Genomic DNA, 57671 nt, shown 5'->3' with positions numbered 1-57671 from the left:
TCCTGCAGGAAGTGGCTGTCCTGGAGGAGCATGCCCTTGGCCGAGGCGTGGACTTCACCGGAGAGCTGGTCGAAAGCGGCCTGCGCGGCAGCGTCGCTTGGCAAGCCAAGCACCGCGCTGACCAAGGCGCTGCTGGCGGCACTGTCCAGCCCCGCGCCGGTGGCGATCTGGTTCGGCGTCAGGCCGGCGGAGCCGAAGCTCTTTGTCTGGGTGACGTCGACATAGGCATGGGTTGCGTCGGATGTGGTGCTCAGACTTACGAAGGCGGAGACCTGTGGATCGCTCACCAGGGTGAACGTTCCGCTGACGCTGGTGGCCTCGAGCACCGTGTAGCGGGTACCCGCGACCAGGCCACTCTGCCCGATATTGGTCACCGTCAAGCCTGCGCCATTGGTAATGGTAGCGGCACCGGATGCGTCGATCAGATCCGAAAGACCAGCCGAATTGAGTTCCACCGCATAGGTCGAGCCGGACTCGAACTTGGCGGTGCCGTTGACGGTCAGCGTACCGATCGCATTGTTGCCGGGCGCGACCGTGCCGGAAGCATCGAATGAGCCAACCGTGCCGCCGCCGGCAAGCGTGGCGCCACTGTCGACCGTAACGGCAGAACTGGCCAGCGAACCTGAGACCAGCAAGGTGCCGGCCTTCACCTTGGTCCCGCCCGACAACGCGTTCGTACCCGACAGCTCGAAGGTTCCCGTCCCGTCCTTGATCAGTCCGTTGGTACCTGTGATGACGCCCGAAAATACCGTCGAGCCATTATTGCCTCCGGTCGTCAGCTTTCCTGTCCCGCTGGTAACCGCTCCCGCGCCGGCAAGCGAGCCGATCGCCTGGTCGAAATTGTTGAGATCAAGCGTTGCGCCGCTTGCCACCGTATAGGCGCTGTTCGCGCTGAAGATGTTGGTCGTGGCCGCCTTCAGCGTGCCTTGGGCGACATCGGTGGCCGTAGCGTAATTGTTGTTGCCGGCGTAACCGTCGACCGTCAGCGTTCCCGCGCCGGTTTTGGTGAATGTCCCGCTCGGCGTATCGTTGTCACCCATGCTGGCGGTCGTGCTGACGTCAAAACCGTTGGTGTCGATGGTGCCGCCCGCAGCGCCAAAAAGGATCGAGACGTTCGGAAGGTTGAGGTTTGCACCCGCCTGCAACGTGCCGCCATCCAGTGTGATCGGACCCGTGCCCAGCGCGTGATCGGCCGTGACCCGGATCGTTCCCTCATCGATGATGGCGCCGGAGCTGAAACTGTTGCCGTTGTTGGTCAAAACAAGCGTGCCGGCGCCGGTCTTGACGATCGCGGTTGGATCGCTGAATTCCGAAATCTGACCGGCATAGGTTCCGGTTGCTCCCGAGCCGACATTCAGATTCATGCCGGCATACATGATCAGGTCATTGTTGATCGTGATGCCGTTCTGGATGTCGATGGTGGTGCCGCCGTTGGCGTAGACAGCCCCCGTCCCAAGCGCCGCATTGTTGCCAAGGCTGAGCGTGCCGCCATAGAGATTGGTGCCGCCCGTGTAGGTGTTTGCGCCATTCAAGGTCAGCAAGCCGTCACCGCTCTTGGTGAGGCTTGCGCCGGAGATCACTCCATCGGCCGTAAAATGAGCACCGGCATCGACCGTGACGACAGTGTCGGAAACGAAATTGAAACTGGCGCCGGCGTCCAGGTCGGAAATGAAATTGTTCGTCTGCACGTTGATCGAGGCCTGCCCAGAGGCCTGGAAATTCAAAACGCCGCTTGAAAACCGGTAACCGCCGGAGGTGCTCGTGGCATTCAAGTTCAGCGTGCCGACCGTATAGGGTCCACCAGTCAGGAGAACGGTATAGCCGAGCCCCTGGTCCGGCGCATCATGGTTGAAGTTCGCGACCGCCTCGACGCCGTCGGGAACCGTTGCGGGAGTCCAGTTCGCAGCCGAACCCCAATCGCCGCTGTTGTGAGCGAAATCCTCGGCCGAGGCGCCACCTGACATGATCGGCGTTACAGCGGCCGCAATCAGCCCGGCCATCAGCAGAGCCGGAAGCGACGTGGACGACCGAAGCGAGCCCGCAAGCCGCGCATTCACCTCGCCATCGCCTTTGGCACGCGCTGCGGAAACAGAATATCTCATCCACAATCCCCCCGACCAACCATCCATTGGCTGAATCGACCCTTTAAGCCCGTGGCGACGCTACGAAACCCGCTGCCGAGAGACAAGCGAATGTAAGCCGTATAGATTACCGGAACCGAGCAACACGGAGCCCAGACAAGAAATCAGAGCAAATCCGTCGCGAATTTGCATCGATCAACAGTTGGCCACACCAGACGCCAGACCGCGAACAAGCACGGTTTTTGCCGACTGACTGGCTCAAGACATAGTCCTCATTTTCAACATCGACCCTGCAAACGGCGCGCGGCCGGCATCATCACTTTCAACAGCGTGCCGGAACTGGCCCCGAAACCAACCTTGACCGGAAGGCCCCCACCCCCGGCTGTCAAGACAAGAAAACCCGAACCAGATAACTTGCCATGCGAAGTGACGCACGCTCAAAAAGCAGGCGTTGCTGACTTTTTCTGGTTACAATTCCCGTGTGCCGGCGGGCAGCGCAGCAAAGCCGCGTTGTGTCGGGGATGAACAACGACAAGCCAGCCCTCGTACTGCGGCTGGACCAGCCCCATCTGGTTGTCAGCCAGGCGGCGCTGTAGCAGTTTTCGCCGGTCGGGAAATCGATTCCGCTTTCCCGACCCATAGGCTACGGTCGCGCGACTACCAAGGAGGCCCACCATGTTCCAGACCTTCGATTCCGCCGGCGACCCGGCAGTCGGAAAGCCGCGCGTGGCGCTGCTGCGCCAATGGTTGGCCGCGAATGGCCTTGATGGTTTTATCGTGCCACGCGCGGACGAGCATCAGGGCGAATATGTCGCCGATCGTTCGGCACGGCTGAAATGGCTGACCGGCTTCAGCGGCTCGGCCGGTGTCGCCATCGTGCTTCGCGACCGCGCCTTCGTCTTCGTCGACGGGCGCTACACGCTGCAGGTGCGCAATGAGGTCGATCTCGACATTTTTTCGATCGAAAGCCTGGTCGACAACCCGCCCGCCGTCTGGCTCAAGGATAATATCGGCAAAGGCGCGCGGCTCGGCTTCGATCCATGGCTGCACACGATCGGCGAGGTCAAGGCGCTGCAGGCCTCGGCCGACAAGACCGGCGCCGTGCTGGTGCCGCTCGACAAAAACCCGATCGACATCATCTGGAAGGATCAGCCCGCCGCACCCGTGACCCCGGTCGAGCTGCACCCGATCGGCTTTGCCGGCGAGCTCGCCAAGGACAAGCTGGCGCGGCTGGCAACGGCGATCGGCAGGGACGGCGCCACCCATGCGGTGCTGACCGACCCCTCTTCCATCGCCTGGGTCTTCAACATCCGCGGCGGCGACGTGCCGCACACGCCGCTGGCGCTCGGCTTCGCCATCCTGGCCGCCGACGGGTCGCACCAGCTGTTCATGGACAAGCGCAAATTCTCGCGCCAGGTCGCGGCCTATCTCACCCAGCTCGCCGATCCGCATGAGCCCGGCGAATTCGAGGCGGCGATCGCAGCGCTTGCCAAGGGCGGCGCCAAGATCGCGCTCGACCCGGTGCTTGCGGCCGACAGGCTGCGCATGCTGGTCGAGGACAATGGCGGTACGGTGATTGCCGCGCCCGACCCGGCCCGCATCCCGCGCGCCACCAAGAACCAGGCCGAGATCGCCGGCTCGCGCGCCGCCCATCGCCGTGACGGCGCGGCGGTGGCAAAGCTTTTGTGCTGGCTGGAGCGGCAGAAGCCCGGCTCGCTCGACGAGATCGCGGTCGTCACCCGGCTGGAAGAGAGCCGCCGGCAGACCGGCGAGGAAACGCAGATGCCGCTGCGCGACGTCTCCTTCGACACCATTTCCGGCGCCGGTCCGAACGGCGCCATCATGCATTATCGCGTGTCGCGCGCCACCAGCCGCAAGCTCCAGGCCGGCGAGCTGTTCCTGCTCGATTCCGGCGCGCAATATCAGGACGGCACCACGGACATCACCCGCACCGTGCCGATTGGTCAGCCGACCGAGGAGATGCGCGAGCGCTTCACGCTGGTGCTGAAAGGCATGATCGGCATTTCCACGTTGCGGTTCCCCGCCGGCACGCGCGGTTCGGAGATCGACGCCGTCGCCCGCATGGCGCTGTGGAAGCATGGCTGCGACTTCGCCCACGGCACCGGCCATGGCGTCGGCTCGTATCTGGCCGTGCATGAAGGACCCCAGCGCATTGCCCGCACCGGCACAGAAAAGCTGCTCGAAGGCATGATGCTGTCCAACGAGCCGGGTTACTACAAGGAAGGCGCCTATGGCATCCGCATCGAGAATCTCATCCTGGTGACGCCGCCTGAACAGATCGAGGGCGGCGACATCGCCATGCACGGCTTCGAGACGCTGACGCTGGCGCCGATCGACATCAGGCTGGTGCGCTCAGACCTGCTGACGCGCGAAGAACTGCATTGGCTCGACGCCTACCATGCCCGTGTGCTGGCCGAGATCGGACCGATGCTCGACGGCGAAACCCTGGCCTGGCTGGAAAAGGCGACAGCACCGCTACCGCATGACGCGAAGATTTGAGGCGGCCTATATTCAGCTTGGAAGGCTGGCGCTGCCAACGGCCCAAACCGATCGCGCCTACGAGATCATCCCACGAACTGCCGCGCGAGGATCAGCACCGCCGCGCCGGCCAGAAACATCGCCATCAGCCCGCCACGCAGTGACACAACAGCCGTGACGACCAATGCCGCCCATTCCGCCGGTCCGGCATTCAACAGTTCAGGCGCCACCAGCGTGGTCAGAACCGCCGCCGGCACCGCATTGAGGCCTGCTTCCACGCGCGGATGAATGTTCTCGAAGCGCGAGATGACCAGATGTCCGCCGACGCGCGTGAGATAAGTGGCGATCGCGCCCGCGATGATGATCCAGAACGTCGTGCTCATGGCCGCTCTCCAACGCCGCTATGGTGCGGCGGCAGGATGACGGCGAGCAGAACGCCGGCAACAGCGCCGATCGAGACATGCCAGGGCGAGCCAACCGTCTTGTAGGCGATGATGGACGCCGCGGCGCTGGCGATGACCACCGGCAGCCACAGCGGCCGTTTGCGAAAGCCCATGACGAGGCCAAGAAAATAGATCGGCAGCAGGAAATCGATACCCAGCGCGTGCGTATCGGGGATCAGCTTTCCGAACACCGCGCCAAGCGCGCTTTCGACGATCCAGAACAGATAGACCGGCAGGCCGAGCCCCAGATACCAGGCAAAGCTGACGGTCTGGCCCGATTGCGCCCGCGCTTCTGTCACGGCGTATTGCGGATCGGTGAGGATGAAGTAGCCGAGAGCTTGGCTGATGACGGGCCAGTGCGCGATGCGCCGGCCGATGCCGGCCGAGTAGAGCACATGGCGGAAGTTGACGGCGAAGATCGACAGCACGATCAGCCACGGCGCGACATGCTGGCCGAACAGCTGGATGCCGACCATCTGGCTGGCGCCGCCGAAGACAAGCGCGCTCATCAGGAAGGCTTCGAAGACAGAGAAACCCTGGTCAACGGCAAGCGCCCCGAACAGCACCGCGAACGGCGCCGACGCCACCACGACAGGCATGGAGAGCCGCACGCCTTGCCAGAAGTCGCTCTTGCCGCCGCTCTGCGAGATCACGTCCGTCGCCATCGACCACTCCTGATGCATCTCGCCCAAAGTGCGTAGCGTTTTGGGAATACGACATGCACAACAACAAGGAGTGGCGGTATGTAGGTGGCACTCCGTGCCTTGTCACACGAATTCGCTTGAGCCAAACGATCAGCGGAAATGATCGTCACCGCGGGATCAGTCTTTCGCCGCGCCACCCTCTATCTCCCTGCCCCAGTCGAGCAGCGGCTTGGAACGCATGACGAAATCGACGAGTTCCTCGACCAGCGCGGACGTATGGATTCCCGCTGGATCGATGACGTGCTGGACCACGAAATGCCGGTTGCGGATGGCCTCGGCCAAATCGGGATCGCTTATATGCTCGAAGCCGCGCGGCGTCCGCTTCATGCGACCCTCCGCCTCCAGCCCAAGCCGGTCCTTCTTCAAGGCGGCCGCCAGGCCGCGAAATGTATCCGGCCGCGTTGCGATCGCCTTGCGCATGGCGAGCAGCAAGGCCGGCTCCGGGTTCCACCAGGCGACGTCGGCAAAACAACGCTCCAGCCCGATATGAACATAAAAGACGCCTTGCGACATCTTGGTGCCGTCCGGTGACAGGATGGCCGAGACATGCCGGTTGTAGGGCCGTTTGTCCTTGGCGAAGCGCACATCGCGATTGATGCGGAACAGCGATTTCTTGCGGTCGCCGCGCAGGCCAAGTCCGGCATCGGCGAAACGCTGCGTCAGCGTGTCGACGAGATCGCCCAGGGGATCGCGCAGTTCCTGTTCGAACAAATCGCGGTTTTCCAGGAACCACTCCCGGCTCTGATGGAAATCCAGTGCCTTCAGGAACGGAATGGCCTTCGGGCCGAACCCTTTGAACGCTCCGTCCATCACGCCTTGCCGACCCGCTGCAGCCAGGTGTCCTCGTCGATCACTTCGACGCCGAGTTCACCGGCAAGCTTGAGCTTGGAGCCGGCACCCGGTCCCGCCACCACCAGATCGGTCTTGGCCGAAACCGAACCGGCGACCTTGGCGCCGAGACGCTCGGCCATCGCCTTGGCTTCGGAACGGGTCATCTTTTCCAGCGAGCCGGTAAAGACGATGGTCTTGCCCGCGACCTCGCTGTCGGCCGAGACGGTGACGATATACGGCTTCGGCTTGACCTGTTCGAGCAGCTTGTCGAGCACGTCGTCATTGCGCTCATTGCCGAAGAAGTCGCGCAGCGCGTCGATCACCGTGTCGCCAATGCCGTTGATCGACGGGAAAACGGCATGCGGATCCTCCGCCGCCGCCGTCTCCTTGCCGACGCGGATCAGTTCCTCGATGGTCGAGAAGGTCTTTGCAAGCACGGCCGCCGTCGTCTCGCCGATATGGCGGATGCCGAGCGCGAAGATGAAGCGGTCGAGCTCCGGTTCGCGGCGCGAATCGATCGCCGCGAACAGCTTGTCGAGGCCCTCATAGTTGCGATCCTCGACGCTGCGCACATTCTTGCGCGTCTTGCCGGACGCCGCCTCGCGCTGCCTGGCCTGCTCCTCTCGCCGCTCGGCAAGCGCCTTGGTGACGGCGGGTCGACGGTCCCGGAGCGTGAAGATATCGGCGGCTGTCTTGATCAGTCCGGCATTGAAGAAGGTGTCGATGTTCTCCGCGCCCAGACCCTCGATATCCAGGGCGCCACGTGACACGAAATGGCGCAATCGCTCCACGGCTTGTGCCGCGCAGATCAGCTCGCCCGTACAGCGCCGCCGGGAATCCTCCTTGCCGGTCTTCTCGTTGATCTCGCGCGTCGCCGGTGATCCGCAAACCGGACAGGTGTGCGGGAACTCGTAAGGCACGGCATTGGCAGGACGCTTGTCGACGACGACGCTGACGATCTGCGGGATGACGTCCCCTGCGCGCTGGATCACCACCGTGTCGCCGATGCGCACATCGATGCCGTCGCGGATCGGCAGGCCGTTGCTGTCGAAACCCTTGATGTAATCCTCATTGTGCAGCGTGACGTTCTCGACCACGACACCGCCGACGGTGACAGGGGCCAGCCGCGCGACCGGCGCCAGCGTGCCGGTGCGGCCGACCTGTATGTCGATCTTCTCGACCGTCGTCATTGCCTGTTCGGCCGGGAATTTATGGGCGACGGCCCAGCGCGGCTCGCCGGTGACGAAACCCCAGCGGCGCTGCAGCTCCAACTGGTCGACCTTGTAGACGACGCCGTCAATGTCATAGCCGAGCGACGAGCGCTGCTCCTCGATCAGATGATAATGCGCCACCAGTTCCTCGACCGACTTCGCCCGCACCATCAAGGGGCTGATCTTGAACCCCCAATCGGCGAATTTTTGCACCGATTCGTACTGGGTCGGCGCCGGATCCGCCGTCGTGAAGCCCCAGGCATAGGCGAAGAACTTGAGGTTGCGGGTGGCGGTGACGGAGGGATCCTTCTGGCGCAGCGAGCCGGCCGCCGTGTTGCGCGGATTGACGTAATCCTGGCCGCCGGCCGCCGCCGAACGCTGCTTCAGCGCCTCGAATTCCGCATAGGTCATGTAGACCTCGCCGCGTATCTCGATGATTTCGGGCCAGCCCGAGCCTTTCAGCCTGGCGGGGATGTCGGCGATGGTCCTGAGATTGGCGGTGATATCCTCGCCCACGGCACCATCGCCGCGCGTCGCGCCTTGCACGAACACGCCCTTTTCGTAGCGCAGCGACGCCGACAGCCCGTCGATCTTCGGCTCGGCGGTGAAAGCGATGTCGAGATCCTTGTCGCGGTCGAAGAAGCGCCGGCCGCGCTCGATGAAATCGGCGACGTCCTCGTCGGTATAGGCCTTGGCGAGGCTGAGCATCGGCACGGCATGGCGCACCTTGGCAAAACCCTCCGCCGGCGGTGCGCCCACCCTGCGCGACGGCGAATCCTCGCGCACCAGCCCCGGAAAGCGCTGTTCGATGGCAAGATTGCGTCGCGTAAGCGCGTCATATTCGGCATCCGTGATGATCGGCGCGTCCTCGGTATGGTAGCGCCGGTCGTGCTCGGCGATCTCCTCCGCAAGGCGCTTCAGCTCTGCTTCAGCCTCGCTTTCGCTGAGCGAATCGACAGGTTTTTCCGACATGCTTTTGTCCCCGAACGGTGGCGCGTCACAATAGATCAGGATTTTGGGAAAATCATTCCCGACCAGCAGCATGGAGCCATATCCTGACTCGATCCGTGACGCCGGATATTGTTACGCCGCGTTTGTGTTTTCGCGCAGCAGCCGCTCGGCGGCCGCGCGTGCCTCGTCGGTGATCGTTGCGCCGGCCAGCATGCGGGCGATCTCTTCCTGCCGTGCCGTCCTGTCCATCTCGGCGATGCCGGTCGCCACACGATCGGCGCCGCCCGATTTGGAGATCAGGAAATGCGTCGCCGCGCGCGCCGCCACCTGCGGCGCGTGGGTCACCGACAGCACCTGCACGCGCTTCGACAGCCGCGCCAGCCTCTGGCCGATGGCGTCTGCCACGGCGCCACCGACGCCGGTGTCGATTTCGTCGAAAACCAGTGTCGGCGCCGAGCCACGGTCGGCCAGCGCCACCTTCAACGCCAGCAGGAAGCGCGACAGCTCGCCGCCGGACGCCACCTTCATCATCGGCCCGGGCCGCGTGCCGGGATTGGTGCGCACCCAGAACTCGATCTGGTCTATGCCCTCTTCCATGCGGGTCTCGGCCTCGCTCTTCATCTCGACGATGAAGGCTGCGCGTTCGAGCTTCAGCGCGGGCAATTCGGCCATCACGGCCTTGGTCAGGCCAACGGCCGCCGCGTGACGAAGCGAGGAAAGCTGCGCGGCGGCGATGTCATAGGCTTCACGCGCCGCGGCGGCCTGCTTTTCCAGCCCATGCAGCCGCTCCTCGCCAGCGTCGAGATCGGCGAGGTCCGCCACCATCGTGTCGCGCAATTGCGCCAGATCGTCGACCGCAACGCTGTGCTTGCGTGAAGCCGCGCGCAGCGAAAACAGCCGTTCCTCCGCCTTCTCCAGTCGCTGCGGGTCATATTCGGTGGCTCGAAGTGCTGCCTCGACGCCAGACTGTGCCGCGTCGAGAGACAACATGGCTTCGTCGAGCGACTTGACCACGTCCTCGAGCAGGCCCGGCGCCTCCGTCGCCTTGCGCTGCAGGCGCCTCAGCAGGCTGGCGAGTTGCGGCAAGGGTGACGACGGACCGGACAGCACATCCTGCGCATCATGGATTTCGGAAGCGATCTTCTCGGCGCGCATCATGTGGGCGCGCAGTTCGGCAAGTTCCGTTTCCTCGCCGGGCTGCGGATCGAGCCTGGTCAGTTCCGCGACCGCGGCGCGCAGATAGTCGGCCTCGCGGGCCGCCGCCGCCACCTTGGCGCGGTGGCGCGTAAGTTCCTGCTCGCAGCCGCGCCAGTGCCGCCAGGCCTCGCCGGTCGACCGAACCGCGCCAAGATGGCCGCCGAAGGCGTCGAGCACATCCCGGTGCGCTCCGGGATCGACCAAGGCGCGCTCATCGTGCTGGCCGTGGATTTCGACCAGCGCGCGGCCGACATCGCGCATCAGGGTCACGCTGGATGGCTGGTCGTTGACGAAGACGCGGGTGCGGCCGTCCGCCGTCTGCACGCGGCGCAGGATGATGTCGCCGTCATCCTCGATGGCGTTTTCGACGAGCAGCGCGCGCACCGGATGGTTTCGCGGCACATCGAACACGGCAATGACCTGGCCTTGTGCCGCGCCATGGCGCACCAGCGAGGCGTCGCCACGCGCGCCAAGCGCCAGCGACAGGGCATCGAGCAGGATGGATTTGCCGGCGCCGGTTTCGCCCGTCAGCACGGAAAGGCCCGGCTGGAAGTCGATATCCAGCTTCTCGATCAGGACGATATCGCGGATCGACAGTCTGGAAAGCATCAGAACCCGGACCTCAAGCAATTCCAGGAAAAGTGCGTAACGGCTTTCCGTCCGGAATCGCGTCAACAAGAGATAGAACGGTTCAGCGGCTCAATCAAACCACAGAACCGCCCGTGGAGCGGCACGCGACCAACCGGAGTCGCAGCGCCGCACTATCTTTTTGTTTCAGCGTCGGATCAATCCGAAAATGCGCTTCGCCGCGACGCGCTCTAGAGCAATTCCAAGAAAAGTGTGAAACGGGGAATTGCGTCAAAAACAAAGAGATAGAGCGGGTCGCCGTCTCCGTTAATCGGCGAACCGCTCCAGTATCAGGCGCCGGTGATCAGCTTTCCGGCCTTGGATATCCACGATCCGGCATTCTCGCGCGGCGCCAGTCCGTTGCTCTGCAGGAGCTTGTAGGAATCCTTGTACCATGGGCTGTCGGGATAGTTGGTGCCGAGCACGGCGGCTGCCGTCTGGGCCTCCGAGGTCAGCCCCATCGCGTAATAGCTTTCGGTCAGGCGGGCGAGTGCTTCCTCGACATGGCGCGTGTTGGAATAGTTCTCCACCACGGTGCGGAAGCGCTTGACGGCGGCGATGTATTCACGGCGCTCCAGATAATAGCGCCCGATCTGCATTTCCTTGCCGGCGAGCTGGTCGTTGGCGAAGCGCATCTTCTCCTTGGCGTCGTCGACATATTCCGAATTCGGCCAGCGCGTCACGAGATCCTGCATCGTCTGCAGGGTCTGGCGTGCTTCCTTTTGATCCTGCGTCACGTCCTTGATCTGGCGATAGTAGCTCAGGCCGATGATGTACTGCGCATAGGGCGCGTCATCGGTGGACGGATAAAGCGCCAGATAGCGCTTGGCCGACGAAATAGCGTCGTCGTAGCTGCCCTTTCGATAGTCGGCGAAAGCGCCCATGACCATCGATTTACGGGCCCATTCCGAATAAGGATGCTGGCGATCGACGGCGTCGAACTTCTTGCTCGCCTCATCCAGGCGCCCCGCGTTCATGTTGGCGAGGCCCTGATTGTAGAGGACGTCGGCCGGCTCGGTCTGGTCGACATAGGTCGACAGGTCGATGTCTTTCTCCGACGACATGCAGGCCGACAGGAAGAGCGATGGAACAACCAGCGAAAGCGCCAGGAGAACAGACCGCTGGGGCGCTTTCGATTGACCGACTCGCTTGAAGAACATGATTGGATTGCGCCCTTTCGGCGTTATTTTAATGCCTCTTGCATGCTGCTGTCCCAAAATTGGTCCCCACTTTTGAGCGACATGCACTAATCGACGGCAGCAGCCATAAACCATAACCGCCTTGCCCGGCAACGCTATGTCTAGCCAATCGCGCATTTTTGTGGCGGCCGGCCTGCGCCGAGACGTCCCTGCAATTTCGCCTGCTGGTGATGCATTCCTGCAACACTCGGCTCCCCCGTCATCGGGGCGAAAACGTCGCGGGACTCAGATCATCCAGGGCGCGTAGAGCGGCGCATTGACGGCGCTCATCTCCGCCGCGCGGCCACGCTCGCGGCGTGTGGTCTCGACGATCTCGAAGGCCGTGCGGTCCGACAGCAGGCGGCGCAGCGCGGCCGCGTTCAGCCTGTGGCCGCCGCGATAGGAGCGGAAACAGCCTATGAAACGGGCTCCGGCCAGCGCCAGGTCGCCCATGGCGTCGAGCGTCTTGTGACGCACGAATTCGTTGGGATAACGCAGGCCGCCCATGTTGATGACCCGGTTGTCGTCGCCGATCACCAGCGAGTTCTCGAGCGACGAGCCAAGCGCATAGCCGGCGGCCCACAGCCGTTCGACATCCTTCATGAAGCCGAAGGTGCGCGCGCGCGCGATATCACGGCGGAAAATGTCCGCATTGATATCCGAGGCGAAGAGCTGGCGGCCGATGGCCGGGCTTTCGAAATCGATCTCGATCTCGAAGCGGGTGCCGTCATAGGGCCTGAACTCGGCCCAGGATGCACCGTTCTCGATGCGGACCGGCTTGACGACCCTGATGTAGCGCCGCTTGACCTGCAACGTCTCGATGCCCGCCTGGTCTATGGCTTCCACGAAGGCGATGGCGCTGCCATCGAGGATCGGAACCTCGTGGCCATCGATTTCGATGAGGACATTGTCGATGCCGAGCCCGAGCAGCGCGGCCATGATGTGCTCGACAGTGGCGATATGCTCGCCCGAGGGATCGCCAAGCATGGTGCAAAGGTCGGTGGCGCCGATCTCGGAAAACAGAGCACGGAACTCGCGGCCCTGCCCTTCTCCACCGATCAGCTGGAACACGATGCCGGTATCGGCATCCGCGGGCAGGAAACTGATGGAAACTTCTTTGCCGCTGTGAACGCCGGTGCCTGTAAGCGACGCGCGCGTCTTCACTGTCGTCTGGTAGTCGTGCAAGACAATCCCCATAAGCCCGAAAATGCCTAGGTCCGCTTCTCCAGCCCGAGGGCGCGGCTCTTGTGAAATCGGCAGGCAGGGCCACTTCCCCGAAATCCCGGCAGACCGACTATGGTAGGCAGCGAAGATAATGTCCCGGTCGGGAGACTCCAAATCACGGTTTCTTACTCTTTGTAACCGCGAACTGGAACATGTACGGAGCCATAACCGATTGATTTTACAGCATTTAAAACGTTAACAGGCAAGCAATTCCTTGCTTGCCTGTTAACGATTGTTACAGTCCGTTAACGGTTCAGTTGGCCTGGCGGCGCAGGAACGCCGGAATCTCCAGCTGATCGTCGTCCTGAGTCGCCCTGGTCTGCGGCGTCAGGCGGCCCTGGTCATCCAGCTGGCCGCGGCGCGGCGCGTAGAGCTGCGCGTCCTGGCTGGCAAGACGGCGCACTTCGGGAGCCGCCTGGCGCAGCTTGGGCTCGCGCGGCTGGGCTGGCTGCAGCCGTGCCGGCTCCTCTTCGCGGCGGGTCAGGCCATTGGTCAGGCGCTTCAACAGACCCATCGGTCCGCTGTTGTTCTCGTGGTCCGCCGGACGGCTCTTGGCGTCCACCTCGGCCTTGACCACCGGCGGGAAGTCCTCGACGCGCGGCATGCGCTGCGGCGCCATCGCCACCGGCTGCGGGACCTCACGCAGTATTTCGCGCGGCTGCGGGGCCGGCTGCATCATCTGCTGGACGACCGGCTGCGGCATGGGCTGCGGCTGTGCCGGGGGCGCCTGGAAGATCTTGCTCTGCGGGCGGAAATCATCCGCATGGGCGACCGGGGCCGGGCGAGCCTGCGCCATGGCCGCGGCGTTCGCCTCGGCCAGCTGGATGGCCTCGGCGACCGGGTCGGCGGCACGCGGCTCATAGACAGGCTGCTGGACCGGTGCCGGGCGGCTTTCCACCGCGGCCACGGCCGGACGGGCGGCCGGCTTCTGCGGCGCCGTACGGATCGAGATCGGCGCGGCTGCAATTTCAGCCGCCGACTTGTCGATGCCGGTGGCGACGACCGAGACTCGGATGACGCCTTCGAGTTCCTCGTCGAAGGTGGCGCCCAGGATGATGTTGGCGTCTTGGTCGACTTCCTCGCGGATGCGGGTCGCCGCTTCGTCGACTTCGAACAGGGTCAGGTCGCGGCCGCCGGTGATCGAGATCAGCAGGCCCTTGGCGCCCTTCATCGAGGTCTCGTCGAGCAGCGGGTTGGCGATCGCGGCTTCGGCGGCGGCCATCGCGCGGCCCTCGCCCGAAGCCTCGCCGGTGCCCATCATCGCCTTGCCCATCTCGCGCATCACCGAGCGCACGTCGGCGAAGTCGAGGTTGATCAGGCCTTCCTTGACCATCAGGTCGGTGATGCAGGCAACACCGGAATAGAGCACCTGGTCGGCCATGGCGAAGGCATCGGCGAAGGTGGTCTTGTCATTGGCCAGCCGGAACAGGTTCTGGTTGGGGATGACGATCAGCGTGTCGACGCATTTCTGCAGTTCCTCGATGCCCATGTCGGCCGTCTTCATGCGGCGCTGGCCCTCGAAGTGGAACGGCTTGGTGACGACGCCGACGGTGAGGATACCCTTCTCGCGCGCGGCGCGGGCAACAACCGGAGCAGCACCGGTGCCGGTGCCGCCGCCCATGCCGGCGGTGACGAAGCACATATGGGTGTTGGACAGGTGATCGATGATCTCGTCGATGCATTCTTCCGCCGCCGCGCGACCGACTTCCGGCTGCGAGCCGGCGCCGAGGCCTTCGGTGACATGCGCGCCAAGCTGGATCAGCCGGTCGGCCTTCGACATGGTCAGCGCCTGCGCGTCGGTGTTGGCCACGACGAACTCGACACCGCGCAAGCCCGCGGTGATCATGTTGTTCACGGCATTGCCGCCGCCGCCGCCCACACCGAACACGGTGATGCGCGGCTTAAGCTCGGTGATGTCCGGCTTCTGCAGATTGATGGTCATTGTCTCCGTCCTTTGCCTTTCACGCCGCTTCGCCGCCGCGGCCGCCTATGGGGCTGTCCCCGTCAATTAGAAACTGTCTCTCAACCACTGACTCATGCGATGCAGTTTTCCACCCGTTCCAGTCATCCTGAGACCGGAAATGCCTTTCGCCGGATGGCTCTCGAAACTCGCCATCTGCGGATAGATCAGAAGCCCGACGGCGGCCGAGAACGCCGGCCCCTTCGCCGCTTCGGGCAGGCCCGCCACGCCGAGCGGACGGCCGATGCGCACATTGCGCCCCAGGATGCGGCGCGCCGCTTCCGGCAGGCCGGCCAGCTGGCTGGCGCCGCCGGTAAGCACGACGCGCTTGCCGACCGCATTGCCGTAGCCGGATTTGTTCAGCCGGTCGCGCAGCAATTCGAGCGTCTCGTCGATGCGGGCGCGCACGATGCGCGTCATCACCGAACGCGGTATCTGCAGCGGCACGTCGCCGTCATCGCCGATCGGCTGGATCGAGACCAGGTCGCGGTCGTCGGCGCTGCCCGGCAACGCCGAACCATGCATCACCTTGAGCCGCTCGGCGGCATCGAGCGAGGTCGAGAGCCCCTTGGCCATGTCGAGCGTGACGTGGTTGCCACCGATCGCGATGGCATCGCCATGGACGAACTTGCCTTCCGAAAACACCGAGATCGTGGTCGTGCCGCCGCCCATGTCGATGCAGGCAGCACCCAGCTCCAGCTCGTCATCGACGAGCGCCGCCAGTCCGCTGGCATAGGGCGTCGCCACCATGCGCTCGACCGACAGATGCGAGCGGTTGATGGAGAGCTCGAGATTGCGCATTGGTGCCGCGTCCCCCGTCAGCACATGCATGTCGACGCCGAGCGCGTCGCCGACCATGCCGCGCGGATCGCGCACCCCGCGTTCGGCATCCAGAGAGAAGCCGACGGGCAACGAATGGATCACCTCGCGCTCGGCCTTGAGCGCCTGCTTGGCGCCGGCGCCGAGCACCCGCTTGATGTCGGCCTCATCCGCCTCATGGCCGCCGAGATTGATGGTCGCGGAGAAAGCTTCGCTCTTCAGCCGGCCGGCGGTCATGTTGACGATGAGCGAATCGACCGTCAGTCCCGCCATGCGCTCGGCGGCATCCACCGACAGCCGGATGGCATGCTCGGCCCGGTCGAGATCGACGACCACGCCTGACTTCACGCCTTGCGACTTCTGGTGGCCGATGCCGATCACCTGGATACGGTGCGAGCGGCCGCGCAAGAGCTTGCCGTCATCGTTCGGCTTGAGCTTGGCCACCATGCAGCAGACCTTGTTCGAGCCGACGTCCAGCACCGTGAGGGTGCCGGACCGGCGCGACGAGGCATCGCCAGAACCGCCAAGCCAGCTCATATCTTCGTCTCCGGCTTGCGCTTGAGGGTTTTCGGCTTCTCGTTGAGGGCGGCCTCGCGCTGAGTCGCCGCCTCGGGCGTCAGCTCGACGACCAGCCGGTCGGTGAGCCGCATGTCGACTGCGGCAATGTCGCGCGACAGCAGCCCCTTGTCATGATCCATCTTGATCAGTTCGGCGAGCGCCTGGTCCTCGTCATTCTCGGGCAGCTTGACCGTGATACCATTGTCCAGCTTCAGGTCCCAGCGCCGGTCGCCGACGCGGATATAGCCTTTCACGCGGCTCGCGAAGTCGGGATATTTCTCGATCTTGGCCAGGAAGTCGGGCGCCTTGGCCGGCGCGCCCTCGCCGATCAGCAGCGGCAGCAGCACCTGCTTGCCGCCGGAGAACGGCGCGATGACGGCACCATCCCTCTCGATGACCGAGAGATCGTTGCCCTGCTGCCAGAGCGCGAAGGCCTCGCGTTCCTCGACGCGCACTTCCAGCGTATGCGGGTAGACCTTGCGCACCGCCGCCATCTCGATCCAGGGCAGGCCGGAAATGCGCTCGCGCGCGGCCTCGGCATCGAAGCCGATCAGCGACGTCCAGCCATCAAGTTCGAGCCTGTCGAGAATGTCGATCTCGGAGGTCTGGCGATTGCCGACCACCTTGACTTGATCGACGGCAAAGCCGGTGCGGGCAGTGATGCTCTGGATGATGCCATCTGCGTGGCCGCCGAGATAGGCGCCATAGGCGCCACTCGAAGCGAGCAGCACCGCCGACATCATCGCCGCGGAGAAACGCGGCGCCTCGAATTCACCGTCACCAAGGCGCGCCAGGATGCGCACCGGGCGGCGAAGCACGCGCGGCAGCACGAAATGGCCCGATGACAGCGACAAGCCGAACAGCGACGGCCCAGCCGCGCCCCTCTCCTTGCCTTGTCCCCATTTCAACGCAGACACGAAGCGTCCTCCACCATCCAACTCAACAATTCACCAAACGAATGCCCGGCATGGGCTGCGATTTCAGGCACCAAAGACGTCGGCGTCATGCCCGGCTGAGTGTTGACCTCGAGCCATACAACCTCGCCATTTTCGGAGTGACGATCGTCATAACGGAAGTCCGACCGGGAAACGCCCCGACAGCCGACAGCTTGGTGAGCCTTGAGCGCCAGTGTCTGTATTTTTTGGTAAATATTCGGTGAAACTTTTGCGGGGCATTCGTGTTTTGATCCGCCCGCGACATATTTTGAATCGTAATCGTAGAAGGAATGCCCCGTCGGAATGATCTCGCAGACACCAAGCGCCACGTCACCCATGACGGCGCAGGTCAGCTCCCGCCCATGGATATAGCGCTCGACCATGACGGTATCGCCATATTTCCACTCGGACGACCCAACGACCTGCGGCGGATGAGACTGCCCCTCGGAGACGATAACGACACCGAAGCTCGACCCCTCGCTGACCGGCTTGATCACATAGGGCGGCTTCATCGGGTGCTTGTTCTGGATGGCAAAGCGATTGGCGACCTTCGATTCGGCAACGGGAACGCCGAGCGACTTGACGACCCTCTTCGCCTGCTCCTTGTTCATGGCGAGCGCCGAGGCGAGCACGCCGGAATGAGTATAGGGAATGCCGAGATATTCGAGGATACCCTGGATGGTACCATCCTCGCCGAAGGGACCATGCAACGCATTGAAGGCGACGTCAGGCTTGAGTTCGGCAAGCACGGAGCCGACATCGCGCCCCACATCGACGCGGGTCACCTGATAGCCTTCCTTCTCCAGAGCATCGGCACAGGCCTTTCCGGAAGACAGGGACACGGGCCGCTCGGACGAAAAACCTCCCAGCAGGACGGCCACATGCTTGCTTTTCATTCCCCGTCATCCCCTCTCACGGCGGACCAAAAACCAAGATTTCCGCAACATTGAGTCCGAGTCTCCCGGCAGGATGCCCCCCAGACGGAAAACGCGGGTAACGCGTCGAACGACTCAAATCAGGAAACGCTTTCGAGCAGAGAATCAGAGAGTTGATTCACTGGCAAGTACTTATGATTCCGAGAGATTCACTTTCTGAGAAAATGGATGCGAAAACCGCGTCACTGAGTCCCCGGAGCAACGGTTTGTGCGTTCTGGGAACGCGTTGAAGTTCATCCATCACATGAACTTCAACCGGCGCTAAAGCAGCTGGCCCAAAAATTCCTGCACTGCATGTCCGGCACGGAAATTGCCGATGCGCTTGATCTCCCACTGCAACCGGATGCCGGAATGTTCGAGCACCCGCGCACGCACCGTCTCGCCAAGATATTCGAGGTCGTAACCGGTCGCCGTGCCGGTGTTGATCATGAAATTGCAGTGCATCGGCGACATCTGCGCGCCACCGATCATCAGGCCGCGGCAGCCCGCCTTGTCGATCTCCTTCCAGGCCGACGTGCCTTCCGGGTTCTTGAAGGTCGAGCCCCCGGTCTTCTCGCGGATCGGCTGCACGGTCTCGCGATGGTTTTGCACCGCATCCATCGCCGCCTTGATCGTGGCCTTGTCCTCGGCGAAGCCCTCGAACACGGCCGATGTGAAGATCAGCCCGGCGGGCGCCGCCGAATGGCGATAGGCATAGCCCATCTCGGCATTGCTCAGCCTCTGGACATTGCCCTTGCGTTCGAGCGCGCGCACCTCGACGACACGCTCGCGCGTCTCGACGCCATTGGCGCCGGCATTCATCCTGAGCGCGCCGCCAACGGCGCCCGGAATGCCGTGATAGAAATGGAAGCCGCCAATGCCCGCTTCCAGCGCCAGGGCGGCCACGCGCTTGTCGGGCGTCGCCGCGCCGGCCTTTATCCTGATCGGTGAAACGACCTCCGCCTCGCCAAAGCCCTTGGCCGAAAGCCTGATGACGAAGCCCGGAATGCCGCCATCCCTGACCAGCAGGTTCGAGCCGATGCCAACGACGGTGAGAGGTATCTCTTCAGGAACCGCGCGCAGGAACGCGGCCAGATCCTCTTCGTCCGCCGGCTGGAACAGCACCTCGGCCAGGCCGCCGGCGCGGAACCAGGTGATCTTGTCCATCTCGGCATTCGGCGTGAGACGGCCGCGCAGGCCGGCAAGCCGGTCGCCGAGTCCGTCGATCAGGGCCTGGCCGTGCATCATGAGGCGGCAAGCTCCTTGGGCAAGGCATAGGCCCATTGGGTGATGTTGCCGGCACCAAGAAAGACAACGAAATCACCAGGCTTGGCCAAATCGCGGATGATTGGCGCGATATCGGTCGGCCCCTCTATGTAGCGCGCGTCGCGGTGACCGCCAGCGCGGATGCGCGACACCAGTTCGTCCGACGTGACACCGTCGATCGGATCTTCGCCGGCAGCGTAGACAGGCGCGACCATCACCGTATCGGCGTCGTTGAAGCAGGCCGAAAACTCGTTGAACAAATCATGCAGCCGGGTGAAACGGTGCGGCTGGGCGATGGCGATGACGCGGCCCTTGGTGGCGCTGCGCGCCGCCTTCAGCACCGCCGAGATCTCGACCGGATGGTGGCCGTAATCGTCGAACACGTCGACGCCGTTCCAGGACCCCGTATGGGTGAAGCGGCGCTTGACACCGGCGAAGGACGACAGGCCCTTCTTGATCGCCTCGGCGGACAGGCCGAGCTCATGCGCGACGGCGATCGCCGCGGTGGCGTTCGAGACATTGTGCCGGCCGGGCATCGGCAGGCGCAGGCCGTCTATCGTCTTCTGGCTGCCGGTCTTGCGGTCGCGGATCACCACGTCGAACTCGGAGGTCGCGCCGGCCATGCGGTGGTTGGTGAAACGCACATCGGCCTGCGCGTTTTCGCCATAGGTGATGACGCGGCGGTCCTCGATGCGGCCGACCAGCGCCTGGACTTCCGGGTGGTCGGTGCACATCACGCCGAAACCGTAGAAAGGTACGTTCTCGACGAACTGGCGGAACGCCTCGCGCACATTGTCGAAACTGCCATAGTGGTCGAGATGCTCGGGATCGATGTTGGTGACCACGGCGATGTCGGCGGGCAATTTGAGGAAGGTGCCGTCGCTCTCGTCGGCTTCGACCACCATCCACTCGCCATCGCCCATGCGGGCATTGGTGCCATAGGCATTGATGATGCCGCCATTGATGACGGTCGGATCGAGCCCGCCGGCTTCGAGCAGGGTCGCGACCATCGAGGTCGTCGTCGTCTTGCCGTGCGTGCCGCCGATCGCCACCGCCTGGCGGAAGCGCATCAGCTCGGCCAGCATCTCGGCGCGGCGCACGATGGGGAGTAATTTTTCCCGCGCGGCCTTCAGCTCCGGATTGGATTTCTTGATCGCCGTCGAAACGACGATGACCTCGGCGTCGCCGAGATTCTCGGCCTTGTGGCCGACGAAGCATTCGATGCCCTTGTCACGCAGCCGCTGCACATTGGCGCTGTCGGCCTGGTCGGACCCTTGCACCTTGTAGCCGAGATTGTGCAGCACCTCGGCAATGCCGCTCATGCCGATGCCGCCAATGCCGATGAAATGCACAAGGCCGATGGTCTGCGGCATCTTCATGCGTGCGTCCCCTTCTTGAAATCCGATACGCTTTTGCGGGACGCAATAGCCTCTGTGAGATCGGCGAGCAACCGTGCCGCGTCGGGCCTGCCGGCCGATTTCGCGCCAGCGGCCATGGCCGCCAGCCGATCGGGATTGTCCATCAGACCGCCAACCAAGGCAGCGATACGCTCGGGCGACAGCGTCGATTGCGGATGCACCTCGCCGCCACCGGCGGCGGCAAGGGCAGCCGCGTTCGCCGCCTGATCGTGGTCGAGCGCATAGGGATAGGGCACCAGCAGCGCCGGCCGGCCGATGACGGCGATTTCCGAGACGGTCGAGGCGCCGGAGCGCGAAATCACCAGATGCGCCGCCGCCAGGCGCGCCGCCATGTCGGTGAAGAAGGGCGAGACCTCGACGGCGACGCCAAGGGCGGCATAGGCCGCCTTGACCCGCGCCACGTCGTCGGCGCGCGCCTGCTGGGTGATCGCAAGCCGCTTGCGCTGCGCATCCGAAAGCAGCGCGATCGCCCCCGGCATGGCATCGGAGAAGAATTGGGCGCCCTGGCTGCCGCCGAACACCAGCAGGCGGAAGGGCTGCTCCCCGGTCGACGCCACATAGGGCGTCTTGGCCGCTTCCAGCACAGCCGGCCTGACGGGATTGCCTGTCGTCACCGTCTTGGCACCAACGGCGCTCGTATCCTGCGGCAGGAAGCCGCCGGCGATGGCATCGACACGGCCGGCCAGCGCCCGGTTGGCGCGCCCCATCACCGCGTTCTGCTCGTGGATCAGCGTCGGCACCTTGCGCCGCGTCGCCGCATAGAGCGGCGGCAGGGTCGGGTAGCCGCCGAAGCCGACCACCGCGTCCGGCTTGATCCTGCCGATAATGGCGGAGGCCTGGCGCACGCCGCGCCAGATTTTCCAGAAGGCACCGAGCACGACGATGGGATTCTTCGAACCCATCGTCGCCGACTGGATCGGATGGATGGCGGTGGCCGGAAAGTGGCCGGCAAACCGCTCGGCGCGTTCGTCGGTCGCCAACTGCACCGTCCAGCCGCGCTCGATCAGCTCATGCGCCAGCGCCTCGGCCGGAAACAGATGTCCGCCGGTTCCGCCCGCCGCGAGAAGGATGACACCCCTCGCCATGTCACTCCGCCGGCAGGGCGCGTTGCGGCAACGTAAAGCCCATCTGCTTGCGTTTTTCCGGCCGCTTGCGCGTCAGCGCCAGCACCATGCCCATCGAGATGGCGATGGCGATCTGTGAGGAGCCGCCATAGGAGATGAAGGGCAGCGTCATGCCCTTGGCCGGAACCAGCTGCAGGTTGACGCACATGTTGATGACGGCCTGCAGGCCGAACACGGTGACGAGGCCGCCGACCGCATAGCGGGTGAAATCGTCATGTTCCTTGAGCGCCGTGTTGAGGCCGCGCAGCACGATGAAGGCAAAGATCGACATGATGAAGAAGCACATGATCAGCCCGAATTCCTCGCCCGCGACTGAGAAGACGAAGTCGGCATGGCTGTCGGGGATGACCCGCTTGACCGTACCCTCGCCCGGCCCGACGCCGAACCAGCCGCCATTGATCAGCGCGTCGCGTCCCATGTCGACCTGGAACGTGTCGCCCTCGCCGGTGAGGAACTTGTCGATGCGCAAGGCAACGTGCGGAAACACCGTGTAGGCGGCGAAGACACCGCCGACGCCGGCGGCACCCAGCACGATGATCCACAGCCAGGGCAGCCCCGCCATGAAGAACATGATGCCCCAGGTGCCGGTCGTCAGCATGGTCTGGCCAAGGTCGGGCTGCGCCACCAACAGCGACACGACCAGCACCAGGAGCAGCATGGCGAACAGATTGCCCGGAATGTCGGGCTGTCGCTTGTGCTCGGCGAAAAGCCAGGCGCACATGATGACGAAGGCCGGCTTCAGGAACTCCGACGGCTGGATCGACAGGCCGGCGAGCGAGACCCAGCGCCGCGCCCCCTTCACCTCGACGCCGACATAGAGCACCGCCACCATCAGCACCAGCATCAGGCACAGCATGATCAGCGACATGCGCCGGATCTCCCTGGAATCGAGGAAGGAGACGGCCAGCATCACGCCGAGCGCCGGCACGGTGAAGATGATCTGCCTGGTGGCGAAGTGGAAACTGTCGAGGCCGATACGTTCGGCCACCGCCGGGCTGGCGGCGAAGGACAAGACGATGCCGAGCCCCATCAGCGACAGGAACGCCGCCAGGAACCAGCGATCGATCGTCCACCACCAGGTCGCGACGGGACTTTTATCGAGACGGCTCTGCATTATCGTGCCCCTCCGATGGGTTTGACGCCATCTATAGCGCTCGCAGCTTGCCTGAAGGCTTCGCCGCGAACTTCGAAATTCTTGAACTGGTCGAAACTCGCGCAGGCCGGGGACAGCAGCACCACCACCTCGCCGCTGTCGTCGCTGGCCGCATCATGCGCGGCATGCGCGACCGCGGCGGCCAGTGTGCCTGAAATCTCGTAGGGCACGGCCTCGCCCAGTGTCGCCGAAAAGGCGGGCGCCGCCTCGCCGATCAGATAGGCCTTGGCGATGCGCGGGAAGAAGCCGCGCAGCGGCTCGATGCCGCCTTCCTTGGGCAGGCCGCCCGCGATCCAGTAGATACGGGGAAAGCTCGACAGGGCGGGTGCCGCCGCATCGGCGTTGGTCGCCTTGGAGTCGTTGACGAACAGCACATGGTCCTTGCGGCCGACCTGCTCCATGCGGTGGGCGAGACCCGGGAAGCTTTCGAGCCCCGACTGGATCTCGCCGAGGTCCAGCCCGACTTTCAGGCAAGCTGCGACGGCAGCCAGCGCGTTCTGCGCATTATGCTGGCCGCGCAGCGAGCCTATGCCTTCGAGGAAGGCGACGCGGCTATAGCGGCCGTGCACGGCTTCCATCAGATTGGTGCCGTCGGCGAAATAGCCGTCGGTCAGCGGCAACCGCTTGGAAATGCGGATGACCTGCCGCCCTGCCCGCTCCAGCCGCTCGGCGATCTGTGCGCACCAGGAATCGTCGATGCCGATGATCGCCGTCTCGCTGCCGGCCACCAGCCGCTCCTTGATCGAGGCGTAGTGCTGCATGGTGCCGTGGCGATCGAGATGGTCCGGCGTCAGGTTGAGCAGGATGCCCGCGGTCGGGTTGATCGAGGGCGCAAGGTCGATCTGGTAGGATGAGCATTCGACGACATAGTGCCGATCGGGCTTCGGCGGATCGAGCGTCATCACCGCGCGGCCGATATTGCCGCCCATCTGGGTATCGCGGCCGGAAGCCGTCAGGATATGCGCTGTCAGCGCGGTGGTGGTCGACTTGCCGTTGGTGCCGGTGATGGCGATGAAGGGCGCCGTTGGCGCGCTGAGCGTCCGCTCCCGGCAGAACAGTTCGATATCACCGATCACCTCGACGCCGGCGCCACGCGCCAATTCCACCGTCCAGTGCGGCTTGGGATGGGTCAGCGGCACGCCCGGCGACAGCACGAAGGCCGAGAATTTCGCCCAGTCGGCGCCGCGCAGGTCGGCTGTGGCGATGCCGGTGGCCGCCGCCTTGGCGACGCTGTCGGGATTATCGTCCCAGGCCAGCACCTGCGCGCCGCCCTCGATCAGCGCGCGCGCCGTCGCGATCCCCGAGCCGCCGAGCCCGAAGAGCGAAACCTGCTTGCCTGCGAAGGATGCGGCGGGGATCAACGGGGGCTCCTATCTGAGCTTCAGGGTCGACAGGCCGACCAGCGCCAGGATCACGGCGATGATCCAGAACCGGATCACCACCTGGCTTTCGGTCCAGCCGAGCTTTTCGAAATGATGGTGGATCGGCGCCATCAGGAACACCCGCTTGCCGGTCATCTTGAAGTAGCCGACCTGGATGATGACCGACAGGATTTCCACGACAAACAATCCGCCGACGATGACCAGCACGATCTCGTGCTTGGTGGCGACCGCCACCGTGCCGATCAGGCCGCCCATGGCCAGCGAACCGGTGTCGCCCATGAAGATCGCCGCCGGCGGCGCGTTGAACCAGAGGAAGCCGAGGCCGGCGCCGATGACAGCGCCCAGCACGACCGCCAGTTCACCGGTGCCGGGAACAAAATGGATCTGCAGATATTCGGCGAACACCGCATTGCCCGAGAGATAGGCGATGACGCCGAAGGAGGCCGCCGCGATCATGATAGGCACGATCGCCAGACCGTCGAGGCCATCGGTCAGGTTCACCGCATTGCCCGCGCCGACGATGACGAAGCAGGAGAACGGAATGAAGAACCAGCCGAGGTTGATGATGAATTCCTTGGCGAAGGGGAATGTCAGCGACGACGAGAACGGCGCCTGGCCGTTATGCATGATTGCCCAGGCGGCGATGCCGGCAATGACGAATTCGAGCGCCAGCCGTGCCTTGCCGGAGAAGCCGAGATGCGACTGCTTCGTCACCTTCAGATAATCGTCATAGAAGCCGATCGAGCCGAAACCCAGCGTCACCAGAAGCACCACCCAGACATAGATGCTCGACAGGTTCGCCCATAAAAGCGATGAGCCGATGATGCCCGACAGGATCATCAGGCCGCCCATGGTCGGCGTGCCGGCTTTCTTGAAATGCGTTTGCGGTCCATCGGCGCGGATCGGCTGGCCCTTGCCCTGGCGCAGCCTCAGCGAATTGATGATGGTCGGCCCAAAGATGAAGACGATCAGCGCCGACGTGATCAGCGCCCCGCCGGTGCGGAAGGTGATGTAGCGGAAGACGTTGAAGACGGAGACCCTGTCCGCGAAATCAACCAGCAGTGTAAACATGCGCTTTCGTCCCCCGACTTGACCTAGGTCAGTTTGCTGGTTGTCGTTTCAGCCGGGAACTTCCCCAGCAGCGCATCGACCAGTTTTGCAAAACCGATGCCCTTCGACGATTTGATCATCACCACGTCGCCCGGCCTCAGTGCGGCAAGCAGCACCGGCTTCAGTTCCTCGACGCCGGCGCGGTATTCTGTCGTGATGTCGCTTGGCAGCGCTTCCGCCAGCGCCCGCATTTCCGGCCCGCCGAGAAAGACGGTCTGGGTGCCGGTGCCGACGATGAGATCGGCCAGTGCGGCATGCAGCTTGGCCGAATGTTCGCCGAGTTCGAGCATGTCGCCGAGCACGGCGATGCGGCGGCCCTCGCCCGTCACCGGCGTTGCGTTGAGCAGTGCCATGGCCGCCGCCATCGAGGCCGGATTGGCGTTATAGCTCTCGTCGATCAGCGTGATCGAGCCACCGGGGTGGCCCGAAGCCGAGCCACCGGGGTGGCGCAGCACATGGCGTTTTCCGCGGCCGCGCTCGGCCGAGAGATCGACAAGGGCCAGTGCTACCTTGTCGAGGTCGGCGCCGACCAGTTGCGCCGCGCCCAGTACCGCCAGCACGTTCTGCACCATGTGCCGGCCGGGTGCACCGATACGGGCGATCATGTCATGGCCATTGATCCTGGCCGCGATGTCGGAATGGTCGGCATGCAACTCGCACTTGGTGAGCTTGAAGGTCGAGCGCGCATTTTCGCCAAAGCCGTAGACATGCTCGACGCCGGCGGCATGCGCCATCTTGTCGAGAAGCTTGAAGCGCGCATCGTCGCGGTTGAGAACCGCGGCACCCTCGGGCTCCAGCCCTTCGAAAATCTCGGCCTTGGCCTTGGCGATCTCGTCCAGATTGCGGAAGAAGCCGAGATGGGCGGCCGCGATCATGGTGACGATGGCGACATGCGGCCGCACCATCTTCACCAGCGGCCGGATCTCGTCAGGGTGGTTCATGCCGATCTCGAACACGGCATAGTTGCAATCGGCGGGCATGCGTGCCAGGGTCAGCGGCACGCCCCAATGGTTGTTGAAGGACTGCGCCGAGGCGTGCACCTTGCCGACCGCCGAAAGCACATGGCGCAGCGCTTCCTTGGTGGTGGTCTTGCCGGCCGAACCGGTGACGGCGATGATCTTGGCTTGCGAGCGGCTCCGCGATGCGACGCCGAGCTTTTCCAGTGCGACCAGCACGTCCTCGACGACGATGATCGGCGCCGTCAGCCGGCCGAGCGACGGCAGCTTGCCTTCCGCCACCACCAGCACGCCGGCGCCTGCCTTGATGGCCGCGGTGGCGAAGTCGTGGCCGTCCATGGCCTCGCCCTTGATAGCGAAGAAGGCGTCACCCGGCTGCAGGCTGCGGCTGTCGATCGAAATGCCCGATATGCCTTCGGGCATGGGCCCAAGAGGCCTCCCGTCCATGGCGGCAACCAGCGCCTCGGAGGTCCACAGCAAACTCATGCGGCACGCTCCCGCAAAGCGGCGCGGACTTCCTCGTGATCTGAAAAATGCAGGGTTTCGGAGCCGATCGTCTGGCCTTCCTCGTGGCCCTTGCCGGCCACGATCAGCGTGTCGCCGGCATGAAGCATGCCCACGGCCTCGTGGATCGCCTTGCGCCGGTCGCCGATTTCGATGGCGCCTGGAGCAGCGGCCATGATGGCGGCGCGGATCGTTTCGGGCACTTCGGAGCGCGGATTGTCGTCGGTGACGATGACGACATCGGCAAGCCGGGTCGCGATCTCGCCCATGATCGGCCTTTTTCCCCGGTCGCGGTCGCCGCCGCAGCCGAACACGACCATGACGCGGCCCGTCGTGAACGGGCGCACCGAAGCCAGCACATTTTCCAGCGCATCGGGCTTGTGGGCATAGTCGACATAGACCGGCGCACCACTGGCGGTGGTCCCGACGAGATCGAGCCGGCCCGGCGCGCCCTTCAGTTTCTCCAGGGACATCAAGGCCTTGGCGACCGGTGTTCCCGTGGAAATGGCAAGCCCCGCCGAAACCAGCGCGTTCGAAATCTGGAAATCGCCGGCCAGCGGCAGATCGATTTCGTAAAGCACGCCCTCGGCCTCCACTTCGGCGCGCTGGCGATGGCGTTCGTGCTCGACCCGCTTCAGCGTGAGGAAATCGCCATGGCGGCCAACCGTCAGCACGTCGAGCCCGGCGGCCCGCGCCGCCTGGATGGTCGGCGCCGACCACGGGTCGTCGGCGAAGATCACCGCCGGCGCACCTTTCGGCAGCAGCGTGTCGAACAGGCGCAGCTTGGCGCGGTGATAGTCCTCGACCGTCGGATGGTAATCCATATGGTCGCGGCCAAGATTGGTGAAGCCGCCAGCCGCCAGCTTCACGCCGTCAAGCCGGCGCTGGTCGAGGCCGTGGCTGGAAGCCTCCATCGAAGCGTGGGTGACGCCGGCATCGGCCAATTCCCTGAGCAACTGGTGCAGGGCGACCGGATCGGGCGTGGTCAGCGAGCCATATTCGTTGCGGCCTGGCGCCACCACGCCGGTGGTGCCGATCGAAGCCGCGGCATAGCCCGCCTGCTCCCAGATCTGCCTGGTGAAGGCGGCGACCGAGGTCTTGCCGCTGGTGCCGGTCACCGCCACCATGGTTTGCGGCTGCCTGCCGAAATAGCGGGAAGCACTCAGCGCCAGCGCCAGGCGCGGATCATCGACCGCCAGCACCGGAACCGGCAGTCCGGCAACGGAACCGCCTTTGCTTGTCACGATCGCAAGCGCGCCACGCCTGGCCGCTTCGGCAGCGTAGGCCGTGCCGTCCGCCTTGGTACCGGCGAGCGCAAAAAAGACGACGCCGGGCTTTACCTGCCGGGAATCGGACGAAATCCCGGTAACCTCCAGATCGGCGGAAGCTGTTCCTTCGACTGGCAGGACACCGGCTAGATCTCTGAGCTTCATCGAGTTCCGTTCACCGCAATAAAATAGCGCGCAGTCGCCGGCGCGCCCTAAGAATCACTCATAGGAAACCAACGTTGCACCATTTTCATGGCTGAAATCTGGTTTCACGCCAAGCATGGCCGCGGAACGCCTGATGATATTGCCGGCCATAACCCCTGCATTCGCGGCCGCGACGTCCGTCATGCCAGGCTTTTCAGGGTGCGGGGCGTCGGCAATCGTGAAGACGAGGTATTGCGGGTCGTCCATCGGGAAGGCGGCGACGAACGTATTGAAATTCAAGTCCTTCGAGTAGCGGCCGTTGATGACCTTCTCGGCCGTTCCGGTCTTGCCGCCAACGCGGTAGCCGGGGACTCTGGCGTTTCTGGCCGAGCCCTTCTCGGCGTTGAGCGAATAGAGGTAGCGCATGCCCTCGACCGTCTTTTCGCTCACGACCTTCTTGGCGGTGGCCATCGCTTCCGCCTGCGTACGCACCAGGAAGGTCGGGTTCATCAGGAAGCCGCCATTCATCAGCGCCGCGCAGCCGACGGCTGCCTGCAGGGGCGTCGTCGATACGCCGTGGCCGAAGGCGATCGTGAACGAATTGACCTGTTTCCAGACCTTCGGTTCAGTCGGGCGGGCGACTTCCGGCAGTTCGGTCTGCATCCTCTCCAGAATGCCAAGGCGATGGAGGAATTCCCGGTGCCCCTCGATGCCGACCAGCTCGGCCTCCCTGGCCGACCCGATGTTGGACGAATAGAGGAACACTTCCGGCAATGACAGCACACGGTTCTTGCCGTGGAAATCGTGAATGGCCTGATGGCCGACCCGGATCGGATGCGAGGCATCGAAACGGCTATTCATCGTCGCCTTGCCGGAATCGAGCGCCATCGCCGAGGTGAAGCTCTTGAAGGTCGAACCCATCTCGTAGAGGCCGGCCGACATCCGGTTCAGCCGGTCCTTCTCCTGTGCATTGTAAGGATTGTTCGGATCAAAATCCGGCACCGAGGCCATGGCCACCACTTCGCCGGTCTTGACGTTGAGCACGACGGCGCCGGCGCCCAGGGCGCGGTAGCGCTCCAGGCCAGCGGCGATCTCGTCGCGCACCACGTGCTGGACGCGCAGATCGATGGAAAGCTTCACCGGCTTGAGATCCTTGGCCACCGCCAGGCCCGACGCCTGCAGGTCGCTCAGCCCCTGCTCGTCGATATATTTCTCCATGCCGGAGATGCCCTGGTTGTCGATGTTGGTCAGGCCGACAATGTAGGACGAGGTCTCGCCGCTCGGATAGAAACGGCGCTTCTCCGTGCGAAAGCCGAAACCGGGAATGCCGAGCTGCATGATATCGGCCTGCTGCTTGGGCGTCAGCTGCCGCTGCAGCCAGACGAATCCGGCGCCGCTCTTGAGCTTGTGGTAGGTCTGCTCGTAATCGATCTCGGGCAGCACGGTCGACAGTTTCTCGATCGCCTCGTCGGCATCGACGATGCGGCGCGGCTCCGCGAACAGCGACGCTGTCTTGATGTCGGTCGCCAGCACTTCGCCGTTGCGATCGACAATGTCGGGCCGCGAGGCGGTGACCCGGCTCTGCGGGCCGCCCGACAGATCTGGCGTCTGGAAGCCGAGATAGACCAGCCGGCCTGAAATGGTCGAGAAGATGCCGAAGAACACCGCCATCGTCATCACGATGCGCGCCTTGCCCTTGCCGCCTGTCGCCTTGCGGGCGCCCTCGACGACGATCGATCCGTCTTCACCCGTCCTGGCGCGACGCCTCAGCAGTTTGCCGATCATTGGGCGATGCCTCCGGTGACGACGGGGTCCTTGTCGCCCGAGGGCGCCTTGTCGGAATTGTCGGCCATGGCGCCTTGACGTCCGTTCAGGATGTCCTGGATATCCAGGGCCTTTGCCGGAAGATCGCCCAGGCCCACGATCTGGCGTGCGCTGACCGGCTCGAGCGCGAGCTGCGACTTGTAGAGTTCGGTCAGCTTCTGCAGCCGCGACGGCTGCGTGAGCAGGCTCCAGTCGGCCTTGAGCAGGTCGATCGTCTCCTCCTCATAGCGGATCTGGGTATGGATTTTCTGCACCGCCGCCAACTGATCCTCGGCCTCGCGCTTGGTCTTGTAGGTCAGGGCCGCCGCCGAAACCATGACGGCGATCAGGACAATGTCGCTGGTACGGAACACGTGCTTACCTCTCCCCCGGCTGGTTGATGCCGGGAAGTTTTGGAAGGCCGAAAATCGAAAAATCGCCGGCACGCGCCGGTGCCTCGGTGCGGATCGCCGCGCGCAACCTGGCCGAACGGGCACGCGGATTGGCCGCTGTCTCGGCATCACCTGGCGTCACGCCGCCGCCGGCCTTGCGGAAGGTCGCGGTGCGCGCCTGCGCCTCGGGCAAATGACGCGAGCCGGTGGCGACGTCGGCCCGGTCGGCGATGAAACGCTTGACGATGCGGTCTTCCAGCGAATGGAACGTCACCACCACCAGGCGCCCGCCCGGCTTCAATGCGCGTTCGGCCGCGAACAGGGCCTTGGCCAATTCGCCAAGTTCGTCATTGACGTAGATGCGCAGCGCCTGGAACACGCGAGTGGCAGGATGGATCTTGTCCTTGGGCGCGCGGCCGATATGCGTCTCGATGGCGTCCGCCAGTTCCAGCGTGCGCTCGAATGGCCGCTTCTCACGGCGCGCCTCGATCATGCGGGCGATGCGGCCGGCGTGACGCTCCTCACCGAGGAAGCCGAAGATGCGGGCAAGGTCGCCCGGCTTGAAGCTGTTGACGACGTCGGCGGCGCTGAGGCCCGCCTGCGCCATGCGCATGTCGAGCGGCCCGTCGGCGCGGAAGGAAAAGCCGCGCCCGGCCTGGTCGAGCTGCATGGACGACACGCCAATGTCGAGCACGATGCCGTCGACACTTTCGACATGTTCGTCCAGCGTCGAGAACGGCGCCTGCACCAGCCGCAGCCTGCCGCCCGATTGCGCCTCGAGATCGCGTCCGGCCGCGATGGCGTCGGGATCGCGGTCGATCGCCACGACGGACGCCCCGGTCGCCAGAATGGCTTTTGTGTAGCCGCCGGCGCCGAACGTGCCGTCGATGATGATGTCGCCCGCCGCCGGCGCCAGTGCCTCGAGCACTTCGCCAAGGAGGACCGGAATGTGGCGGACCGGTCCGCCAACGGCGTGCCCACCTACAGCGTGAGGAAGGTCATCGCCGTGGCCCACCGTCATTCCGGTCGCTCCCCAGGCTTCGTCCCCTGCCGAAGCTGCAAAAGCCGGGCCCGTGCCTGCGCCCCATAGGCAGCAAGCCGCCCCGGCTCCCAGATCTGAAAGAAATTGCCGCGCCCGACAAAGGCCACCTCCGCCGAAATGCCGGTGTGCTCGCGGATGAAATCGGTCATCGTGATGCGGCCGTCCTGATCGAGTTTCAGGAAGGTCCCGTCGCCATGACAGAAGAAGGACATGTCGTCCGCCGTCTGCAGGAACGGATCTTCCTGCGCGATGCGCTGCTCGTAGCGGTCGAGCAGGTCGAGCCCGCCGACATCCATCGCCGGCAGGTCGAGGCAGCGCAGTGCGTAGAGTTCCGAATAGCCGCGTTTCTGCACGACGGCGCGGAAATGCGCCGGAACGGACACCCGTCCCTTCGCATCGATCCTGCTCACCGTGTTCGACAGAAACCGGTCCATTAAACGCTACAGCCGCTTGCGCCGCCGCACCCCTCTTCATTGTCTCGCACGCGCCGCCGCAGCGCGTTTCCTGCCCCGCATCAGCCGCGTCCACACAGGCAAAAATCGGCAAAAGCGCAGCCGCCGCGGCTGCCCGATTGGCGTACGCTTTACACTGACGCGGAACGAAGGCTTTGATGTCTGAATGGGATATCATGGGGTACTATGGGCGTCAACGGGAATAGGCTTCACAAACACGCGCATCGCGACCAATCCGAGCAGCCTTGACGGCACGTCTCGTCTTTATGGTCTATTAAGCCTAACGAAGCGTTTAGAGCCCTCTGGCCCAAAAGACCTGGGCTTGCCGCGGATCACCCGCCCGCATAGCGTCGAGCGACGTCTTCCGCCCAAAACAAGGATCAAGCCATGTCCGAGACGGCAAAGTCACGCGCCGCCGAACTGTCCCATTTGCGCAGCCGCGATTTCGCCGACGGCGACCCGATCCCCTTGCCGCTGACCATGGCTTCGATCTTTCACACGCCGGGCGTCGAGACCGGCATCGATCAATATGGCCGTTACGACAATCCGACCTGGCGTGCCGTGGAACATGTGCTCGGCCATCTGGAAGATGCGCAATGCGTGAGTTTTCCCTCCGGAATGGCGGCAATTTCGTCGGTGTTTTTCGCGCTCCTGAAATCGGGCGATCGCGTGCTCCTGCCGGCGGACGGCTATCACGCCACGCGTGCGATGGCCGAACGCTTCCTGACGCCGCTCGGCATGGTTTGCGACACCAGGCCGACGCCGACCTTCCTTGATGGCGGCTTCGCAGGCTATTCGCTTGTCTTCGTGGAAACCCCGTCCAATCCGCGGCTGGACATTTGCGACATCTCGGCCATCGCCAAGGCTGTCCACGAACAAAACGGGGTTCTTGTCGTCGACAACACGACGATGACGCCGTTCGGCCAGCGCCCGCTCGACTTCGGCGCCGATATCGTCGTCTCCGCCGACACCAAGGCGGTCAACGGGCACTCGGACGTGCTGTTCGGCCACGTCGCCAGCCGGAACGCCGACATCGTCACCAAGGTGACGGACTGGCGCGCAATGGCCGGCGGCATTCCCGGACCGTTCGAAGCGTGGCTGGTGCATCGCGGCCTCGAAACACTCGAGGTGCGCTTCGACCGCATGTGTTCTTCGGCCGAAACGATCGCGCAACGGCTGAAGGAACACCGCGCGGTGCGTGGCCTGCGTTTTCCCGGTTTGAACGGCGACCCCTCGCACAACCTTGCCCGCGCCCAGATGGAGCGCTTCGGCTTCCTCATTTCCTTCGAACTCGCCTCGGAGGAGAAGGCCGAGGATTTCATCAACAATTGCCCGCTGATAGAGGCCGCGACCTCCTTCGGCGGCGTCCACACCTCAGCCGAGCGGCGTTTGAAGCGAGGCGATGCGGTGCCGCCGGGCTTCGTCCGCCTTTCGGTCGGCTGTGAGCCGGTGGAAGAGCTTTGGAAGGCCATCGAGACGTCGCTGGACAGGATCAGCCGCTGACGAACCAGTCACGCACCGAGGTCGTCAGCCTCGATGTTGCGATGGCCGTGCAGCACGCGGACGATTTCGATCGCGTCACCGCGGACCCGATAAAGAATAAGATAGTCACCGAGGACCAGGTGACGGATGCCTGGCGCGATATCCTCACGTGGCGCGCCTGGGAAGGGATAGGTGGCCAGTTGCTGCCACCGTGCCTCGATGCGGTCGAGTTGTCGATCGGCTGCAGTCTCGCTGTCGTCGGCAATATGTTGCCAAATCGCAATCAGATCTTCTTCTGCGCGTGCGCTCCGGACAATGGGCAACAGATTCCTGCTGCGTCGTCAGAACGCAAGCGCCTCCGCGCCTCGGCCTTGATGTCATCCATGGACGCGAATCGACCCGGTCCGCTGTCGATCCCCCCTGCACCAGTTTGCGCAATTCCTCGACCGTGTAGCCGAGCAGGTCGCGACGATCCTTCCATTGCCGCAGCGCGTCGCGGATGACCTCGCTCGCCGAGGCATATTCGCCGGCGGCGACCACATCGTCCACCGCTTGCGCCAGTTCCGGGGAAAGCGTGATGCTGCGCTTGTCGACCTGTCCCATGACGGGGCTCCTGATATCGTTCTCGAACCATGGTACGATTAATCGCACCAGCTTCAAGCGACTGGCTGAGCCGGGCCTATGGACAAACATTTGAAAAGGCTTGAATCGACAGGCGCGCCCGAGGGCGCAACCTGCTGATCTCAAAGGATTCTTTTCGAGGCGAAACTGCCAGCTGGCCTGTAAGCCGGGTTCTGTATGGCCCTCGCCTCTTGCGGGACGAGAACGTGGCGGCCATTCATCTTGGGCGCATGTTGCCATGCGCCTCACGCAACCTACCCGGACGGTGAGCCGGAAACAGCCCTCGAGGGTTTCCCCTCGCACCGCCCCTATTCGGTTTTGCTCCCGGTGGGGTTTACCGTGCCGCTCCTGTTGCCAGTCGCGCGGTGGGCTCTTACCCCACCCTTTCACCCTTACCCCGACAAGTCGTGGCGGTTTGCTTTCTGTGGCACTTTCCCTGGGGTCGCCCCCGCCGGCCATTAACCGGCACCGTGTCTCCATGGAGCCCGGACTTTCCTCACTCGCGGCCTTTCGGCGTTTGCGAGTGCGGCCGCCCAGCCAGCTGGCAAGGCGTATAAAGGGGTTCAGCCGGGAAAACGCAAATGAAAAAGCCGGCTTGTCCGCCGGCTCTCGCAACTTGCGGTCAAAGCGCCGCCATCTGAACCTTGACCTTGCTGCAATAGGCGGCCGAGATGGGGTTCATGCGCGTCGCGGCATGGCCAGCATTGTATTTCAGGATCGTGCCGCAGGTCGTGCCACCGCCAAGATTCTGCGCCAAGGCGAGGTACTTCATGCCGTATTTGATGTTGGTGTCGGGATCGAACAGGCCTTTGGCCGAGCCGTTATAGCCCATCATCCGCGCCGTCGCCGGCTTGATCTGCATCAGGCCGATCTCGCCGGCGCCGCCGACCATGTTCGGCCGGTAGTTGCTCTCGATCTTGATGACGGCGTGCGCCAGCGACACCGGAACGCCGTAGCTTGCCGCATAGCGGGCAACGATCGCTGAATACTGGCCGCCGCTGGCTACCGCCGCCGTCGACGCGGCGACATTCCTGAGGCCGATCGAGGCCGTCGTCGTCATGTCGATGGTCTTGCGGCCACGCTTCGTCTGCCTTTTGGGGGTGGATTTCTGCGCCTTGGCCCAGCTGGCCTTTTCCACCTTGGCGGAAGCCTGCTTCGTCGTTGCCTTCGCACTCTTGCTGCTTTTGGCCGAAATGGCCTTGCCCTTGGCGGTCGCAATGACCACCCCCTGATCGGCCCGTGGGCTCAACGGCGCGGCGTCAGCCGCACTGAAGGCAAAAGTCATTACGCCGGCAGCAAGAGCTGCCGTTACAACGGTCAATTTCTGCATGTGATCCTGTTCTGTCTGGACCGTTCGAAGATCTTCGCACGGCGCGGCTTGATTAGTATCGGAACATCCGGGGGGAAAGACGTCCGACAAACTGTACGAATTGCCCTTTGAAGCCCGATTTGGCGCCAATGAAGGCGAGGCAAGTCACTTTGAGTGACAGTTTGTAACCTGATTCAGGGAGAAGATTACTTGGGCAGCGCCTTGACCCTGGGTCAGCCGCTTATGGAAGCAAGCAATTTTTGCAGCGTGCGCATCGTCGAGCCGTCGGCCAGCCCGTCAACCAGGCGGGGTCGGAAATGCCGTTGGAAGGCCTCGACGACAATCCTTGTCTGGTGGTCGAAAATGCCCGATATCTCAACACCATAGCCATAGAGCGCCAGCATCGACTGCAGTGCCTCGACATCGGCACCGTTTTCGCCGGGCTTCAGCGCGGCTCCGCGCCTGACGGGTGCCGCCGGCACCAGATGGCCGACACCGGCCTCGAACAGAGCAGTCCACGGGAACTTCTCGCCCGGATCGATCTTGCGACCCGGCGCCACATCGGAATGCGCCAGCACGCGCCTGGCGGGGATCGCATGCCGCCCGGCAATCCCCTTGCACAGGCCGATCACCGCATTGATCTGGCGACGGCGGAAGCCGGGATAGCCCAGCGAATGTCCAGGATTGACGATCTCGATGCCGACCGAGCAGGAATTGATGTCGGTGCGCCCGAACCAGGAGCTCTTGCCAGCGTGCCACGCGCGGTCGCTTTCCCTGACCATCTGCACGATGTGGCCGTTCTCATGGACGAGATAATGCGACGAGACTTCGCTCGCCGGATCGCACAGCCATGCCTCCGCCCCGGCCCCTGTCGCCATGCCGGTATAGTGCAGCACGATCATGTCGGGCTTCAGCATATCGCGCCTTGGCCCGAAATTCGGCGACACCCTGACCTCGGCGCTCGGCTCGTCAGGCAGGAAGCCGCTCATACGTGTCGCAGGCCCCGCTCGATCATTTCATAGGCGGCGTTGATCGCCGCGACCCTGGTCGTCGCGATCTTGATGAATTCCTGCGGCAGGCCGCGCGCGATCAGCCGGTCCGGGTGATTGTCGGAAACCAGCTTGCGATACCGCTTCTTGACCTCCTCGAACGGCTTGCCGCGCTCGATGCCGAGCACGACGTAGGGATCGCCGGCGCCAAGATTGACGTGGCGGGCCAGGATCGATTCGTAATGCGCTTCGTCGATCCGGAATATCTCGGCGATACGGTGCAGGAAGATGCCTTCGCGCTCGTGCACCAGCCCATCGGCCTTGGCGATATGGAACAGGCCGTCGAGTATGTCTTCCAGCATGACGCAATTGGAATGACCGGAACCGCACAGCTGTGCCATGCGCTCGGCATAGGTTTCGAACCCGGCCACGTCCTTCTGGGCGAGATCGAACAGCCTTGCGACGTTGCGCGTCTCCTTCGGCGGCACTTCGAATATTTCCTGGAAGGCGCGCACCTCGTCCTGGGTGACGATGCCGTCTGCCTTGGCCATCTTGGCCGATAGCGCGATCATCGCCACCGAGAAGGCGACGCGGCGGCGCAGATCCGCATCTCCGGAGAATACCGTGCGCACGGCCTCGACGACGTCGGCAACGCCCGACGTCGCTGAAGACGATACCCGAGTGATAAATTCGCCGAGGCGATCCCAAATCGACATGGCCCGCTTCATAGAGCCAACCGGTCCCCGCTATCAAGCCAATAACGGCCTGTCCGGGTCCGTGATCGAGAGGCACTTTGTCGGTCTGGCTACCCCTAGCAAGAAAAGGCCGGCGAAACGCCGGCCCTTCCTCCCAAGACACTTTTACTGCTTACAAACTACTGCGCGGGCGCAGGAGCGGGCGTTGCCGGAGCCGGCTCGGCAGGCTTGGTCGAATTGTCAGCCGGTGCCGCGGGCTTCATCGGCTGCTCGGCAGCCGGCGGATTGGTGCTCTGCGTGGTGGTCTTGTCTGTGCCGCTGTCGCTGCAGGCTGCGACGCCCAGCAGGGCAAGGGCGGACACGGAAGCTAGAATGAGCTTTTTCATAATATCTCTCCTTCAATACACGCCCGAATTGCGTGAGCGCTCGGACAGACAATGCACCACGCGGTCATGAGTTTCGTAACGTTGCGTTTCTGCATGTAACATCAACGGGATGCGTTGCTGCCGGCGCGTTGGCGCATTAACAACGAAACCTGAAACGAAATGCCGGAGACGACAGCCATGGCCGCGAAATGGGATTTCTGGATCGATCGCGGCGGCACCTTCACGGATGTCATCGGCCGTGACCCGCAAGGGCGGCTGCACCCGCGCAAACTGCTTTCGGAAAACCCCGAAGCCTATGCCGATGCCGCCATCCAGGGCATCCGCGACCTGCTCGGCGTTGAATCGGGCGCCACGATCCCATCCGGCCTGATCGGCGATATCAAGATGGGCACCACGGTCGCGACCAACGCGCTTCTGGAGCGCAAGGGCGACCGCGTGCTCCTGCTCATCACCAAGGGGTTTCGCGATGCGCTCAGGATCGCCTACCAGGCGCGGCCCGATATCTTCGCCAAGGAAATCATCCTTCCCGAGCAGCTCTATGAGCGCGTCATCGAGATCGACGAACGCGTGCTGGCCGATGGCTGCGTCGAACGGCTGCTCGACATCGCCGCTTGCCGGCCGGCGATCGAGCAGGCGAAGGCCGACGGCATCGATGCCGTCGCAATCGTCTTCATGCACGCCTGGAAATACCCCGACCACGAGAAGGCGGTGGCAAAGGTCTGCCGCAAGCTGGGTTTCAGCCAGGTCTCGGTCAGCCACGAGGTCTCGCCGCTGATCAAGCTGGTCGGCCGCGGCGACACCACCGTGGTCGACGCCTATCTGTCGCCCATCCTGTCGCGGTATGTGCGGAAGGTCGGGCTGGAGCTCGGCGTCCTCTCCCCTCTCGAGTTGGGGCGATCGGCCGAAGGCCGGGAAAAAGCCAACGATTTGGCTTTTTCAGCAACGAACGCCCGGAACCATAGCGAAGGGCAAGCCGCGAAGCAGCCAGAGGGGGTCCTCTCGGGAGGCAGAACGTTGAGCCCGGTTGAACCGACCCCACCCGGCGGCTTTGCCGCGACCCTCCCCTCAAGGGGGAGGGAAAGTCCCCATCTCATGTTCATGATGTCCTCGGGTGGCCTCACCGCCGCCGACATGTTCCAGGGCAAGGACGCGCTGCTGTCGGGTCCGGCTGGCGGCGTTGTCGGCATGGTCGAGACGGCGAAGCTCGCCGGCTTCGACAAGGTCATCGGCTTCGACATGGGCGGTACGTCCACCGACGTCGCCCACTATGATGGCGAGTACGAACGCGCTTTCGACACGGAGGTCGCCGGCGTGCGCGTCCGCGCCCCGATGATGCGCATCCACACCGTCGCCGCCGGCGGTGGTTCGATCCTGCATTACGAGGCCGGCCGTTTTCGCGCCGGACCGGACTCCGCGGGCGCCAATCCCGGCCCCGCCGCCTACCGGCGCGGCGGCCCGCTGGCCGTCACCGACGCCAACGTGATGCTCGGCAAGCTGCAGCCCGATTTCTTCCCGGCGATCTTCGGTCCCGGCCAGGACCAGCCGCTCGACGTCGGAACGGTGCGCGCGAAATTCGCGGCCCTTGCCGCCGAAATCGGCGATGGCCGCTCGCCGGAGGCGGTTGCCGAAGGCTTCGTCACCATCGCCGTCGAGAACATGGCCAACGCCATCAAGAAGATTTCCGTGCAGCGCGGCTACGACGTCACCGAATATCTGCTGAACTGCTTCGGCGGCGCCGGCGGCCAGCACGCATGCCTGGTCGCCGATGCGCTCGGCATGGAGGCGGTGCTGATCCATCCCTTCTCCGGCCTGCTTTCGGCTTACGGGATCGGCCTGGCGTCCGTCTTTGCCTCGCGCCAGCAGGCATTGCTCAAGCCGCTTGCCGAAGAATCCAGAACGGAGATCGGCAGCCTCATCGCCATCCTGAAAAAGGCCGTCATCGCCGAGCTTGCGGCCCAAGGGATCGCCGAGGACAAGGTTGCGACCAGGCCCGTGCTGCACATCCGCTATGACGGCACCGACACGACACTGCCGGTGAATTTCGAAAGCGACTCGATTTTCCAGGCGAAGCGCGATTTCGAAATCGCCCACAAGGCGCAATTCGGCTTCGTCTATGACGACAAGCCGATGATCGTCGAGACGGTCGGCGTCGAGGGCAGCGAAATAGACGAGAGCAGCGCCGAAGCCTATGCGCCCGCCGGACCTGCGAGGATTGAAGCTGGCGCTTCTGGAACGCGGCGCATCTACACCGAAGGCCGGTGGCATGAAGCCGGCATCCATCGTCGCGAAAACCTGCGCCCATCCAATCTGGTCCCGGGCCCCGCTCTCATCATCGAACCGAACCAGACCATCGTTGTCGAACCGGGCTGGCGGGCCGAAATCACCAACCTCAACCACGTCGTGATCCGCCGCACCGAAAGGAAGGCGCGGGCCGCCGCCCTTGGCACATCGGCCGACCCGGTGATGCTCGAAGTCTTCAACAACCTGTTCATGTCGATCGCCGAGCAGATGGGTGTCACCTTGCAGAACACCGCCTACTCCGTCAACATCAAGGAAAGGCTGGATTTTTCCTGCGCCGTCTTCGACCACACCGGGGCGCTGGTCGCCAACGCGCCGCATATGCCGGTGCACCTCGGCTCGATGGACCGTTCGGTCGAAACCATCATCCGGCTGAACTCCGGCGACATCCACCCCGGCGACGTCTTTGCCCTCAACGCGCCTTATAATGGCGGCACGCATCTGCCCGACATCACGGTGGTGACGCCCGTCTTTTCCCTCCCCCTCGAGGGGAGGGTGGCCGCGCAGCGGCCGGGTGGGGTCCTCTCAGAAGGCACCGCAAGAGCGCCGAGCCCGGTCGATCCGCCCCCCTCCGGCGGCTTCGCCGCCACCTCCCCCTCAAGGGGGGAGGAAATTCTCTTCTACGTTGCCTCGCGCGGCCACCACGCCGATATTGGCGGCACCGCGCCCGGCTCGATGACGCCGCTGGCCACCACGGTGGACGAGGAAGGCGTGCTGTTCGACAATTTCCGCATCGTCGACCGCGGCCGCTTCCGCGAGACGGAACTGCAGACGCTGCTGACCGATCACCCCTACCCGGCCCGCAACCCGCATCAGAACATCGCCGACCTCAAGGCGCAGATCGCCGCCAACGAGAAAGGCGTCGCCGAGTTGCGCAAGATGGTCGCGCATTTCGGCCTTGATGTCGTCGAGGCCTATATGGGGCACGTCCAGGACAACGCCGCCGAAAGCGTGCGGCGGGTGATCGAGCGGCTGCCGGACACGTCGGCCTATGAATACTCCACGGATACCGGCCAGGTGATCAAGGTGAAGATATCGGTCGACCGGCAAAAGCGCGAGGCGACAGTCGACTTCACCGGCACGTCACCTGTCATGAAGAACAATTTCAACGCGCCGGAGCCCGTCGCCCGCGCGGCGGTCCTCTACGCCTTCCGCGTCATGGTCGAGGACATGATCCCGATGAATGCCGGGTGCCTGCGGCCAATCAATATCGTCATTCCCGATGGCTGCATGCTGAAGCCCGCCTACCCCGCCGCTGTCGTCGCAGGCAATGTCGAGACCTCGCAGCATGTCACCAATGCGCTGTTCGGCGCCATGGGCGCCATGGCCAATGCGCAGGGAACGATGAACAATTTGACCTTCGGCAACAAGAAGTACCAGTACTACGAGACGATCTGTTCCGGCTCGCCGGCAGGCCAGATGAATTCCGGCCGCGGCTTTGCCGGCACCTCCGGCGTGCATACCCACATGACCAATTCGCGCCTCACCGATCCCGAGGTGCTGGAACTGCGCTTTCCCGTGGTGCTGGAGGATTTCCACATCCGCGAGGGCTCCGGCGGCAAGGGTAAGTGGGATGCCGGCGACGGCACCAAACGCACCATACGCTTCCTCGAGAAGATGGAATGCGCGATCCTGTCCTCGCACCGCAACCGCCCGCCGCGGGGGCTGGACGGTGGCGGGGATGGCGAGGTCGGCTCGACCAAGGTGCGCCGCAAGGACGGGACGGTCGACGTGCTGAAGGCCTGCGACCAGACCATGCTTGATGCCGGTGAGGCAGTTATCCTGACGACGCCGACACCGGGTGGGTTTGGCAAGCTGTAAAGAACACGTCAACAGCCTGTCACCGGCCTGTCATGACCCTGCGCTACCCGCTTGCGCCAAAGCAAATGGGGAATCACTTTGTCATGACGGACGTCTCCTCGGATCTGGTTTTTCGCCGCGGCAAGGAAGTTGGAAAGGCCGTCTACCAGAACCGCGCGCTTTCCAAAGCCGGCATCTCGGAGCGGCTGTTCGCCCTTCTGTTCTCCGGCCTCGTCTATCCGCAGATCTGGGAAGACCCCGATGTCGACATGGAGGCCATGCAGCTTGGCCAGGGTCACCGCATCGTCACGATCGCTTCCGGTGGCTGCAACATCCTGGCCTACCTCACCCGCTCGCCGGCACGGATCGACGCCGTCGACCTCAACGCCGCGCACATCGCGCTGAACCGCATGAAGCTGGAAGCGGTGCGCCGCCTGCCCTCGCAGGGCGACCTGTTCCGCTTCTTCGGCGCCGCCGACACCAGCCACAATTCGCAAGCTTATGACCGTTTCATCGCGCCGCATCTCGACCCGGTGAGCCGCCACTACTGGGAGCGCCGCAACTGGCGCGGCATCAGGCGCATCGGTGTCTTCGACCGCAATTTCTACCAGACCGGCCTGCTTGGCCTGTTCATCGCCATGGGCCACCGCACAGCCAAATTCTTCGGCGTCAACCCGGCCCGCATGATGGAAGCCAGGAACATCGGCGAACAGCGCCGCTTCTTCAACGAGGAGCTGGCGCCGGTCTTCGACAAGAAGCTCCTGAAATGGGCGACGTCGCGCAAGGCTTCTCTGTTCGGCCTCGGCATTCCGCCGGCGCAGTATGATTCCCTGATCACCTCCGGCGACGGCACCATGGCCAGCGTGCTGAAGGCCCGGCTGGAAAAGCTCGCCTGCGACTTTCCCCTGGAGAACAATTACTTCGCCTGGCAGGCCTTTGCCCGCCGCTATCCAAATCCCGGCGAGGCCGCCCTGCCCGCCTATCTGGAAAAGCAGAACTACGACACCATCCGCGGCAATATCGACCGCGTCGCCATCCACCATGCCAATCTGATCGAATTCCTGGCCGGCAAGGATGCCGGCACGGTCGACCGCTTCATCCTGCTCGACGCGCAGGATTGGATGACCGCTGATCAGCTCAATGCGCTGTGGTCGGAAATCAGCCGCACCGCCTCCGCTGGGGCCCGCGTCATCTTCCGCACAGCCGCCGAACCCAGCCTGCTGCCGGGCCGTGTCTCGACCTCTCTGCTCGATCAGTGGGACTATCAGGACGAGGCGTCGCGCGAATTCTCGGCCCGCGATCGCTCGGCCATCTATGGTGGCTTCCACCTCTATGTGAAGCGCCCGGCATGAGCACGACGGAGCTACCGGCCAGCCCCGAATTCAAGGCCAGCCACGCCGAACTGATGGACGGCGTCTATCGCTGGCAACGCCATATCTACGACCTGACCCGCAAATACTACCTGCTCGGCCGCGACCGGCTGATCGATGGACTGGATGTACCGGCGGGCGGCACCGTGCTGGAACTCGGCTGCGGCACCGGCCGCAACATCATCCTCGCCGCCCGTCGCTATCCCGACGCCCGCTTCTTCGGCCTCGATATCTCGGCCGAGATGCTGGAGACCGCCCGCAAGGCGATCGACCGCGAAGGCCTGTCCGGCCGCGTCACGCTGGCACGGGGCGACGCCACCGATTTCGATGCGGGCTCCCTCTACGGCATCGAGCGCTTCGACCGCGTCTTCGTGTCCTATTCGCTGTCGATGATCCCGGGATGGGAAAAGACGGTGTCGGCAGCCCTTGCTGCGCTGGCCCCCAACGGCTCGCTGCATGTCGTCGATTTCGGTCAGCAGGAAGGCCTGCCCAACTGGTTCCAGACTCTGCTGCGCGGCTGGCTGAGGAAATTTCACGTCTCGCCACGTGAATCGCTGCGCGAGGTTCTGGAATCGGAATCTCGGCGAACCGGCGCAACCTTCCGTTTCCGCACGCTTTATCGCGGCTATGCCTGGCTGGCGGTGATCGGGCCGCGCAACCTTGCCTCCCCCCTCGATGGAGGAGGTCGCGCCGAAGGCGCGGGTGGGGATGAAGCGCTAGGCACCCCACCCCGGCGCTGCGCGCCGACCCTCCCCATCAAGGGGAGGGTAAAGAGAGCTAATGCAGCGCCTTCACCAGCGCACCCACCATCGCCTGCGGGCGATAGCCGAGCTTGGCCGGTGTCAGCCCCAGCCGCACGATCACCAATTGCTCCGACGGAATGATGGTGACCGTCTGGCCGTCATGGCCTTCCATCCAGTAGGTATCCTTGGGCAGGCCTGCCGCGACACCGGCGCCGGGATTTTCCTCGTCGCCCGGCGCCTCGATCCACAACTGGCCCTTGCCGTAGACCTTCGAGGCCGGCGCCGGCTCGCGCATCCAGTCGACGAAGCCGGCCGGCAGGATTTGGTTGCCGTTCCAGACCCCGCCTTGCAGCAGGAACTGCCCGAAGCGGGCCCAATCATGCGCCGTGGCGTAGAGATAGGATGAGCCGACGAACGTGCCCTGCTCGTCGGTTTCGAGCACGGCGCTGTGCATGCCGAGCGGCTCGAACAGCGCCGTGCGCGGCCATGTCAGCGCCTTGGCCTTGTCGCCGATCGCATCCTGCCACAGCCGCGACAGCATCACCGCGGTGCCGCTCGAATAGGAGAACACCTTGCCGACCTCGCCCACCAACGGCTTGGATATGGCAAAGCCCGCCATGTCGGGCTCGAGATAGAGCATGCGCGTGACGTCGGCGACGTCGCCATAATCCTCGTTGAACTGCAGCCCGCTCGACATCGCCATCATGTCGGCAAGGCTGATGGCGGCGCGGCCATCCGCCTTCCACGGCGCGAACAGGCCCTTGTTGTCGACGGCCATCTTGCCGTCCTTGACCAGCGTGCCGATGATGGCGGCGTTCACCGTCTTGGTCATCGACCAGCCAAGCAGCGGCGTCTTGGCGGAAAAACCGTTGCCATAGCGTTCGGCGACGACGCGGCCGTTCTTGACCACGACCAGCGCGCGCATGCCGGTACCGGTCAGCGCCGCGTCGTCCAGCAGCTTGCCGATCACCGGATCCTGCGATGCCTCGACCCGCTCGCCCTCGGGCCACAGCGTGTCCTGGCTGGCAGCCGACGTTTCGCCATGGACCGCCGTGCGCCGCGCCTTGCCGACATCGCCGTCGGGTATCGAGGTGCAGCCCAATCCATCGCGGGAAACCGCCTCGCTTTTGCCGAGGAAGCCAAGCAGGCCGGCGGAGACCGTGCCCCGGTTCTTGTCGACCGAGACCCGCATCAGCCGCAGCAGCGGGTGTCCGGGCGCCTGCACGTCGACGGCAAGCACCTCATTGGGATCGCGCCCGGCTATGAAGACGTTGGAGCAGACGATCTTGGCCGAATAGCCGGAGCCGACGCGGATCAGTTCGGGTGGCGCGATGTAAAGCCAGGCAAACAGCGCGACGACCGCCAGCACGATCAGGCCAAGCACCCATCTGACGATCTTGACGACGATCCGCATCCGCATCCTCCCGGGCTTTCGCCCGACCTTATGTCATCGATTTGCCGCCATTGCTTCCGCAAATCGGGATACTTGTCGAGCGCCGTCAACGGATTATCAACCATGATCGGCGATCACGGGGGATGCATGCCGCCCTAGACCGCATAGCGGTTTTGGGACAACGACATGCACAGAAATGGATATGCTGGGCGATGCTGTGGGGCGATCGCCTGGAGGGGGCTCGACCAGTCGTCGGCCATCGGTTCACAGACCCATCAGCGACCGGCTGATTCCGGCTTGGAAGTTGCGATGCGCCGTCTTGCGGCCCTTTTCATGCTGACACTGCTTGGCGCCTGCTCGACGGTGGACGATCTCTCGCCGCTGTCGCCGTCCGCTTCCAGTAGCCCGACGGTGGCCGTGCGCGCGCCGCGCTTCGCCGATTCCAAGCCGCATGAATGGGACAGTGGCGCGCCCTGGAACTATGCCGTCCACGGCACCGACGTGTCGAAATACCAGACCTCGGTCGATTGGCCGACCGCCAAGGCCAGCGGCATTTCCTTCGCCTTCATCAAGGCGACGGAGGGTGGCGACCGCTTCGATGAGTATTTCAACGAGCACTGGTCGCGCACGAAGGCCGCCGGCGTTCCGCGCGCGGCCTATCATTTCTTCTATTTCTGCACTCCGGCCGCCCAGCAGGCACGCTGGTTCATCCAGAATGTTCCCGTCGACCGATCCGCCATGCCGCCGGTGCTCGACATGGAATGGAACCCGAAATCCCCGACCTGCAGGTTACGACCCGACCCGGCCACGGTGCGCGCGGAAATGACCACCTTCCTCGAAATCGTCGAGCGGCACTACGGCAAGAAGCCGATCATCTACACCTCGGTCGATTTCTTCGACGACAACGAGCTCTCGAGCTTCCGCGGTTACCCCTACTGGCTACGCTCCGTCGCCGGCCACCCGCGCGAGAAGTATGGCAGCCATCCCTTCACCTTCTGGCAGTACACCGGCACCGGCATCGTTCCGGGCATGACCGGCAAGTCCGACATCAACGTCTTCAACGGCAGCGAGGCCGCCTGGAACAAATGGCTGCGGCAGAACACCCGCTGAACCAGGTTCAACGGCAGCGAATCCTCGGCCAAAGCACTCCAGCAGGGTTCCCGTTGAACCGGGTTCAACGGCAGCTAGGTCTTTGATCAAATCACTCCAGCAGGGTTCCCGTTGAACCGGGTTCAACGCCAGCCGAGCCGCCTTGAACAAGGAACTGTGGCAGAAGAACCGTTGACACCGGGCCTGCCGCCTGCTTTTCGACACAGCCAGCGGCAAAAAAGTGCAACCGCTGGTAATTCGGGGCGTTGGGCTTCCAGCCAATCACGACAATGCCCTCTTCGTTTCGGAAGGAAGCTGATGCGACTGCGTTCCCAAGCCCTCGCGGCGCTATTCCTGTGCGCCACGGCCCTGCCGGCGATGGCACAGGAATGCGGCGGCGACTTCGAAACCTGGAAACAGGGCGTGGCGGCGGAAGCCAAGGCGGCCGGTGTCGGCGCCATCGGCCTCGACGCGCTTGAAGATGCCACCTTTGACCAGAGGGCGCTGGCGCGCGACCGCGCCCAGGGCGTCTTCACCCAGACCTTCATCGAATTTTCCAACCGCATGATCTCCGCCTACCGCCTGAAGCAAGGTGCGGCGAACATGAAGAAATACGCCGACATCTTCGCCCGTGCCGACCAGCAGTTCGGCGTCCAGGCGCCTGTCATCACCGCCTTCTGGGCGCTCGAAACCGATTTCGGCGCCGTGCAGGGCGATTTCCACACGCTGAGCGCGCTGGTGACGCTTTCGCATGATTGCCGCCGCCCGCAACTTTTCCGCCAACAGTTGGTGCCGCTTCTGGAGTTGATCGACCGTGGCGTGCTGCCGGCCGACGTCAAGGGCGCCTGGGCCGGCGAAATCGGTCAGACGCAGATCCTGCCTTCGGACTATCTGGCGCGTGGCGTCGATGGCGACGGCGACGGCAAGATCGACCTGCGCAACAGCGTGCCCGACGTGATCATGACCACCGCCAACAAAGTGCTGTCGCGCGGCTGGAAGCGTGACGAACCCTGGATCCAGGAAGTGCGGGTGCCCGATGAGATGCCCTGGGACCAGACCGGGCGCACCAACAAATTGCCGCTGACACAGTGGGCGCAGTGGGGCGTCACCAATCCGGACGGCTCGCCGCTCGTCGACAAGGGCCTCAAGGCCGGCCTTGCGCTGCCCATGGGCCGCAAGGGGCCAGCCTTCCTGACCTATGACAATTTCGATGTCTATCTCGAATGGAACCAGTCCTTCACCTACGCGCTGACCGCGGCCAATCTCGCCGCGAGGCTCGCCGGCGCGCCGCCGCTTGATCCGCGCAACCCCGAACAAGGCCTCGACAACGAGCAGATGAAGGCGCTGCAGACCAAACTCGAAGCCCGGGGCTACGACGTCGGCACTGTCGACGGCATTCTGGGCACCAACACGCGCGAAGCCATCCGCAAGGAACAGATGCGGCTCGGCCTGCCGGTGGACGGCTGGCCGACGCCGGACCTGTTGGGGAAGCTGTGAAGGGAGTGAGTAGTGAGTGGTGGAATTTAGAGAATTCCCTACTGACGACTACTGACTACTGACTACTCACTCTCGTTCCTAATCCGCCATCGTCTCCAAACTCGCGAATCCCTGCGGCGCGTCGCCCTCGTCGAACGGCGTCGTCACCTCGACGAAGGTGTCGGGATAAAAGCCGTTGAAGCGGGTCCTGAGCGACAGCGAATAGGCGCCGATATGGCCGATCTCGATCCAGTCGCCGGTGTCGACGGTTTCCGGCAGCCAGAATGGCCTCGACAGGATATCGACGGAATCGCAGGTCGCGCCGCAGACCTTGAACGGCACGATCTTGCTCTCATCGCCATTGCGGGTCCTGATCGCCGGATCGGGAATGAAGCGCGCCGGCAGCGTGATCTTGCCGGTCCAGGAATCCGACAGCGACGCCCAGATGCCGTCATTGATGTAGAGCCGTTTGCCCTTGCGCAGCAGCACCCGCACGATCAGCGACAGGCAGCGCGCCACGATCACCCTGCCCGGCTCGGCCACCAGCGGCATCTGGTCGAACTGGTACTCTTTCAGGTCGCCGGAAAGCCGCGACATGATCTGGCCGAGCGAGGGCATCTCGATCTGCTTGCGGTTGGGATCATGGCCGTATTCGGCGGGAAAGCCGCCGCCGACGTCGAGCCCCGCAATATCGAAGGCCAGCCGGTTGCGCACCCAGTCGGCCGAAGCCAGCGCCCGCTCATAGGTATCTGGATCCTCGATCTGGCTGCCGACGTGGAAACACAGGCCCACCTTGTAGCCCGTACGGTTCAGCCGTTCCGCCAGTTCCACGGCATAGGCCGGACCGGCGCCGAACTTCTTCGACAGCTCGTAGGCGGCATGCCCCTTGGTCTGCACCCGCACGAACACGCTGACCGAGCCCGGGTCGATGTCGAGTGCCCGCACCACCCGGGTCAGCTTGGTGATCTCGTCCTCATGGTCGAGCGAGATGACGCGGATGCCGTATTTCTCCAGCGCCAGCTTGATATCCGACTGCGCCTTGACCGGGTGCATGTAGAGCATCTCGGCATCGGGCGAGACGGCGCGCACGGCCGCGAATTCGCCGGGTGAAGCGACGTCGAAGGCGGTGACGCCGGCCTCGACCAGCGTCTTCAGCACGATCTGCTCGCCATTGGTCTTGACCGCATAGGCGGTCTTGCCGGGAAACATACCCATGAACTGCCTGGCATCGGCCTTCAGCACCCGCGGGCGGAAGCAATAGACGGGATCGTCCGGGCGAAGCGCCAGAGCCGCCTCGCGGGCATTCTCGAATCGCTGCATTGACGAATCCTCGACTTCAGCCTGCGCACAATTAATCCAAGCTAGCGGCTAATGAAAACAATTCTGTGTCTCGTGCCTTTGACGCAGCGGCGCTAATTTTTGGCGGCATCGTTTGCCGCCGATCAGGTTTCGGGTGGCCCTTGTCGCCGGAACGGATATGCCTTGTGTCTGACCGGCTTGCATCCGGGCCGGCATTACGGCCTGTCTTGGGGGAGGACGATAGACATGGCAATAGCCGCGACATCAGCACCGCGCGGACCGATGACGCTTGCCGACTGGGGGCAATTGCTGCTGCTCGGCGCGATCTGGGGTGGCTCGTTCTTCTTCGCTCGCATCGCCGTGGCCGAACTTCATCCGCTGGTGCTGGTGCTGTTTCGCGTCGCCATCGCGGCGATCGCGCTGCAGCTCTATCTCGGCCTGCGCGGCCCCTCGTTCCGCCTTGCGCTTCCGCATGCCGGCCTGTTCTTCCTGCTGGCCTTCACCAACAACGTCGTCCCCTTCTCGCTGATCTTCGCCGGCCAGACCGAGCTTGGCGCCGGCGTCGCCTCGGTGCTCAACGCAACCACGCCGTTCTGGACGCTGATCCTCGCCAACGCGATGACATCGGACGAAAAGCTTTCCTGGAACAAGCTCGCGGGCATCGCGCTCGGCGTTGCCGGCACCGCCGTGATGATCGGTCCTGGCCTGCTCGCCGGGCTTGGCGGCCCGGTCTGGGCGAAATTCGCGCTGATCGGCGCCTCGCTGTCCTATGGCATTGCGCTGATGATCGCCCGCCGGTTCAAGGGCGTGCCCTCGCCGGTCATCGCCACCGGGCAACTGACCGCCTCGACCATCATCATGATCCCCATTGTGCTCTTCACATACGGCCCGGCCGGACTGTTCTCGGCCTCGCCGCCGGTCTGGGCGGCGGTGCTGGCACTGGCTCTCCTGTCCACCGCCTTTGCCTATATCCTCTATTTCAACCTCGTTGCCTCCGCCGGCGCCACCAACGCTTCGCTGGTCACGCTGATCGTTCCGGCCAGCGCCATGCTGCTCGGTTTTCTGTTCCTCGGCGAACGCCTGGAGTTGTTCGAGATCGGCGGCGTGGTGCTGATCGGACTTGGTCTTCTCACAATCGACGGACGCGTGCTTGGAAGGCGGTAGGCTGAACCGCATTGGCGCGAAAATCGAAATCGACTTCGTGACGGTAGCGCTGCCATGACACGCTCGCGACACCATCCCGCCACAATTTATTCACAGGTCTGAAGCGGGTTTTTGCCCAGAAGTTTCAACGGCTAACGGCAAAACCGACGTCGCAAATCTGGCAATTACGTCGCAATGCAGCACATTTTCCGCTTGCCTGTGGCACAAATGAACCTAGACTCCTAGGCATAGCTCTTTAAGAGGAGGCTATGTCATGGGACTTACGAGGCCAATCAACGCATTGATGATTTGTGCTGCGTTTGCTTTCATCGGCGCCCTCATTATGGGCGTCCTTCCCTGAACCCGCCAAAACGGGGAAGACCAGCACCAGATAGTCCAAGCAATTCGAAAGGCCGGGTTTTACCCGGCCTTTTGCTTTTGGCCCTGCCTCACGCGGCAGCCGAACCCGCCACCTCCGCCTCGTGCGAGCGGATGCCGATCATGTGGCAGATGGCAAAGACGAGGTCGGCGCGGTTCATCGTGTAGAAGTGGAAGTCGCCGACGCCGCGCTCGACCAGGTCCAGCACTTGCTCGGCGGCGACCGCCGATGCCACCAGCGCATGGGTCTGCGGGTCGTTCTGCAGGCCGTCGAAGCGCTCCGCCAGCCATGCCGGCACCAGCGCGCCGCAGCGCGCCGAGAAATTGGCGACCTGGGTGAAATTGTGCACCGGCAGGATGCCGGGCACGATCGGGATGTAGATGCCGGCGCGGCGCGCGCGCTCGACATAGCGCTCGTAGAGATCATTGTCGAAGAAGAACTGGGTGATCGCCCGTGTCGCGCCATTGTCGACCTTGCGCTTCAGCATGTCGATATCGGTGGCGAAGTCAGGACTTTCCGGATGCTTCTCCGGATAGGCCGAGACCGAAATGTCGAAATCGCCGGCGTCCTTCAGCGCTCCCACCAGTTCCGCACCGTTGGCATAGCCGTCCGGATGCGGGCGATAGGCGGTGCCCACGCCAGCGGCCGGATCGCCGCGCAAGGCGACGAAGCGCTTCACGCCCATATCGGCGAATTCCTGGATCACGGCGTCCACCTGATGGCGGGCCGCGTCGACGCAGGTCATGTGCGCGGCCGGCGTGAGGTTCGTCTCGTTCAGGATACGGCTGATGGTGCGCGCCGTGCGCTCGCGCGTCGAGCCGCCGGCGCCGTAGGTCACCGAAACGAATTTCGGCTTCAGCGGCTCCAGCCGCGTGACCGTATCCCAGAGGCGCGCCTCCATCTCGTCGTTCTTGGGCGGGAAGAATTCGAAGGAAACCCGGACCTTGTCGCCAATGTCGGGGCGGCGGGAAAAGCGGAACTGGTTCATCAGGCGATTTCCCCTATCGAACTTACTTTGCTCTGCTGGCTGTCATTGGCAGGATCGGCGATCAGCAGGCGCCGGTCGCGGCCAAGCCACAGCTTGACTGTGAGCCTGGCCTCGTTGCCGCCCCGCGGCTCGAACTCCTGGGCATCCTCGAGATCGAGGCCCGCCTCGGCAAACCACTCGCCGATCTGCCGGTCGGAAAAGCCGAGCCTGACATGCGCGTGCTCGTCACGCAGGAATTCCAGCGTGTGCGGCGCGAAGTCGACGATGACCAGCCGGCCCGACGGGCGCAACAGCCGCGCTGCTTCGTGGATGGCGCGGGCGGGATCGTCGAGATAGTGCAGCACCTGGTGGATGGTGACGAGATCGAAGGCGTCACGCTCCACCGGCGGCGAGAAGATATCGCCCTGCCGCACCTGCGCGTTGGAAACGCCGGCCTTGTCGAGATTGGCGCGCGCAACGGTCAGCATTTCGCGCGACATGTCGATGCCGACGCCGCGCCGGTAGAGCGGCGAGAAGATTTCGAGCAGCCGGCCGGTGCCGGTGCCGAGGTCCAGCATCGACTGGAACGGCCGCTTGCCGACCAGCTTCAGCATCGCGGCCTCGACCGCACGATCCGGCACATGCAGCGAGCGGATATGGTCCCAGCTTGCGGCATTCACGGAAAAATACTCCGCCGCCCGGTCCTGCCGCTTGCGCTTGACCGAGGCCAGGCGCTCGAGATCGCGCTCGACCTGCGGATCGGCGCCGCGAATGCTGGAAACCAGCCCCATGACAAAGTCCCGCGCGGAATCGGCATCCGACAGGCGGAAGAAAGCCCACGACCCCTCCTGGTAACGGCCGATCAGCCCGGCCTCCAGCAAGAGCTTCAGGTGCCGCGAGACGCGCGGCTGCGACTGGCCGAGAATTTCGGTAAGATCGGAAACGGTGAGGTCGCCGCGCGACAACAGTGCCAATATGCGCAGGCGGCTGGATTCGGCCGCCGCCTTCAGCGTATCCACCATGGTGTCGAGCGAGACATGCATCCGCGTATTCTCTTTTCTTTCAGCGCATCAGATTTGAAAAAGATATAAACATATGTTTATGTCGATTTTCAAAACCTTGCAAGCGCTATGTCGCTTCCGGACAAGAAAATGCCGCATGCGTGATTTCCCGGTGCATATCGCCCAAAAACGTGTAGCGGTCTTGGGACTGGCACCAACACAGAGATGGCAGAATGACCGCACCGCGTGAGATGTTCGAGGCGCGCGAAGGTGAGCAGAGGCTGGAACAGGACCCGGCTGCAATGCCCGCGGATGGCGGCGTCGTCTTCATTGGCCGCATCGCCTCGCCATGGACCACACGCGAGACCTGCCCGAAAAACATGCGCGCGGCCCGCGAAGCCGGCCGGCCGGCGGTGCTGACCATCGACGCGCCCTATCGCGGCGGCTTGCAGGGCCTTGAGCGCGCCAGCCACGTCGTCATCCTGTCCTGGCTGCATCACGCGCCGCGGAATCTGATTGTTCAGAAACCGCGCCATGCGGCTGAAGCAAAAGGCGTATTCGGCCTGCGCTCCCCTGCCCGGCCGAACCCGATCGGCCTGCATGTGGCAAAACTTGTCGGGCTCGATATCGCCGCCGGGCGTATCGATATCGACGCCATCGATGCGCTCGACGGCACCCCGGTCATCGACATCAAGCCTTACTTCGCCTCGACCGACGCCGTACCGGAGGCGACCATGGAAGGGCGCGAGGAGCGATGACGGCGCCGACCGGCCGCCGCCGCGCCATCGCCAAGGCACTGACGGCGCTCCTGCCGCTGGCGCCTTACGCCGACATGGAAAAGATCCGCGCTGACGCCGGCTCGGTGCATATGAAGACCTTGCCGCCGACGATCGCGGTGTGGCTGGCGACGATCGCCCACATCCGCCACATGCACACCGATTACGAAAAACTGCTGGCCGAGGGCTATGACCGCGACTCCGCACGCTTCTTCGTCATCGAGCAGACCAACATGGTACTCACCCGCTGGCGGGCGACACGCCTGCTCGACGCCGACGACGAGGATGAGTGAGGCGGCAGGGTCTGTTTATTTTCGCTTCAGCACGGCAACCGCATTGTAGGGCTGGCCGTCAGCCTGGCCCACCCAGGTCCAGGACAGGTTCCCCTTGAAAACCCGGACGGTGATGTCGCCGCCATCGATGCATTTGTCCTGGCCGTAAGTGATGCTTTCATGGAACTCAGCGGATGTCTCATCCCGCGACGTCTGCGACAGCGACCCGCCGCAGCCGAGTGACGGATAATCGATCGATGCGCCATCGTCCCTGATCGTCATGGCGATCGACCAGTCGGCGCCGGCATCACCGGCCAGGGCAGAGTTCGTCGCCTTGTTTTACGCATTGCGCACTGGCTTCGCCCGCCACGGCGAAAATCATCATGGTTGCGATGACGGTCCCAAGCCTGACCATATCCCCTCCCATTCCAAGCTGCCGGATCATAGGGCAACTCCAATCCGGTGTATCGGCCAGATCATGGAGGACGAACAGCGCCTGATGGCTGGCTCTATCGCTTCTGTCCGGCGCCGATAGCCTGCAGATCCGCCTTGTGCGAGAGGAGGCCGCGATGACCCGGACGAAGGCAACAGAGGACCCGGCGCGACTGCCGCTGGTTGGCGATCGCCATGTCGACCCGCATTCCTATCCCGATGGCATCGCTTTCCTCGATGGTCAGTACCTGCCGATGTCGCAGGCTAAGGTGTCGGTGCTGGATTGGGGATTTCTGCACTCGGACGCCACCTACGATACGGTGCATGTCTGGGACGGCCGCTTCTTCCGGCTTGACCTGCATCTCGACCGCTTCTTCGGCGGACTCGAAAAGCTGCGCATGACGATCCCCTTCGATCGCGAAGGCGTGGCCGAGATCCTGCACAATTGCGTCGCGTTGTCGGGCCATCGCGCCGCCTATGTCGAGATGCTGTGCACTCGCGGCGCCTCGCCGACCTTCAGCCGCGATCCGCGCCAGGCGATCAACCGCTTCATGGCTTTCGCGGTCCAGTTCGGCTCGGTCGCCAATGCCGAGCAGTTGCGGCGCGGCCTGCACGTCGCCATCAGCGACAAGGTGCGTATCCCGCCGGCTTCGATCGATCCCGCGATCAAGAACTATCACTGGCTCGACCTGGTGCGCGGCCTCTACGATGCCTATGACCGCGACGCCGAGACCGCGCTCATTCTCGACTTCAACGGCAATGTCGCCGAGGGCCCGGGCTTCAACGTCTTCTGCGTCAAGGATGGGAGACTGTCGACGCCGGCCATCGGCGTGCTGCCCGGCATCACCCGCCGCACCGTTTTCGATCTCTGTGGCGAGGAAGGGCTCACCGCCGAGGCTGCCGATATCAGCGTCGCCGCGCTAAAGGCGGCCGACGAGGTCTTCATCACCTCGACCGCCGGCGGCATCATGCCGGTGACGCGGATCGACGGCGCGGCCATCGCCGATGGCAAGGTCGGACCCGTCACCAGCCGGCTGATGGCGCTCTATTGGCGAAAGCACGATCATCCGGCGTGGTCGAGCCCCGTGAAATATCCCTGATACCGGGCCGTCCTGTTCAAAAAGATTTCCCCTCGCCTCTGGAAAATCAGGGGACAGACTGTATATGCGCGAAAGCGGAGAAGCCTCCGCTTTCGCTAAAATCGCGCCCTCAGGGGCAAGGATCCCACATCATGACATCAAAGGTTTGGTTCATCACCGGATCGTCGAAGGGTTTTGGCCGCGTCTGGGCCGAGGCCGCATTGGCGCGTGGCGACCGCGTTGCCGCGACCGCCCGTGACGCCGGCACGCTCGCCGATCTGGTCGAGAAATATGGTGACAACATTGCCGCGATAAAGCTGGACGTCACCGACAAGAAAGCTGTCGACGCCGCCATCGCCGAGGCGCACAAGCGCTTCGGCCGGCTCGACGTGGTCATCAACAATGCCGGCTATGGCCATTTCGGCGCCATCGAGGAAGTCAGCGAACAGGAAGCCCGCGACCAGATCGAAACCAATGTGTTCGGCGCGCTCTGGGTCACGCAGGCAGCCCTGCCGATCATGCGGTCGCAGAGGTCCGGCCACATCATCCAGATCTCGTCGATCGGCGGCGTCAATGCCTTTGCCTCGCTCGGCCTCTACCACGCCTCGAAATGGGCGCTGGAAGCCTTCAGCCAGTCACTCAGCATCGAGGTCGCGGAGTTCGGCATTCATGTCACGCTGGTCGAGCCGGGTGGCTTTTCCACCGACTGGTCCGGCGCCTCCGCCAAGGTCTCCAAGCCCATCGAGGCCTATGCGCCTGCCCGTGCCAAGATGGCCGAGCGCCGCGCCAACTCGGTCGCCGGCGATCCCGAGGCGACCGGCCCGGCGATGCTGGCCATCGTCGACGCCGCCGAGCCGCCGCTGCGCGTGTTCTTCGGCGATGGCGGCCTGCCGATGATCCGCCAGGAATACGCCAACCGCCTCGCCACCTGGGACAGGTGGGACCACGTGTCCGTCATGGCGCAAGGCGCCAACAAGAACCGCAAGGGCTGAGGCCCGGCACTTTTGCTACGCCGCCCAAGGGCGGCGTAGCCCTTGCTCTCAGGCCCGATAGATCCACTGCTCCGGCACCCGCGCGGAAATCTCTTCGCCGGCCTTGATCGTTCCCGGCTTCTCGACCCAGGCGACCACGCCCCGCAGCCGCTTCGCCGCTTTCGGGAACAACAATGCGCCAGCTTCGATGTCGGCCATCCCGGAATTTTGAGCAATTGACCGCCCGGCGATGCGGCATGGTCCGTTCTGGGCGTCGACCTTGAGGGTGACACCATCCTTGAAGAACAGCAGCGTGCCAGCCGGCAGCATCGACAGATGTGGCACGCCTTCGATCACCAGATTGGCGCCGATCCATTCCGGCCTGATCTCGGCCAGCCCCATCCGCTCGGCGACAATGGCCAGTTCATCCCCGGCCACGATCGACACTTGCCGCTCGTTGCGCATTTCGGTGCCGCGCGGATACCAGGGTTCGCGTCCTCCCGAACGCCGCGTCGCGCCGGCATGGAAATCGCCCCATATGCCGTCGAAGCCCAGCCGCAATTCCTTCACCGGGCGTGTCTGGAAATGACCCGGCGGCGCGGCATAAAGCGCGGCCGCGCGGGCGGAAAGCTTCTTTGCCGGGATGATTTCGACCGGCTTTTCGGCCTCGGGGAAGAGATCCAGCATGGCGTTCCGTCCTTGAATCATGCCTCCCGTTTTTGCTCTTCAGCCGGCAGAGCCGCAAGAGCGGTTTGGGCCAAAAGGCGCAACTCTTCGGCCGATGCGCCGTCGCGCGCCTGGATCGACATGCCATTCATGACGCCGGCAATGTATTTGGCGAGACTCTCGACGGAGAGCTCTTGCGGCAGTTCACCCGCTGCCCTGCCCCTGGCCAGCCGCTGCGCGATCGCCGCCTCGCTCGCCTTGCGATAGGCCTTGAGTTCATCCGCGATGCCTTGCGCCTGCGGCGAGGCCGCCAGCGCGCCGCTGACGAACAGGCATCCGCCCGGCTTGCCGGGCCTGGAATAGGCCTCCGCCGCCCCCATGAGCAACCGCCGGATCGCCTCGCGCGTCGGTACCGGCGCACTCAGCGCCTCCAGCGCAAACCCTATCTCGGTCTCGTGGTAGCGTGTCAGCGCCTTGCGGAACAAGGTCTCCTTGTCGGTGAAAGCATTGTAAATCTGCGGCGGCGTCAGCCCCATCGCCTCACGCAGCATGGCAAGCGACGTCGCCTCATAGCCATGCTCCCAGAACAGGTGCATCGCCGCATCCAGTGCCCGGTCGGGGTCGAACGCACGGGGACGACCACCCCTTGCCCTTTCCAATTTATCCATAGCGATCGATACGAAACCCGTTGACTCGCCTGTCTCGCATAACGTAACAATTGATACGAAACATGGCAAGCCGGAAGGCGATCCGTCAAGCAAGGCCGTGCAACCCGAGGACAAGGAGAGCCCAGATGCCAATCACCGTGACCGCGCCGGAAGGTGTACTGACAGAGGCCGGAGAGCGCGAAATCCTGCCGCGCCTCAGCGACGCCCTGATCGATGCCTCC

At 63.9% G+C, this 57671-nt stretch carries 49 protein-coding genes, 1 other RNA gene and 1 pseudogene (2 of these 51 cut by a window edge); 13 read left to right on the top strand and 38 right to left on the bottom strand.

Going from position 1 to position 57671, the window contains the following annotated elements; genetic code table 11:
- A protein-coding gene (locus EB815_RS18535; protein ID WP_162258929.1) for an autotransporter outer membrane beta-barrel domain-containing protein crosses the window boundary here: on the bottom strand, nt 1-2000 show its 5' portion. It extends 928 nt beyond the left edge of the window; the window shows 2000 of its 2928 coding nt (coding positions 1-2000); it begins with the start codon at nt 1998-2000; its stop codon lies beyond the left edge, outside the window.
- Between the two features lie 756 nt (nt 2001-2756).
- On the opposite strand from EB815_RS18535, the gene EB815_RS18530 reads away from it, so the two are divergent.
- A complete protein-coding gene (locus EB815_RS18530; RefSeq protein WP_056573235.1) occupies nt 2757-4601 on the top strand; it encodes an aminopeptidase P family protein in 1845 nt (614 codons plus the stop codon).
- Nucleotides 4602-4666: 65 nt separating this feature from the next.
- Here the strand turns inward: EB815_RS18530 and EB815_RS18525 are convergent, their stop codons facing one another.
- The 23 genes from EB815_RS18525 to mraZ form a co-directional block, all read right to left on the bottom strand.
- Nucleotides 4667-4963: an AzlD family protein gene (locus tag EB815_RS18525; protein WP_056573238.1), complete on the bottom strand. Its 297-nt coding sequence runs from the start codon at nt 4961-4963 to the stop codon at nt 4667-4669.
- Nucleotides 4960-5688 carry an AzlC family ABC transporter permease gene (locus tag EB815_RS18520; RefSeq protein ID WP_056573530.1) on the bottom strand — a complete coding sequence of 243 codons (729 nt, stop codon included), beginning with the start codon at nt 5686-5688 and terminating at the stop codon, nt 4960-4962. Before EB815_RS18520 ends, EB815_RS18525 begins: the two co-directional genes overlap by 4 nt.
- 156 nt (nt 5689-5844) lie before the next feature.
- Nucleotides 5845-6537, bottom strand: a complete 693-nt coding sequence (locus tag EB815_RS18515) for a DUF2461 domain-containing protein (RefSeq protein ID WP_056573241.1) — start codon at nt 6535-6537, stop codon at nt 5845-5847.
- Nucleotides 6537-8741 carry an NAD-dependent DNA ligase LigA gene (ligA, locus tag EB815_RS18510; RefSeq protein WP_056573533.1) on the bottom strand — a complete coding sequence of 735 codons (2205 nt, stop codon included), beginning with the start codon at nt 8739-8741 and terminating at the stop codon, nt 6537-6539. Before ligA ends, EB815_RS18515 begins: the two co-directional genes overlap by 1 nt.
- 111 nt (nt 8742-8852) lie before the next feature.
- Nucleotides 8853-10526, bottom strand: a complete 1674-nt coding sequence (recN, locus tag EB815_RS18505; protein WP_056573244.1) for a DNA repair protein RecN — start codon at nt 10524-10526, stop codon at nt 8853-8855.
- A 308-nt stretch (nt 10527-10834) separates the two neighbouring features.
- Nucleotides 10835-11704: an outer membrane protein assembly factor BamD gene (locus EB815_RS18500; RefSeq protein WP_056573247.1), complete on the bottom strand. Its 870-nt coding sequence runs from the start codon at nt 11702-11704 to the stop codon at nt 10835-10837.
- Between the two features lie 264 nt (nt 11705-11968).
- A complete protein-coding gene (lpxC, locus tag EB815_RS18495; protein WP_056573250.1) occupies nt 11969-12919 on the bottom strand; it encodes a UDP-3-O-acyl-N-acetylglucosamine deacetylase in 951 nt (316 codons plus the stop codon).
- A 280-nt stretch (nt 12920-13199) separates the two neighbouring features.
- On the bottom strand, nt 13200-14888 hold the full coding sequence (ftsZ, locus tag EB815_RS18490) for a cell division protein FtsZ (RefSeq protein WP_056573252.1): 1689 nt from the start codon (nt 14886-14888) through the stop codon (nt 13200-13202).
- 66 nt (nt 14889-14954) lie between these two features.
- Nucleotides 14955-16262 carry a cell division protein FtsA gene (gene ftsA / locus EB815_RS18485; RefSeq protein ID WP_010910249.1) on the bottom strand — a complete coding sequence of 436 codons (1308 nt, stop codon included), beginning with the start codon at nt 16260-16262 and terminating at the stop codon, nt 14955-14957.
- The gene (locus EB815_RS18480) at nt 16259-17200 is read right to left on the bottom strand and encodes a cell division protein FtsQ/DivIB (protein WP_056573255.1); all 942 of its coding nucleotides are present in this window, start codon (nt 17198-17200) and stop codon (nt 16259-16261) included. Before EB815_RS18480 ends, ftsA begins: the two co-directional genes overlap by 4 nt.
- Complete coding sequence (locus EB815_RS18475) at nt 17188-18114, bottom strand: D-alanine--D-alanine ligase (RefSeq protein ID WP_056573258.1); 927 nt, start codon at nt 18112-18114, stop codon at nt 17188-17190. Before EB815_RS18475 ends, EB815_RS18480 begins: the two co-directional genes overlap by 13 nt.
- Nucleotides 18115-18414: 300 nt before the next feature.
- Nucleotides 18415-19380: a UDP-N-acetylmuramate dehydrogenase gene (murB, locus tag EB815_RS18470; RefSeq protein WP_065005566.1), complete on the bottom strand. Its 966-nt coding sequence runs from the start codon at nt 19378-19380 to the stop codon at nt 18415-18417.
- Nucleotides 19377-20777, bottom strand: coding sequence for a UDP-N-acetylmuramate--L-alanine ligase (gene murC / locus EB815_RS18465; protein WP_056573267.1), 1401 nt, complete (start codon nt 20775-20777; stop codon nt 19377-19379). Before murC ends, murB begins: the two co-directional genes overlap by 4 nt.
- A complete protein-coding gene (murG, locus tag EB815_RS18460; protein ID WP_056573270.1) occupies nt 20774-21901 on the bottom strand; it encodes an undecaprenyldiphospho-muramoylpentapeptide beta-N-acetylglucosaminyltransferase in 1128 nt (375 codons plus the stop codon). The genes murC and murG overlap by 4 nt, the downstream gene beginning before the upstream one ends.
- Before the next feature lies 1 nt (nt 21902).
- Nucleotides 21903-23054, bottom strand: coding sequence for a putative lipid II flippase FtsW (gene ftsW, locus EB815_RS18455; RefSeq protein ID WP_056573273.1), 1152 nt, complete (start codon nt 23052-23054; stop codon nt 21903-21905).
- The gene (gene murD / locus EB815_RS18450) at nt 23054-24454 is read right to left on the bottom strand and encodes a UDP-N-acetylmuramoyl-L-alanine--D-glutamate ligase (RefSeq protein ID WP_056573275.1); all 1401 of its coding nucleotides are present in this window, start codon (nt 24452-24454) and stop codon (nt 23054-23056) included. Before murD ends, ftsW begins: the two co-directional genes overlap by 1 nt.
- Nucleotides 24455-24463: 9 nt before the next feature.
- On the bottom strand, nt 24464-25546 hold the full coding sequence (mraY, locus tag EB815_RS18445; protein ID WP_056573280.1) for a phospho-N-acetylmuramoyl-pentapeptide-transferase: 1083 nt from the start codon (nt 25544-25546) through the stop codon (nt 24464-24466).
- A gap of 23 nt (nt 25547-25569) precedes the next feature.
- Nucleotides 25570-27027, bottom strand: coding sequence for a UDP-N-acetylmuramoylalanyl-D-glutamyl-2,6-diaminopimelate--D-alanyl-D-alanine ligase (locus tag EB815_RS18440; protein ID WP_056573283.1), 1458 nt, complete (start codon nt 27025-27027; stop codon nt 25570-25572).
- The gene (locus EB815_RS18435) at nt 27024-28478 is read right to left on the bottom strand and encodes a UDP-N-acetylmuramoyl-L-alanyl-D-glutamate--2,6-diaminopimelate ligase (protein WP_056573287.1); all 1455 of its coding nucleotides are present in this window, start codon (nt 28476-28478) and stop codon (nt 27024-27026) included. Before EB815_RS18435 ends, EB815_RS18440 begins: the two co-directional genes overlap by 4 nt.
- A 54-nt stretch (nt 28479-28532) precedes the next feature.
- Complete coding sequence (locus tag EB815_RS18430; protein ID WP_056573290.1) at nt 28533-30242, bottom strand: peptidoglycan D,D-transpeptidase FtsI family protein; 1710 nt, start codon at nt 30240-30242, stop codon at nt 28533-28535.
- Complete coding sequence (ftsL, locus tag EB815_RS18425) at nt 30239-30634, bottom strand: cell division protein FtsL (protein ID WP_056573294.1); 396 nt, start codon at nt 30632-30634, stop codon at nt 30239-30241. The genes EB815_RS18430 and ftsL overlap by 4 nt, the downstream gene beginning before the upstream one ends.
- 4 nt (nt 30635-30638) lie before the next feature.
- Entirely contained in the window at nt 30639-31673 is a 1035-nt protein-coding gene (gene rsmH, locus EB815_RS18420) for a 16S rRNA (cytosine(1402)-N(4))-methyltransferase RsmH (protein WP_056573296.1), read from the bottom strand.
- Nucleotides 31670-32128, bottom strand: coding sequence for a division/cell wall cluster transcriptional repressor MraZ (gene mraZ / locus EB815_RS18415; RefSeq protein ID WP_056573299.1), 459 nt, complete (start codon nt 32126-32128; stop codon nt 31670-31672). The genes rsmH and mraZ overlap by 4 nt, the downstream gene beginning before the upstream one ends.
- Before the next feature lie 405 nt (nt 32129-32533).
- On the opposite strand from mraZ, the gene EB815_RS18410 reads away from it, so the two are divergent.
- Nucleotides 32534-33649, top strand: coding sequence for a cystathionine gamma-lyase (locus EB815_RS18410; RefSeq protein ID WP_056573302.1), 1116 nt, complete (start codon nt 32534-32536; stop codon nt 33647-33649).
- Nucleotides 33650-33657: 8 nt separating this feature from the next.
- Here EB815_RS18410 and EB815_RS18405 read toward each other — a convergent pair whose 3' ends face one another.
- From EB815_RS18405 to EB815_RS18375, 7 genes are all read right to left on the bottom strand, one after another.
- Complete coding sequence (locus EB815_RS18405) at nt 33658-33894, bottom strand: type II toxin-antitoxin system RelE/ParE family toxin (protein ID WP_348626812.1); 237 nt, start codon at nt 33892-33894, stop codon at nt 33658-33660.
- A complete protein-coding gene (locus EB815_RS18400) occupies nt 33794-34231 on the bottom strand; it encodes a ribbon-helix-helix domain-containing protein (RefSeq protein ID WP_244494104.1) in 438 nt (145 codons plus the stop codon). Before EB815_RS18400 ends, EB815_RS18405 begins: the two co-directional genes overlap by 101 nt.
- Nucleotides 34232-34395: 164 nt before the next feature.
- Nucleotides 34396-34794: RNase P RNA component class A (rnpB, locus tag EB815_RS18395), an RNA gene on the bottom strand.
- A 77-nt stretch (nt 34795-34871) separates the two neighbouring features.
- Entirely contained in the window at nt 34872-35579 is a 708-nt protein-coding gene (locus tag EB815_RS18390) for a lytic transglycosylase domain-containing protein (protein WP_056573308.1), read from the bottom strand.
- 212 nt (nt 35580-35791) lie between these two features.
- Entirely contained in the window at nt 35792-36547 is a 756-nt protein-coding gene (locus EB815_RS18385) for an N-acetylmuramoyl-L-alanine amidase (protein ID WP_056573311.1), read from the bottom strand.
- The gene (locus EB815_RS18380) at nt 36544-37263 is read right to left on the bottom strand and encodes a J domain-containing protein (RefSeq protein WP_056573535.1); all 720 of its coding nucleotides are present in this window, start codon (nt 37261-37263) and stop codon (nt 36544-36546) included. Before EB815_RS18380 ends, EB815_RS18385 begins: the two co-directional genes overlap by 4 nt.
- Nucleotides 37264-37421: 158 nt before the next feature.
- Entirely contained in the window at nt 37422-37628 is a 207-nt protein-coding gene (locus tag EB815_RS18375; RefSeq protein WP_027044745.1) for a hypothetical protein, read from the bottom strand.
- A 177-nt stretch (nt 37629-37805) separates the two neighbouring features.
- Here EB815_RS18375 and EB815_RS18370 point away from each other — a divergent pair, with 177 nt between their 5' ends.
- From EB815_RS18370 to EB815_RS18360, 3 genes and pseudogenes are all read left to right on the top strand, one after another.
- Nucleotides 37806-41747, top strand: a complete 3942-nt coding sequence (locus EB815_RS18370) for a hydantoinase B/oxoprolinase family protein (RefSeq protein WP_065005565.1) — start codon at nt 37806-37808, stop codon at nt 41745-41747.
- Between the two features lie 32 nt (nt 41748-41779).
- Nucleotides 41780-43078: a DUF3419 family protein gene (locus EB815_RS18365; protein WP_056573317.1), complete on the top strand. Its 1299-nt coding sequence runs from the start codon at nt 41780-41782 to the stop codon at nt 43076-43078.
- Nucleotides 43075-43743 (top strand): annotated as a pseudogene (locus EB815_RS18360) (class I SAM-dependent methyltransferase); the annotation flags it as partial. The gene EB815_RS18365 and the pseudogene EB815_RS18360, both read left to right, overlap by 4 nt.
- A 130-nt stretch (nt 43744-43873) precedes the next feature.
- Here the strand turns inward: EB815_RS18360 and EB815_RS18355 are convergent.
- Entirely contained in the window at nt 43874-45253 is a 1380-nt protein-coding gene (locus tag EB815_RS18355; RefSeq protein WP_056573538.1) for a serine hydrolase domain-containing protein, read from the bottom strand.
- Nucleotides 45254-45541: 288 nt separating this feature from the next.
- Here EB815_RS18355 and EB815_RS18350 point away from each other — a divergent pair, with 288 nt between their 5' ends.
- Nucleotides 45542-46342, top strand: coding sequence for a glycoside hydrolase family 25 protein (locus EB815_RS18350; protein ID WP_056573324.1), 801 nt, complete (start codon nt 45542-45544; stop codon nt 46340-46342).
- Between the two features lie 297 nt (nt 46343-46639).
- Nucleotides 46640-47818, top strand: a complete 1179-nt coding sequence (locus EB815_RS18345; protein WP_056573329.1) for a lytic murein transglycosylase — start codon at nt 46640-46642, stop codon at nt 47816-47818.
- A 78-nt stretch (nt 47819-47896) separates the two neighbouring features.
- Here the strand turns inward: EB815_RS18345 and EB815_RS18340 are convergent, their stop codons facing one another.
- Entirely contained in the window at nt 47897-49117 is a 1221-nt protein-coding gene (locus EB815_RS18340; RefSeq protein WP_056573332.1) for an alanine racemase, read from the bottom strand.
- Nucleotides 49118-49342: 225 nt separating this feature from the next.
- On the opposite strand from EB815_RS18340, the gene EB815_RS18335 reads away from it, so the two are divergent.
- Entirely contained in the window at nt 49343-50260 is a 918-nt protein-coding gene (locus EB815_RS18335; RefSeq protein ID WP_056573335.1) for a DMT family transporter, read from the top strand.
- 428 nt (nt 50261-50688) lie between these two features.
- On the opposite strand, the gene metF is transcribed toward EB815_RS18335, so the two are convergent.
- Nucleotides 50689-51606, bottom strand: a complete 918-nt coding sequence (gene metF / locus EB815_RS18330; RefSeq protein ID WP_056573340.1) for a methylenetetrahydrofolate reductase [NAD(P)H] — start codon at nt 51604-51606, stop codon at nt 50689-50691.
- Nucleotides 51606-52628 carry an ArsR/SmtB family transcription factor gene (locus EB815_RS18325; protein WP_056573343.1) on the bottom strand — a complete coding sequence of 341 codons (1023 nt, stop codon included), beginning with the start codon at nt 52626-52628 and terminating at the stop codon, nt 51606-51608. Before EB815_RS18325 ends, metF begins: the two co-directional genes overlap by 1 nt.
- A gap of 191 nt (nt 52629-52819) precedes the next feature.
- Between EB815_RS18325 and tsaA the strand changes: the two genes are divergently transcribed.
- Together tsaA and EB815_RS18315 are read left to right on the top strand one after the other, a co-directional pair.
- Nucleotides 52820-53344 (top strand): tRNA (N6-threonylcarbamoyladenosine(37)-N6)-methyltransferase TrmO, encoded by a 525-nt coding sequence (tsaA, locus tag EB815_RS18320; protein ID WP_081295086.1) that lies wholly within the window; start codon nt 52820-52822, stop codon nt 53342-53344.
- Complete coding sequence (locus EB815_RS18315; RefSeq protein ID WP_056573349.1) at nt 53341-53655, top strand: DUF2293 domain-containing protein; 315 nt, start codon at nt 53341-53343, stop codon at nt 53653-53655. The genes tsaA and EB815_RS18315 overlap by 4 nt, the downstream gene beginning before the upstream one ends.
- 15 nt (nt 53656-53670) lie before the next feature.
- Here the strand turns inward: EB815_RS18315 and EB815_RS33630 are convergent, their stop codons facing one another.
- Entirely contained in the window at nt 53671-53916 is a 246-nt protein-coding gene (locus EB815_RS33630; RefSeq protein ID WP_244494105.1) for a hypothetical protein, read from the bottom strand.
- Between the two features lie 287 nt (nt 53917-54203).
- On the opposite strand from EB815_RS33630, the gene EB815_RS18305 reads away from it, so the two are divergent.
- Both EB815_RS18305 and EB815_RS18300 read left to right on the top strand, forming a co-directional pair.
- Nucleotides 54204-55166, top strand: coding sequence for a D-amino acid aminotransferase (locus EB815_RS18305; protein ID WP_056573352.1), 963 nt, complete (start codon nt 54204-54206; stop codon nt 55164-55166).
- Nucleotides 55167-55297: 131 nt separating this feature from the next.
- Entirely contained in the window at nt 55298-56137 is an 840-nt protein-coding gene (locus EB815_RS18300; RefSeq protein ID WP_056573356.1) for an SDR family oxidoreductase, read from the top strand.
- Nucleotides 56138-56185: 48 nt separating this feature from the next.
- Here the strand turns inward: EB815_RS18300 and EB815_RS18295 are convergent, their stop codons facing one another.
- A complete protein-coding gene (locus EB815_RS18295) occupies nt 56186-56803 on the bottom strand; it encodes an MOSC domain-containing protein (RefSeq protein WP_056573358.1) in 618 nt (205 codons plus the stop codon).
- Between the two features lie 17 nt (nt 56804-56820).
- The gene (locus EB815_RS18290; RefSeq protein ID WP_244494106.1) at nt 56821-57378 is read right to left on the bottom strand and encodes a TetR/AcrR family transcriptional regulator; all 558 of its coding nucleotides are present in this window, start codon (nt 57376-57378) and stop codon (nt 56821-56823) included.
- A 197-nt stretch (nt 57379-57575) separates the two neighbouring features.
- Here EB815_RS18290 and EB815_RS18285 point away from each other — a divergent pair, with 197 nt between their 5' ends.
- Nucleotides 57576-57671 carry the beginning of a hypothetical protein gene (locus EB815_RS18285; protein WP_056573365.1) on the top strand. It continues 327 nt past the right edge of the window, so the window shows 96 of its 423 coding nt (coding positions 1-96); it begins with the start codon at nt 57576-57578; its stop codon lies beyond the right edge, outside the window.

This window comes from Mesorhizobium loti, assembly GCF_013170705.1.
Taxonomy (GTDB): domain Bacteria; phylum Pseudomonadota; class Alphaproteobacteria; order Rhizobiales; family Rhizobiaceae; genus Mesorhizobium; species Mesorhizobium loti_D.
Note: the sequence above shows the minus strand (reverse complement) of the source record. Positions and strands in the feature narration are given on the sequence as shown.

Bases quoted from the DNA above. Each gene is read 5' to 3' on its own strand.
- EB815_RS18430 (WP_056573290.1), bottom strand. From the start codon at position 30,242: ATGATCGGCAAACTGCTGAGGCGTCGCGCCAGGACGGGTGAAGACGGA.
- EB815_RS18355 (WP_056573538.1), bottom strand. From the start codon at position 45,253: ATGCGGATCGTCGTCAAGATCGTCAGATGGGTGCTTGGCCTGATCGTG.
- murC (WP_056573267.1), bottom strand. From the start codon at position 20,777: ATGAAGATGCCGCAGACCATCGGCCTTGTGCATTTCATCGGCATTGGC.
- EB815_RS18515 (WP_056573241.1), bottom strand. From the start codon at position 6,537: ATGGACGGAGCGTTCAAAGGGTTCGGCCCGAAGGCCATTCCGTTCCTG.
- ligA (WP_056573533.1), bottom strand. From the start codon at position 8,741: ATGTCGGAAAAACCTGTCGATTCGCTCAGCGAAAGCGAGGCTGAAGCA.
- EB815_RS18300 (WP_056573356.1), top strand. From the start codon at position 55,298: ATGACATCAAAGGTTTGGTTCATCACCGGATCGTCGAAGGGTTTTGGC.
- rsmH (WP_056573296.1), bottom strand. From the start codon at position 31,673: ATGACGGTGGGCCACGGCGATGACCTTCCTCACGCTGTAGGTGGGCAC.
- murG (WP_056573270.1), bottom strand. From the start codon at position 21,901: ATGGCGAGGGGTGTCATCCTTCTCGCGGCGGGCGGAACCGGCGGACAT.
- EB815_RS18335 (WP_056573335.1), top strand. From the start codon at position 49,343: ATGGCAATAGCCGCGACATCAGCACCGCGCGGACCGATGACGCTTGCC.
- EB815_RS18525 (WP_056573238.1), bottom strand. From the start codon at position 4,963: ATGAGCACGACGTTCTGGATCATCATCGCGGGCGCGATCGCCACTTAT.
- EB815_RS33630 (WP_244494105.1), bottom strand. From the start codon at position 53,916: ATGACGATCAGGGACGATGGCGCATCGATCGATTATCCGTCACTCGGC.
- murB (WP_065005566.1), bottom strand. From the start codon at position 19,380: ATGATGCACGGCCAGGCCCTGATCGACGGACTCGGCGACCGGCTTGCC.
- EB815_RS18500 (WP_056573247.1), bottom strand. From the start codon at position 11,704: ATGTTCTTCAAGCGAGTCGGTCAATCGAAAGCGCCCCAGCGGTCTGTT.
- EB815_RS18520 (WP_056573530.1), bottom strand. From the start codon at position 5,688: ATGGCGACGGACGTGATCTCGCAGAGCGGCGGCAAGAGCGACTTCTGG.
- EB815_RS18410 (WP_056573302.1), top strand. From the start codon at position 32,534: ATGTCCGAGACGGCAAAGTCACGCGCCGCCGAACTGTCCCATTTGCGC.
- EB815_RS18305 (WP_056573352.1), top strand. From the start codon at position 54,204: ATGACCCGGACGAAGGCAACAGAGGACCCGGCGCGACTGCCGCTGGTT.
- EB815_RS18380 (WP_056573535.1), bottom strand. From the start codon at position 37,263: ATGTCGATTTGGGATCGCCTCGGCGAATTTATCACTCGGGTATCGTCT.
- EB815_RS18530 (WP_056573235.1), top strand. From the start codon at position 2,757: ATGTTCCAGACCTTCGATTCCGCCGGCGACCCGGCAGTCGGAAAGCCG.
- tsaA (WP_081295086.1), top strand. From the start codon at position 52,820: ATGACCGCACCGCGTGAGATGTTCGAGGCGCGCGAAGGTGAGCAGAGG.
- EB815_RS18370 (WP_065005565.1), top strand. From the start codon at position 37,806: ATGGCCGCGAAATGGGATTTCTGGATCGATCGCGGCGGCACCTTCACG.
- EB815_RS18365 (WP_056573317.1), top strand. From the start codon at position 41,780: ATGACCCTGCGCTACCCGCTTGCGCCAAAGCAAATGGGGAATCACTTT.
- EB815_RS18315 (WP_056573349.1), top strand. From the start codon at position 53,341: ATGACGGCGCCGACCGGCCGCCGCCGCGCCATCGCCAAGGCACTGACG.
- ftsZ (WP_056573252.1), bottom strand. From the start codon at position 14,888: ATGACCATCAATCTGCAGAAGCCGGACATCACCGAGCTTAAGCCGCGC.
- EB815_RS18400 (WP_244494104.1), bottom strand. From the start codon at position 34,231: ATGGGACAGGTCGACAAGCGCAGCATCACGCTTTCCCCGGAACTGGCG.
- EB815_RS18340 (WP_056573332.1), bottom strand. From the start codon at position 49,117: ATGCAGCGATTCGAGAATGCCCGCGAGGCGGCTCTGGCGCTTCGCCCG.
- EB815_RS18345 (WP_056573329.1), top strand. From the start codon at position 46,640: ATGCGACTGCGTTCCCAAGCCCTCGCGGCGCTATTCCTGTGCGCCACG.
- EB815_RS18385 (WP_056573311.1), bottom strand. From the start codon at position 36,547: ATGAGCGGCTTCCTGCCTGACGAGCCGAGCGCCGAGGTCAGGGTGTCG.
- EB815_RS18375 (WP_027044745.1), bottom strand. From the start codon at position 37,628: ATGAAAAAGCTCATTCTAGCTTCCGTGTCCGCCCTTGCCCTGCTGGGC.
- mraY (WP_056573280.1), bottom strand. From the start codon at position 25,546: ATGTTTACACTGCTGGTTGATTTCGCGGACAGGGTCTCCGTCTTCAAC.
- EB815_RS18440 (WP_056573283.1), bottom strand. From the start codon at position 27,027: ATGAGTTTGCTGTGGACCTCCGAGGCGCTGGTTGCCGCCATGGACGGG.
- lpxC (WP_056573250.1), bottom strand. From the start codon at position 12,919: ATGGGGATTGTCTTGCACGACTACCAGACGACAGTGAAGACGCGCGCG.
- EB815_RS18325 (WP_056573343.1), bottom strand. From the start codon at position 52,628: ATGCATGTCTCGCTCGACACCATGGTGGATACGCTGAAGGCGGCGGCC.
- mraZ (WP_056573299.1), bottom strand. From the start codon at position 32,128: ATGGACCGGTTTCTGTCGAACACGGTGAGCAGGATCGATGCGAAGGGA.
- ftsA (WP_010910249.1), bottom strand. From the start codon at position 16,262: ATGAGCTGGCTTGGCGGTTCTGGCGATGCCTCGTCGCGCCGGTCCGGC.
- EB815_RS18435 (WP_056573287.1), bottom strand. From the start codon at position 28,478: ATGAAGCTCAGAGATCTAGCCGGTGTCCTGCCAGTCGAAGGAACAGCT.
- EB815_RS18350 (WP_056573324.1), top strand. From the start codon at position 45,542: ATGCGCCGTCTTGCGGCCCTTTTCATGCTGACACTGCTTGGCGCCTGC.
- recN (WP_056573244.1), bottom strand. From the start codon at position 10,526: ATGCTTTCCAGACTGTCGATCCGCGATATCGTCCTGATCGAGAAGCTG.
- EB815_RS18390 (WP_056573308.1), bottom strand. From the start codon at position 35,579: ATGCAGAAATTGACCGTTGTAACGGCAGCTCTTGCTGCCGGCGTAATG.
- EB815_RS18295 (WP_056573358.1), bottom strand. From the start codon at position 56,803: ATGCTGGATCTCTTCCCCGAGGCCGAAAAGCCGGTCGAAATCATCCCG.
- EB815_RS18475 (WP_056573258.1), bottom strand. From the start codon at position 18,114: ATGAAAAGCAAGCATGTGGCCGTCCTGCTGGGAGGTTTTTCGTCCGAG.
- ftsW (WP_056573273.1), bottom strand. From the start codon at position 23,054: ATGCAGAGCCGTCTCGATAAAAGTCCCGTCGCGACCTGGTGGTGGACG.
- metF (WP_056573340.1), bottom strand. From the start codon at position 51,606: ATGAACCAGTTCCGCTTTTCCCGCCGCCCCGACATTGGCGACAAGGTC.
- EB815_RS18290 (WP_244494106.1), bottom strand. From the start codon at position 57,378: ATGCACCTGTTCTGGGAGCATGGCTATGAGGCGACGTCGCTTGCCATG.